Raw genomic sequence first — 57,671 nt, 5'->3', positions numbered from 1 at the left:
TTTTTCAACTTCAGTTGGATTATACTTCGTTGACATATTTAATTTATCATTCATAACTATTCACCTCTATTTTTATAAAAAAAAGCACTCGTCATAGGACGAATGCTCGCGGTGCCACCTAAATTAGATTATAGATTATATAATCTCTCTTCTAAATAACGGATAGCACCGGTCATAACTACTAAGATTCATTATAACAGCTCACAAGCTACACATAGATTCTAATAAAAGGTTTTCAGCATTTACCTTCTTCTCTTAGATAATCAAATCTAATCCTCTTGTTCATTGCTTTTGTTAATAATAATATAACCAAATTTTATTTAATAGTCAATAAAATATCTTTTATAACAATTCAGAAAAAACATCTTCTTGACTATTTAAATAACTTTCTCCAGCTTTAATTTTTGTAACTTTAATATTATCAACAGCCTCTTTAACCATCGAATCGACATCAACATTTTTTTCAAAATGTCTTGTTTTTTCTAAATCTGGTTTAGTTTTAGGTGAAGGAGGCGTAAAAATAGTACAACAATCCTCAAAAGGCATGATTGACAAATCATAAGTATCAATTTTTCTTGCAATACTAATAATCTCAGTTTTATCAAGCGATAATAACGGTCTTAAAACAGGTAATGAAGTAACATCATTAATTGCCATCATACTTTCCATTGTTTGAGAGGCCACCTGACCTAATGATTCTCCAGTAAAAACTCCAGTGGCATTTCTTTTCTTTGTTAATTCAGCGGTTATTTTTAACATGAATCTTCTTTGAATTGTCATCAAGTAACCTTCAGGAACTTTTTCTTTTACTTCTTCTTGAATTTTAGTAAAAGGAACTTGAATAAAGTTAATTGAACTACCAAAACCAGCAAGCTTAGATGCTAAGTCTTTTGCCTTAGCTAATGCTTGTTCACTAGTGTATGGAGGACTATAAAAATGCACCATATCTAGTTTAACTCCTCTTTTCATAGCCATATAAGCAGCTACTGGAGAATCAATTCCACCAGATAACATCATTGTTGCTCTTCCACCAGTTCCAACTGGTAATCCTAAAGCTCCTTGAATGGTTTTGCTGGATAAATAAATACCACTCATTCTAACTTCTATTCTTAAGTTTATATCTGGATGTTTTAAATCCACCTTTAAATTTTCGAAATTATCAAGTAGATAACTACCAATCTGATCATTTAATTCATAAGTACTTAAATTAAAATCTTTATTTTGTCTTTTAGTAGTAATTTTGAATGTTGTTGATTCACTAATTTCATCTTCAATCATCTGTTTAGACATTAATTGAATATCACTGATTTCAGAATCTTTGTCTAATCTCATTACTGGAGAGTATGTTTCAATTCCAAAAACTCGATCAAGATTTTTCATAACAGCATCAGAATCTGCACCGTTTAAATTGACATGTAAACGATCACGTTGTGCATTAATCGTAACATCTTCAAATTCTCTAAGTACTGATTTCACATTATTAGCAAGTTGGGAGATGAAAGTTTTACGGTTTTTACCTTTAGTCGATAATTCACCGTAACGAACCATTATTTCGCTATAATTCATTAACAAAGCTCCTTTTCTAACTTAATTTATCAAATTTTTTATATAAAATATCAAAAATTTCTAAAAATTTCTTTGCTTCATCTTTAGTATTATCTTCATCTAAAGAGATTCTAACTGCACTTGTTGCGATATCGTCTTCAATATTCATCGACTTTAATGTTCCCGATATCTGTTGTTTTTTTGATGAGCAAGCACTAGTCGTTGAAATATAAATATCATATTGTTCAAAAGCGTGTACAATTGTTTCTCCACGAACGCCCTTAATTGCAAAACATAAAATATGTGGTGCAAAGTTGTCATTATCTTTTGAAAAAGGAACAACTTTATCGAAATTTTGAATATGATTTAAAATCATTTCTTTAATTGATTTTTGTCCTTGAATTTTAACATCATAATTATCTAATGTAATTCTTAAAGCTTTGGACATTGCAACAATTGCTGGAACATTTTCTGTACCACTTCTTTGATTTTTTTCTTGTCCACCACCTGCAATTAATGGATCAAGTCTTTTACCTCTTTGAATATAAACAAATCCAACACCACGGGGACCATGAAATTTATGACCTGAAAACGTTGCATAATTAACGTTCTCATTTAAAAAGAAATTTATATCACCTTTACCAACAGTTTGAACTGCATCAACATGAAAATCAATTTTAGGATAATGACTTAATAAATTAGATATTTCGTCAATTGGCTGAACTGCACCAATTTCATTATTAATTCCCATTATTGAAACTAAAATTGTATTTTCATTAATCGCTTCTTTTAAACTATCAACAGAGACACGACCATCTTCATCAACTGGTAGATAAGTAACTTCAAATCCATTATCTTCTAATTGGTGTAAAGAATTCATAACTGCCGGATGTTCAATAGAAGAAGTAATAATATGATTACCAAACTTTTTCTTATTTAAAGCAACACCTTTAATTATCCAGTTATCTCCTTCAGTTCCACCACTTGTAAAAAAAATTTCATCTGAATTAACATTAAATAAATCAGCAATTTGTTTTCTTGACTGATTTAATAACGAAAATGATTCTTCCCCAAATTTATGGAGACTTGATGGATTACCCCAATATGTTTCACTCACTTTTTGATAAGACTTCAACGCATCGTCATTTATTTTTGTCGTTGCACTATTATCAAAATAAATCATCAAAATTCCTCTTCTCTAAAATTACTTACTTTATTATATCAAGAATTTAATCAACAAACAAAAAAAGCTAGAAATATCTAGCTCTCTTGTTTAAAATACTCATCCTCTATTTTTTGATAAGATCCAGGATTAGCTTTATTAATAGCTTCTGCAATAACATCTAAACTTTCTTTATATTTATAATCATTTTCAAATAATTTTTTTGATTGTGCTAATGATACATTAATATCTTCATCAAACGCTTTATATCGATTAGCATATTGCATTGATCTCTCTGCTAAAACAGCACTATCAATTAACTCTTTTGTTTTTTCATTCAAAATATCCCTATCAGATTCAATTTTTTTAATCTGTTTTTTTACTTCATCCATACTAATCTTTTGTTTTTTCATTGTTTTATTAAGTTTCATTATTTCACTTGAAACTAAATCAAAAAATTCCAAATAACCATTTGATATCCCTGGAAGATTTAAAACATCAATTTTTCTTTCAATACTATGCATTTCTAAATCTAAGTCAAATAATTTTTTTGAAACTTTTTCTTCTTCTTCAGATAAATCAGATACTGAATCATTAATATTTTTTTGCTTTTTCTCAATTTCAGTTAAATCTTTAATAAAAGATAAAAAGTCTTCCTTAATCATTGAATAAACAGCTTTTTCATTATTTATTAAATCAATATTATGATTATAACTAATTTTAATATCACTAATATCTTGATTCATTTTTTCAGAAAGATTCATTTCATCATGTTCTAAACTATAATTATGATTTAATTTATTTAATTTTGTTAATAATTCATCACTTTGACTATTAGCATGTTTTATAAAATCAAAAACCATTTTTTGATTTTTTTCAACATACTGTCTTGCTAGATATTCACTTTCAAATTCATCATACAATCCATCTATTTTTTCTTCAATATAATTATTATTTTTATTAACTAAACTTAAGTCTAAATTATTTAAATTCAAGAAATTATCATTTAATTTTTTTTCAAGTGAATCAATTTCTTCAGATATATTTGAATTTTGAAAATTAATACCACTATTTAACAAACTTCCTAATGCGTATTTTAATTCTTTAAATTGACTTGGATATTCAGTTTTCATATTTTTATATATAGTTGGTATACTTGAAATATCTTCTTCTAATTTTTTAGTATCTGCTTTAACATCAGTTAAAATTTCTTCAGCACTTTGATGATCACCATTATCTACAAAATTAGAAAATTTATCAAAATTATTTTCAATTTCATTTAATTTTGATTCTAATTTATCTATTGATCCACCAAAATCAGCATTATTATTCAAAAGAATTGCTCTTAAACTTTTATATTTTTTTTCTAACTGAGAAATAACATGTTCATGCTGACCATCAAGATCTATAATGTCTTGTAAATCAGAATTCATATTATCTATTTTTTCTTGAATTATATTTAATTTATCTAATGCATTTTCGCTTAATTCTTTTGACTTAACAAAATTAACTCCCTTTAAGTTATTTTGAAGATCTAAAACATATTTATCAACATCAGGAAAATCATCATTTAAGATAGTTTCATACATTTTTTGATTATCTTTAAATAATTTCAACGAGTTTCCTGTCAAATCAAGGACTCCAACTTTCGTTAACAAATCTTCAATTGGTGATTTTAAAAAGTCTTTTTCCTCGTTTTCCTTATGAACTATTTTAGTTAACGACTTTCTTTGATAAAAAGCAATTGCTAGGTAAAATAATCCCGAAATGATTATTATGCCAATTATTAATCGAAGTACCATTTGCAGTCCCATCCCTTAAACGAATTTTTCTATGTAAAATAATATTGTAATTATATCATAATGGCAATAATCTACATAATAAAGATTATCAAAATATTGACATTTTGATATATATTGATAAAATAGTTTATGTGTAAAATAACGCAGCAGTATGTGGTAAGCTCGTCAACATGTTCTTGCTATAAAAATAGTCAAACTAGTAACCCTATTCGGCTGCAAAGGTGAAAGTTGCAGTTGAACATGCACGAATACTAAACATACAACGATTATTTTACTCCAAGAAATAATTCATTGGAGGAATTTTATTTATGTCAAGATATACAGGTCCAAGTTGGAGAATATCACGTCGTTTAGGTATCTCTTTGTCAGGTACTGGTAAAGAATTATCACGTCGTCCTTATGCTCCTGGTGTTCATGGTCAATCACGTAGACAAAAATTATCAGAGTATGGTCTACAATTACAAGAAAAGCAAAAGTTACGTTTTATGTACGGTTTAACTGAACGTCAATTTTATTCATTATTTACACGTGCAGGTAAAATCCGTGAAGGTAAGCATGGTGATAACTTTGAAATCATGCTTGAAAGACGTTTAGATAACATTGTTTACCGTTTAGGTTTAGCAACTACTCGTCCTCAAGCTAGACAATTAGTTAACCATGGTCATATTACTGTTGATGGTAAACGTATTGATATTGCTTCTTACCAAGTTAAAATCGGTCAAGTAATTGGAGTACGTGAAAAATCTAAAGAAGTTGCTGCAATCAAAGATGCTGTTGAAGCTGTTGTTTCACGTCCATCATACATCACTTTTGATGCTGACAAATTAGAAGGTTCATTCACTCGTTTACCACAACCTGATGAATTAAATGCTGATATTGATACTGCACTAGTTGTTGAATACTACAACCGTTAATATCAAAATTAGATATAAATTCTTAAAAACAATCATTTTTGATTGTTTTTTTTTTAGATATAAAATATGGTAAAATTCGAATTATAAATGATGAAAGTGAGATTTTAAAATGGCAAATAATGATTCACTACAAAACAGATTAGATAACTCGATGAATGGTAGTACACCTCAAATAAACCCAGATGAACAGCATAAATTTTTAGGTACTTTTGCTGAAAGAGTTGATTTTGCAATAAAAAAGGAAGATATAAATAATATTGAAGCACAACAAATATTAAAGAAAGAAATCAATGATCATAACGACTATCAATTATTATTAAATGGTACTATTGGACAGTCATCTATTATGACATATATTAAATTAGCTTCATCCAACAACATAAAGTTTACTCAAAGAAATGATAAAATTTATGAAAAAAGCCCTTTTGGTGTAGTATTTGTTTCTGAAAAAGCAATTAATCAAGAAAATTATATTTTTAAACCATCCGATAATAAAGTTAATATTGAAGATAAGCCAGCTAGGAAAAAAACTTTTCTTTCAAGACTCTTTAATAAAAAGTAACTTTAAGGAGAAATAAATATGAATAAACCCCTAGCCTTTCGAATGAGACCAAAAACAATTAAAGATGTAGTTGGTCAAAATCATCTAATCAATGATAATAAAATAATCAATCGAATGGTAAAAGCAAAAATGTTATCATCTATGATTTTATATGGTCCTCCTGGAACAGGAAAAACAAGTATTGCAAGTGCTATAGCAGGATCAACTAAATATGCCTTTCGTATTTTAAATGCAGCAACTGATACAAAAAAAGATTTACAAATAATAGCTAATGAAGCAAAAATGAGCGGAATAGTAGTTTTACTACTTGATGAAATTCATCGGTTAGATAAAACTAAACAAGACTTTTTACTCCCTCTAATGGAAAGCGGACAAATAATATTAATTGGTGCAACAACTGAAAATCCATATATAAATATTAATCCAGCGATTAGAAGTAGAGTAGAAATCTTTCAAGTTTTTCCTTTAAATAGTGATGATATAAAAAAAGCTCTTCAAAGAGCTCTTAATGATAAAGAAAATGGATTAGGAAATTATAATGTAAATATCGATAGTGAAGCAATAGATTTTATTTCAACAGCTACTAATGGTGATTTAAGAAGTTCATTAAACGCACTTGAACTTGCAGTAAAATCAACCGAAAAAGATAAAAAGAACATTATTAATATTAATGTTCATATAGTTGAAGAATGTCTACAAAAAAAATCAATCAGATCAGATAAAAATGGTGACGAACATTATAATGTAATTTCTGCTTTACAAAAATCAATTAGAGGATCAGATACTGATGCTGCACTACACTATGCTGCAAGACTAATTGAGGCTGGTGATTTAAAAAGCCTGATTAGAAGATTAATTGTAATATCCTATGAAGATATTGGACTAGCCAATCCTAATTTATCTGAAAGAGTTGTGCAAGCATGTAACGCTGCAGAAAAATTAGGACTTCCTGAAGGTCGCATACCTTTATCTACTATAATAATCGAAATGTGTGTTTCTCCTAAATCTAATTCAAGCATTAGTGCAATTGATAAAGCAATTTCTGATGTTAAGTCTGGTAATTTTGATGAAATTCCTAATTATTTAAAGGATTCACACTATCAAGGTTCTGAAAAATTAGGAGTCACAGGATATTTATTTCCTCATGATTACAAAAATGATTGGGTTGCACAACAATATCTTCCTAATAATCTAAATAAAACTCATTACTACTACCCTAAAAATAATGGTAAAATTGAAACCGCGTTTGGAGAAAGATATTTAAACCTTAAAGAAGCTCAAAGGAGAAATCAAAATGGCAATTAGAATTTTAATGATATTATTTTCAACCCTTTTATTTATTAATGGATTTTATTTCTTAACCCATTTAAATAAACCATTTTTAATGTTTCATCCAGAAAAGTATCGTTCACTTTCTTTGATTTTACTTATTAGTGGTATCATAATACTATTAGTGGCTATATTAGCTTTAATTAGTGCTTTTGTAGATACACAATTATTAATTATTTCAAGTTTATTTTTAGGTTGTATGTGTGCATTCATTCCTGAACTTTTTATAATTCAATATATGAATAAATAAGAAAGAGGCTCCCCTATTATGATTAATAACTATCAAAATATATTAGTTCCAGTAGATGGATCATATGAATCTGAATTGGCTTTTCAAAAGGCCATGTCAATTGCAAAAGCAAATGATTCAAAAATTATCTTAGTTCATGCTTTAGATATTCGTGCTTTCCAAAATATCACAAGTTTTGATAACTCGGTTGAAGAAGAAATGACTACAAATTCCAAAAAAATATTAGAAAAATATGTTGATAATGCTCATAAAGAAGGTATTACTAAAATTGAATATCTAATTGAATTTGGATCTCCTAAAACAATCATTGCTCGAGATATTCCCGAAAAAGAAAATATTGATTTAATTACAATTGGCGCAACTGGTTTAAATGCAGTTGAAAGACTATTAATTGGTTCATTAACAGAATATGTAACTAAAGCTGCTAAATGTGATGTACTAGTTGTTAGAACTGATTTAAATAATAAATATGTTAATAATAAAAAAAACAGATGATTAATTATTCAATCATCTGTTTTTTTCTTCACTTTTTTTAATCAAAAAACTAGGTAATAAAAATTCATCATTTTCATGAAAACAATTAAATTGATTTGAAATTTTCAAATATTTTAAATTGCTTTCTTGATTTCCTTTTAATAACTCAACTTCTGATTTAAAGTAATAAAACTTATTTAAATAGTAAGTACAATAATTTTTCTTTAATACAGTTATTAAACTATCGGTAACTTCTTCTAATGCTTCATATTGTTCTAAATCATAAAATAAATAACAAATTGAAGCAGCAAAGCGAATTGACTTAAACTGTTCTTTTTGATTATGTTCAAAAGCTTTTACAACATTATACAAATATTCCTTAATTATTGGAACATATCCAATCGATCTTTTGTACCATTCATTTTCCATGTATGTATATGATAACCCTACATAACTCCATGCTGTATAAATCCAATCCAAATCGTCAGAATAATCATTAATAATATTTTGAAAAATACAAATAATGTCTTCTTTATTACCATCAGAATTAATTAACTCAATTCCTTTATAAAAATTTAACCGACCAATTAATTCTTTACTATCAAGTTTATCTTCCTTAATAGTAATAAGTTTTTCATTAGCTTTTTTAAAATCACCTTTTAAAAAATCATTTTCATAATCATTTAATCTTTTTTCACCATATCTTGGACTTTTCAATTCTTGTACTTCTTCATTTGAAATTTTTAATTTTTTCAAAATAGAATCAACAATATCATATGAGTGAAAATCTTTTCCTTTTTCTAAAATACTAATAGTAGCTTGTGTACAAATATCTTTTGCTAATTCAGCTTGAGACATCTCTAGACTTTTTCTTTTCCTCTTTACTAAAAGTCCTAACTTTTTTGTAGGTATATCTTTATTGAACATTATATTTCTCCTTTGGGCTATTGTGAATACAATGATTTATAAGCAAATAAGCCAATAAATTTCTATTGGCTTATTTATTAATTTTCAGCTTTATAAACTTTTTCTTGATCTCCTGAATTAAGTGGTTTGAAATCATGAAGAATAGATTTTTGTCTATCATTTTCTTCAATAGCTAAATCAATTAATTTATCAATTAACTCAACATAACTAATACCAGAAGCTTCCCATAATTGTGGGTATAATGAAATATTAGTAAATCCTGGTAACGTATTTATTTCACCTAAATAAGGTTTCATATCTTTTGAAACTAGAAAATCAATTCTAGCCATTCCTCTTAAATCTAAAGCTCTATAAGCTCTAATTGCCATATCAGTAATTTCATTAGCTACCTCATCAGGTAACTCAACAGGAATTGTAAATTGCACTTGGCTAGCATCAACGAATTTATTATCATAAGTATAAAATTCATCAGATTCTGGAACCTTAATAGCTCCTAATTTAGAAGGAATTGGTTCAAGATTTCCTAGAATAGAGATTTCAACTTCTTGAGGACCATCAATACATTCTTCTACTAATACTTTTGTATCATATCTAAATGCATCACGAATAGCTTCTCTGTATTCTTGTTCATTTTCTACTTTATGAATTCCAATAGATGATCCTTGATTGGCAGGTTTAATAAATAGGACTGAGCCTAATTTTTTACTCAAATCATCATAAGAAAATGCATCTTTATTTTCTGGTCTCAATAATACGTATTTAGTATTATTTACTCCTTCAATATCTAACAATTTCTTTGTAATATCCTTATCATAAGACATTGAAGATGATAAAGTATTTGACCCAACATATGGTTTTTTTAGTAATCTTAATAATCCTTGAATTGTTCCATCTTCACCTAAATTTCCATGAACAATTGGGAAGAATACATCAACTTCATTTGTTTTATTTAAGTTTTCAATTGGAGCTAATGGGTTAGTTAAATCAAGATTATTCATTTCTTCTTTAACAACTGAATCTTCAGATTGACCTTCAAAAACTCTATGTGAAGCATCATTATCAAGAATAATTCCATCTTTTGTTATTAAAAATAAACTTACTTCATATTTTGTTTTATCCATTGCATCATAAATATTACGTGCAGATCTTTTTGAAACATCGTGTTCCGAAGAATCTCCACCAAATAAAAGTGCTACATGTTTTTTATTATCTTCCATTTCAGAATCCACCTTATTTTTTCGTTTTATATATAATCTTAATTATAACATTAATTACAGTCGACTTTATAAGAAAATCATTTTTTATTAAGAAAAGTTTTTTTCATTACTAAAAGCATAATTTTTATTATGATATTGCATTGACATAATCAAACCGACTCCTAGTAAATTACCTATTAAAGCTGAACCACCTTGGCTAATGAAAGGGAGTGGAATTCCCGTCATTGGTAATAGTCCTATACTCATTCCTATATTTTCAAAAACATGGAATAAAATCATCATAATCACACCAGTTGAAATATATGCATAAAATACATTTCTAGTTTCAAAAGTTACCTTCACCATTTGATAAATTAAAATGAAATAAATAAAAATTAAAATAAATCCACCAATAAATCCAAAATTTTCTCCCATTACAGAAAATATCATATCTGATTCCCTAACAGGAACGTTAACATGAGATACATTAAAACCCGTTCCAGAAATTCCTCCTGAACCAATTGCTTTAATGCTTTGCCATAATTGATATCCATTATTGGATGTATCCGATTGTGGATGAAGCCAAGTATCAATTCTTGAAAATTGATACTGCTTAAATCCTACATGTTCTAGAATTGTTCGTCCTACTTTAGTTACAACAAGAAAAATCATTGTAGTTCCAAAAGTAAAAATTCCAATTAATGCAGGAGCAAGTATTTTCCAAGTTACACCAGAGACAATTATCATACCACCTAAAATTGCAAAAAATACAAGCATCGTACCAAAATCATTTTGTAACTTTAATAAAATAGCGACTGGGAGTGTCCATAAAATCATTTTCCCAATTAATATCCAATCACTATTTACTTCATGTACAGGATATTCAGTATTATGTTTAGAAACAACCTTAGCTAACATCAATATATACGCAGGCTTCATAAATTCAGATGGTTGAAATGTCAAAGGACCTAATTGAAACCAACTTTTAGCACCCGTATTAACTTCATACGATCTACTATATAAAAACAAAACAGCAATCAGCAAAAAAATCCCTACACCATATGCTAATGGCGTCAATTTGTAAAGTTGCTCTGAATCAAATCTAATTAAAACAAAAATAGCAATTGCACCGATAAAATACCACATCAATTGTGATATTACTGCTTTTGTAATACTTGTAGCACTAGAATCATGAACTGATGCAACATAAATTGATCCTAATCCAATTAAGGCAAGAATAAACACACAAAATATAATACCCCAGTCAATTCTATATTCATTTTCTTTTGAAAACTGTTTCAACATATTAATTGACTCCTTTTTTTAATTTTGGTGAAGATTATATTCTTTTATAATTTGTTCCAACGCATCAGACTCATTTTTAAAAGTATAATTCAAATCATCATTAATTTTTGCAATAAATTTATCATTTTCATTAATAATTGAACCAACTATTTCTTTATTAATTTGGACATTCTTTATCGAGTTTTTTTCATCAATAATTTCTACATTAATTTGTTTTTCTTTTTTTGACATAAATTACTCCTTATATAAAAATAGTCGATGAATATCGACTATTTTAATTTCATTGACTTACGATAATCATTACGTGCTTTAGTATTTCTTTTAATCGAGAATTTTTTTGGTACGGGATCATATCCACCTTTTTGAAATGGATTACATCTTAATATTCTAAAAATTCCCATAATGGTTCCTTTAAAAACACCATGAATCTTTAAAGCATCCAACATATAATTTGAACATGTCGGATAATATCTACAACTTGGAGGAAACACCGGAGAAATATATTTTTGATAAAATCTAACTAAGGTTATCATATAATATCAAACTTATTTTCTACTAAAAAAGCTTTTCTTTTTACCATCAGCACTGATTCTTTCAAGCAATGTTCCTGCACCTTTAGCAACATTATCTAATGGATTTTCTGAAATAAATACTGGTACTGTTAAAGCATCAGAAATAACTTCATCGATATTTTTTAATAATGCTCCACCACCAGTAAGCATTATTCCACGATCAACAACATCTGCCGCAATTTCAGGTGGTACCATTTCAAGAACTTCTTTTGCTCCACTAATAATTGCTTGAACTGTGTCATTTAATGCTTCAGCAATACTGTTACTATCAACCGTAACTTCCATTGGCATTCCAGTAACTGCATTTCTTCCTCTTACAGACATTGACTCATTATTTTCAGTATCTATTTTGGCACTACCAATACTCATTTTAATATTTTCAGCAGTATGGTTTCCAATTACTAAATTATGTTTTTGTTTGATGTAATTAGTAATTTCTGAATTCATACGATCTCCAGCTACTCGAATAGATTTACTTGCAACAATATCACCTAATGATAAGACAGCAATATCAGAAGTACCACCACCCATATCGATAACCATATTTCCATTTGGCTTAAAAATATCCATTCCTGCACCAATTGCGGCTATCTTAGGTTCTTCTTCTAGAAATACTTTCCCACCACCTGATTTTTCAGCTGCTTGAATAATTGCTTTTCTTTCAATATTTGTAACGTTAGTTGGAGCACAAATCATAATTTGAGGCTTAGATAAAAAACCTTTTACATTTAACTTATTAATAAAGTAAGATAACATTTCTTCAGTAATATCAAAATCAGAAATTACACCATTTTTTAATGGTCTTATTGCTTTAATATTACTTGGGGTCCTACCAACCATACGATAAGCTTCAGATCCTACTGAAAGCACTTTATTTGTTCTTGTATCAATTGCTACAACTGAGGGTTCATTTAAAACGATTCCTTTTCCTGCAACATAAATTAATACATTAGCTGTTCCTAAATCAATTCCAATATCTTGTGCCATTTTAATCCTCCTAATGACAATTATCTAGATGATTATATCATAATAAATTTTAAAAAATTCTTTTTTATAAATTAATTTTTTATTATTTAGAAATTCTTTGTATATTAGCACCTAAATCACTTAATTTTTTGTGAAACTTGAAATATCCTCGATCCAAATATTTTAAATTATTTACTACTGTTTTACCAGATGCATTTAATCCAGCAATAATTAAAGATGCTGCTGCTCTTAAATCAGTGGCATCGACTTCAGCTCCTTTTAGATGTGTCGAACCATTAATTTTAATTGTATTTCCTTCTTGCCTAAAATTAACTCCCATTTTATTCAATTCTTGCATATGCATAAATCTATTTTCAAATACATTTTCTTTCATTTGACTTTGACCATCAGAAAGTGCCTGTAAGACAGTAACTTGAGATTGCATATCAGTTGGAAATCCAGGATAGGGTTCAGTTTCTACATTAATTGATTTAAGTTCATAATTACCTTTAACTCTAATTCCGTCTTCTTCAAAACTAACTGAAGCCCCCATTTTAATAAGAACGTCAATTAAAGGTTCATTATGTTCTTTAATTGCATCTAAAATTTTAATATCATTATTTCCTATTGCACCGGCTACCATAAAAGTTCCGGCTTCAATACGATCTTGAACTACGTTATGAGTAACTCCTAGTAAACTACTAACTCCAGTAATTGTTAATGTAGAAGTACCTTTACCTATTATTTTTGCTCCCATTTTATTTAAAAAATTAATTAAATCAATAATTTCAGGCTCTTTAGCAGCATTACTTATTACAGTTATTCCATCTGCTAAGGTTGCTGCCATTAAAATATTCTGGGTTGCTCCAACACTAGGAAAATCTAAATTAATATTATTACCAATCAATCCATTTTTAGCAAAAGCTTCAATAAAGTCTCCGTGATCTTCAATTTTTACACCTAATTTTTCTAGACCTTTTAAATGTAAATCAATTGGTCTTTCACCAATAGCACATCCACCAGGTAAAGATATCTTTGCATATCCAGTTCTAGCAACTAATGGTCCCATAACTACAATTGATGCTCTCATTTTTGTAACTAATTCAAAAGGAGCTTCGTGTGTTAATTCACCAGTTGCATCTACTACAATTTCATTTTTTGATTCATTTAATTGAGTTTTTAAATTAAGACTTTCTAAAACACTTTTCATAATGTAAAAATCTGAAAGTAAAGGAACATTTGTAATTACGGATTGATCATTACTAGCTAGAATAGTTGCAGCCAAAATCGGTAAAACCGCATTTTTTGATCCTTCTATTTTAACTTGTCCCTTTAAATGACTAGAATCATTTATAACAATTTGATCCATTTAATTATCTCCATTTATTGTTTTAATTTATCAAAAAAGTTAAATTTTTTATATTATCAATAAAAGAAAGGAAAAAAGATGCACATAAATAACCAATTGCAATTGAAGACAAAACAATTAATACTTTCCCTTGTTGTTCCCTAATTGGTAAAAATCTTTCAAAATGAATTCCTTGTATACTCCAAAAAGATATTAAAATAAAAAATAATTGAGTAATAATATTAATAAGTGCTTGTATACCAATCGTGTCCATTATTTCCCTTCTTTCTCTAGTCACTATCTTATCATAAATAGCTATAATTGTCGTTTGATGTAATTTTTAAGGATAAAAAAAAAGATCTAAAAAGATCTTTTTTTAATGCTTAGATACGTTAATTCTATTTAAAGCTCTTCTCAACGAAACTTGAGCACGCTTCAAAGTGTCTGTATCATTATTTTCTTTAGCCAATTGAATTTTCTTTTCGGCTCTTTCTCTTGCACTATCAGCTCTATTAATATCAATATCGCCTTTATTCTCAGCACTATCAGCAACAATTGTTAAAATATTATTTGAAAATTCAGCAAAACCACCATTTACAGTAATTTCATCTTTTTTATCATCATCAAATTTAACAATTGCTTCACCAATTTTTAAAGAAGCAATCAAAGGTACATGATCATGCATTATACCAATGTCTCCTTCTAAAGTTTGTACTATAACCAAATTGGTTTGATCACTGTTATATGCCTCACCATCAGGAGTAACGATACTAACGGTTAATGACTTATTGTCAGCCAATTAGATCCCCTCCTTAATTAGTTGCCCCTTGTTTGTTGTATTTTTCAACAACATCATCAATAGGACCACAATTTCTAAAGAAATCTTCTGGAATGTTATCGTATTTACCTTCAAGAATACCTTCAAAACCATTGATTGTATCTTCAACTGAAACATATTTACCAGGTAATCCAGTAAATTGTTCTGCAACTGAAAAGCTTTGAGATAAGAAGAATTGAATACGACGTGCACGTCCAACAATTGTCTTTTCTTCATCAGATAATTCATCCATTCCTAAAATAGAAATGATGTCTTGAAGTTCACGATATCTTTGTAATTCATGTTGTACTTCACTAGCAACCTTAAAATGTTTTTCACCAACAATTTCTGGATCTAATGCTGAAGATGTTGAAGCTAAAGGATCAACAGCTGGATAAATTCCTTGTTGAGTTAATGAACGCTCTAAGTTTGTTGTAGCATCTAAATGGGCGAATGTTGTTGCTGGTGCAGGATCGGTGTAATCATCAGCTGGAACATAAACAGCTTGAATAGAAGTAATTGCGCCTTTATTAGTTGATGTAATTCTTTCTTGTAATTGTCCCATTTCTGTAGCCAAGGTTGGTTGATAACCTACGGCCGATGGAATACGTCCTAACAATGCAGAAACTTCAGTACCAGCTTGTGTAAATCTAAAGATATTATCAATAAATAGTAAAACATCAGTACCTTGTTCATCACGGAAGTATTCAGCAAGTGTTAATCCTGTTAATGCAACACGCATACGAGCCCCAGGTGGTTCATTCATTTGTCCATATACCATGGCAGTTTTTTCTAGAACCCCTGATTCTTTCATTTCAAAATACATATCATTACCTTCACGAGTTCTTTCACCCACTCCAGTAAATACAGAAATACCATTATGTCCTTGTGCAATATTATGAATTAATTCTTGAATTAAAACAGTTTTACCAACTCCGGCACCACCGAATAATCCAACTTTACCACCACGAATATATGGTGCTAATAAATCAATAACTTTAATTCCTGTTTCAAGAATTTCAGTTGATGAACTTAATTCATCATAATTTGGCGCATCTCTATGGATGGGCCATCTTTCAGCATCGGGCGCAAATTGTTCACCGTTATCAATGGTTTCTCCTAAGACATTAAATACTCTACCAAGAGTATCATTACCAACTGGAACTTCAATAGGTGCTCCAGTATTTTCTACTTCCATACCTCTACGAAGTCCATCAGTACCATCCATTGCGATAGTTCTAACAACTCCATCACCAAGTTCAATAGTAACTTCGGTAACTAAAGTTTCATTATTATCTAACTTAACTTTTAAGGCATTATTAATTTCAGGTAACTTTTCGTCTAGAGAAAATTCAACGTCAACAACTGGTCCAATAACTTGTACAATTTTACCAGTACTCATTATACGTTCATTCCTCCAATTTTATTATTGACCTAATGCTTCTTGACCACCTGTAATTTCAGTAATTTCAGTCGTGATCGCAGCCTGTCTTGCACGATTAAACTTCAATTCCAATCCAGAAATTAAATCACCAGCATTATCAGTAGCAGACTTCATTGCAGTTGAGCTTGATGCATGCTCAGATGTTTTTGCATCTAAAATTGCACCATAAACTAAACTTTCAGCATATTGAGGTAAAACAACATTTAAAACTTCTTCTTCAGAAGGTTCAACATCATAATCTGCACTCAATGGTTTAACTTCAACTTCAGAACCAGCTTGATTTTCATCTATTGATTCTTGAATTGAGTTTTTATCCATTGGAAGTAATTTTTCAGATCTAAATTCAGATGAAACTCGATTAACGAAATGACTATAACAAACATATAATTCACTAAAAATACCATCATTAAACATAGAAGTTATGTTTTTAACAATATCTTTAACTTCGTTAAAAGTAGGAACATCAGAGATTCCATTATTTTCATAAATTACATTAGTTCCTCTTTTTTTGAAAAATTCGGAACCATTGTTACCAATAGAGATAACCATATAATCATTAGAATCTTTTGAATGTTCACTTATAAATTTATTAGTTTCACGAAGGACATTACTATTGTAACTTCCAACCATTCCTCGATCTGAAGTTATTACTAAATAAGCTGTTTTTGATGATTTTTCACTAGAATTATCATTACTTGAAGAATTATATCCATCTAACATGTGAGACTGCGCTAAATGCATAACAACAGATTTAACACGAGAAACATACTTATTATAAGTAATAGAATGTCTTTGAATTTGGTTTAACTTAACAGTTGAAACCATTTCCATTGCTTGTGTAATCTGACGGGTTTTCTTTGTTGAACTAATTCGATGTTTAATATCGTTAATTGATTCAGCCATTATGTTTCACCATCCTTCAAGTTTATTTTGATTCTGAAGCTTCGGTATTTGTTGTTGATGGTTGGAAATTATCAGCAAAATCCTTAACAGCAGTATCAAACTTATCTTCATCAGGTAAGTTCCCAGTGGTTTTAATTTCATTTAATAGATCAGAATGTGATGCGTCGAATGCTTCAAAAATTTCTTTTTCAAATTTTAAAACATCATCAACATTAATTTTATCTAAGTATCCATGGGTCAAACTGTATAAAATAAGAACTTGTTTTTCTACTGGTAGTGGAGAATGTAACCCTTGTTTTAATACTTCAACAGTTCTTGCTCCACGATCAAGTTTAGCTTTAGTTGCTTCATCTAAATCAGAACCAAATTGAGCAAATGATTCTAATTCATGATATGAAGCTAAATCTAATCTTAATGTACCGGCAACTTTTTTCATTGCTTTAATTTGAGCATCTCCACCAACACGAGATACTGATGTACCAGCATCAATAGCTGGTCGACTTCCTGAATAGAACATATCTGAATTCAAGAAAATTTGACCATCAGTAATAGAAATAACGTTAGTTGGAATATATGCAGAAACATCTCCTGCTTGAGTTTCTACAATTGGTAGAGCAGTCATTGAACCGCCACCCAATTCATCATTCAATTTAGCTGCTCTTTCAAGTAATCTTGAATGAGTGTAGAAAATATCACCAGGATATGCTTCACGCCCAGGTGGTCTTCTCAAAATAAGAGAAAGTTCACGATATGCATTAGCTTGCTTAGTTAAATCATCATAAACTACAAGTACATCTTTACCCTTGTTCATGAAATATTCACCCATTGCAGCACCAGCATATGGCGCAACATATAGTAGTGGAGCAGGTTCAGATGGTCCTGCTGAAACAACAACAGTGTAATCCATTGCACCAAATCGTTTTAATGTTTCAACTTGTTGTCTAATTGTTGAATCTTTTTGTCCAATTGCAACATAAATACAAATCATATCTTGATCTTTTTGGTTCAAGATTGCATCTACAGCAATTGAAGTCTTACCAGTTTTTCTGTCTCCAATTATCAATTCACGTTGACCACGACCAATTGGAACTAAAGCATCAATAGATTTAATTCCTGTTTGTAATGGTTCATCAACTGATTTTCTTTCCATGATTCCTGGCGCTTTATGCTCGATTGGAGCAGATTTATCAGTATCGATATCTCCGTTTCCATCGATTGGTTGACCTAGTGAGTTAACAACACGGCCTACCATTTCTTCACCTACAGGAACTTCCATGATTTTTCCGGTTCTTTTTACAGTATCTCCTTCACTAATTCCTGTGAAGTCACCAAGAACAACAATACCTACGTCATTGCTTTCGAGGTTTTGAACCATACCATAAACTCCATTTTGGAATTCAAGTAATTCTCCGGATAAAGCATTATCTAAACCATAAGCACGAGCAACACCATCACCAACATAAGTAACAACACCAGTTTCAGCGACAGCAAGTTCATCTTCATAGCCTTCTAATTGCTTCTTAATTAGAGCACTGATTTCCTCAGCCTTAATGCTCATAAAAGTTTCACCTCTTTAGTCTTAGATATTATTATTTTGATAAGAGTTGTCTAACACGATTAATCTTTGTGCGGATACTTCCATCATAAATAAAGTTTGCAGAATTCATTACCACACCACCGATGATATTTTCATCAATTTTAGTAGTTAATTCAACTGTGTTAGCTCCGATTCGCTTAGCAAATGAAGCTTTTAATTTTTCAATTTGGTCATCGTCTAATGCAATTGCTGTAACAGCTTCTGCTTGGACAATTCCATTATTTTTATTATTTAATTCACTAACTTCATCTATAATTGCAACCATATCATTGATTCGCCCATATTCATAGACCATTTCAATGCATCGTTTAACATATTCCGAAGAAATATTATCAAGCAAATTATTAAGTAATTCATGCTTTTGAGATTCAGTTAAAGTTACAGTTGATAAGGCAGTAATAAAAGTTGGATTATCAGTAATGATATTTCTTACTTCTTTTAACTCTGCAATACCATCTTCTAATTGATTATTAGACTGTAAAACAGAAAACAAAGCACTTGCATATCTTTTTGATGCAGTAATTTTGTCTAATGCCATATTAATCACCTAATCCTTTAATATAAGAATCAATCAAAGTTTTTTGATCTTCAGCACTTAATTCCTTTTTAATAATTTTGGAAGCAATTTCAATAGATAAATCAGCTACATCATTTTTAGTGCTAGCAAGTGCATCTTTTCGTTCTTGCTCGATATCTTTTTGAGCATTTTCTTTTAAAAGACTTGCATCACTTTTAGCATCAGAAATAATGTTTTCTCTACGTTCTTTACCGTCTTGAGTAGCTTTAGAAACAATTTCACTTGCTTCTGCATGAGAATTATTTAAAGCATCTTGACGTTCTTTAGCTAGCTTTTCAGCCTTATTTCTTGAATCTTCAGCAGAATCAATATCATTAGAAATTTTATTTGCACGTTCTTCCAACATTTTTGTAATTGGATCCCATGCAATTTTCCCAATAATAGCCATTAAAATTAAGAAACAAAGAGCAAAAAACACTGCATCACCAACGTTAAAACCCTGTGCGGATCCAACAATCAAGTGTGTAAACATCTATTGACACCTCCTTCATTAATTATTAAGTTAATTATTTGTTCATAACTAACATTGCAATAACGAAGGCTAAGATAGGCATAGCTTCAACTAAAGCAACCCCGATAAACATATTTGATCTCAAAGTACCTGAAAGTTCAGGTTGTCTTGCCATACCTTCTAACATTTTTGATACTAAGATACCATCACCGATACCACCACCGATAGCGGCACCTGCCATAGCAATTCCTGCAGCAATAGCTCCCATAATATAATCCTCCTAATAATTATATAAATTATTCCTCTTCATAAATTTTTTGAGAAACATAAACAGATGATAATGTTACAAATACGTAGGCTTGGATACTTCCAATGAAAATTGAAAATCCTTGCCAAAACATTTCAATTGGTGCAGCAACAATAAATGTTAATACACCGCCGGAAAATGCCATATTAGCAATTAAGCCTGCAAGCATTTCACCGGCAAAAATATTACCAAATAAACGAATTCCAAGAGTTAAGAAATTTGTTAACTCTTCAAAAATATTAATTGGTAAGAAGAAAGGTACAGGCTTTAAATAACCTTTAAAATGTTCTTTATATCCCATACGCTTTATACCAGAATATTGAGCCAATACAAGTGTAATCAAAGCAAAAGTCATTGGAATAACAGGATCAGCCGTTGGAGACTTAACATATGTAATTCCATTTACTTCGATGTGAGCGAAAAGCCCTAACATGTTAGCTATAAATATAAAACAAAATAGCGTGAAGGCCCAAAGACCGTAACCTTTGCTTTCTTTTCCAGGAATAGAAACTTTTACTAATCCATTAGTAAAATCAACTAACCATTCCAAAATATTTTGTTTCTTTCCAGGTCGTAAAGTTATACTTCTAGATAAGAAGAAAACTAGACCAATCAAGATTGCAAAAACGATTAAACCAGAAATAATATTTGCTGTATTAAAGGTTAATCCAAGAAATTCAAAGGTGCTCTTTGCTTCATCCACAAATTATCACCTCTCTTTCGCAATTATTATGTTCACAATTTCAATACCAACCTTAATAATTGCGATTATGTCTACAAAACTAGAATCAATATATATCCCTTGTAAACACTCAAAACTATACCACCATTACATGTAAAATTCAAAACAATTTTATTATAAATTTTATTTATGAAAACGCTATACTTCCCATTGTAGCAGCATTTTTGTCAAAAACTTTTAAAATGTTCATTGCACAAAAAATAAAAAGAGAAACGTTTTTAACGTTTCTCTTTTTATTTAGTTCCGAATAATCTATCCCCTGCATCACCAAGACCAGGAACAATATATCCATTTTCTAATTTTTCATCTAATGCAGCAGCATAAATATCAACATCTGGATGAGCTTCTTGAAGTGCTTTTACACCTTCAGGAGCAGAAACTAAACAAACAAACTTAATATTTTTTGCACCACGTTTTTTCAATGCATCAATCGCCATAATAGCAGAACCACCAGTAGCTAACATTGGATCTACAACAAAAACTTGTCTTTGATCAATATCTGATGGTAATTTAGCGAAATATTCATGTGGTTCAAGTGTTTCTTCATCACGATACATTCCAATATGGCCAACTTTAGCAGTAGGAATCAAATCTAAAATTCCATCAACCATTCCAATTCCAGCTCTTAAAATAGGAACAACTGCTAGCTTCTTACCAGCTAATTGTTTTGCATGGGCAATTCCTTCAGGAGTTTTAACATCAACTTCCTCAAGTGGCATATCACGTGAAAATTCAAAAGCCATCAAATTAGCAATTTCATTGACAACTTCCCTAAATTCTCTTGTACCACAATTTTCATCTCTTACAATTGTTAATTTATGTTGAATTAATGGATGATTCATTATATGAAGTTCGCCCATTCAAGTCACTCTCCCTATATTTTTTATCCATTATAACATATTTCGAGAGATTGATTAATTATCTTTTTATAGGTCTTTTATCACATAATTCTTTTACTTCTTTTTTAATATTTTCTAACACATCAGAATTATTATGATTTTTTATAGTTTCAATAATTAATTCTGCAACTTTGATACTATCTTCTTCATCAAATCCGCGTGATGTAATTGCTGGTGTACCTATTCTTAATCCACTTGTAACCATTGGACTTAATTTTTCATTTGGCAGAGCTTCTTTATTAGTTGTAATCATAACTGAATCTAATAAATTTTGTGCTTCTTTTCCATTTAATTCAGTTTTTGTTAAATCAATAGTTAATAAATGATTTTCAGTACCACCTGAAACAACTCTTATATATCCTGATTTTTCAAATGTATCGGCCATTGCAGTTGCATTTTTAAGAACTTGTTTACTATATTCTTTAAATTCAGGTTGTAGATCTTCAAAGAACATTGCTGCTTTTCCAGCAATAACATGTTCTAAAGGTCCACCTTGAGTTCCAGGAAATAAAGCAGAATTGATTTTTTTACCATATTTTTCTTGTGATAAAATCATTCCACCACGAGGGCCTCTTAAAGTTTTATGTGTAGTTGTTGTAACTACATCAGCAATTCCAATAGGACTTGGGTGTAATCCTGTAGCAACTAATCCAGCAATATGAGCCATATCAACCATTAAATATGCACCAATTTCATCAGCAATATCTCTAAATTTATTCCAATCAATAATTTGGCTATAAGCAGATGCTCCTGCAACGATCATTTTAGGCTTAATTTCTTTTGCCATTTTTAAAATTTCATCATAATCTAATTTTTCAGTTTCGTGATTTAATCCATATGAATACGATTCATATAATTTACCTGAAAAGTTAACTTTAGCACCATGAGTTAAGTGACCACCTGCATTTAAATCCATCCCCAAAATACGATCACCTGGTTTCAAAAAGCTAGCATAGGCTGCTTGATTGGCTTGTGATCCGGAATGTGGTTGTACATTAACATATTCAGCATGAAATAATTCTTTTGCACGATCAATTGCAATTGATTCGATGACATCTATATACTGACATCCACCATAATATCGTTTTCCAGGATAACCTTCAGCATATTTGTTAGTTAAAATAGAACCCTGAGCATTTCTAACAGCTTCTGAAACAATATTTTCTGAAGCAATTAATTCTATCGTGTTTTCTTGACGAACTTTTTCGTTATCAATTGCTTCCCATAATTTTGTATCTGCACTTCTATAATCCAAACTCATAAATGACCACTCCTTCAAAATTAGGTTAAAAGTTAACCATTACATTAATTTTAACAGAAATAGTTCGTGAATTGTATTGTTTTATGAAAAATATTCGTTACCCGCAGATTTTAATAAGCGATTCATATATGCAGCACCCATTCCTTCATCTGAAAACGATTGTACTAAAATATTTGCAAGCTTATGATCATCAAAATTTCTTAGACCATCAAATAAGAAATGACTAGCAGATGTCACACTTTTACCTAAAGAAAATATTGTTGTATTTTTTGGCCAATCATATTTTTCAATTACATCATCAGTTGCCATAATTCCAATCATTTCATTTTGCTGATTAATCCAAGAAATCACATCTGACCAGTTACTTTTAACAATTTGAACCTTTGCTTCAGGAGCATAATGGCGATACTTCATCCCTGGTGCTTTAGGAACATCAGCTGCAGAAAGATGTACATTACTATTTGAAATCTTTCCAATCACTTTTTCAATGTCTTTTTCAGTAACAGCACCTGGACGTAATATTACAGGTTCGTCAACTGACATATCTAAAACAGTTGATTCAATTCCATATTTAGTTTGTCCATCATCTAAAATTCCATCAATTTTTTTATTTAAATCGTGATAAACGTGCAAAGCCGTCGTTGGACTCGGTTTACCTGAAGTATTTGCAGAAGGACCAACAATTGGAACTCCTGCCTTTTCAATCATTTTAGTAGTAACTGGTTGATTAGGATTTCTAAATGCAGCAGTTTGTAGTCCCCCTGTAACAACTTTAGGTAAAACTCCATCTTTTATTTTTAAAATAATAGTTAAAGGTCCAGGCCAGAAACTATTCATTAATTTTTTTGTTTTTTCATCCAAATGATCAACATACTTTTCAACTGTCTCCACATCAGCAACATGTACTATTAAAGGATTATCACTTGGTCTTCCTTTAGCTTTGTATACCTTTTCTACAGCAGTTGCGTTTGTTGCATCTGCACCTAACCCATAAACTGTTTCAGTTGGAAAAGAAACTAATTTACCATCTCTAATTAAATCAGCAGCTTCTTGAATTTGATTTGATTTTAAAATTTTTGTTTCCATTTTAATTACTTCTTTCTAGTTTAATATGAACGATTCGATCTGTTCCATTAATATCCTGAAAAACATCTACTCTACTATTAGTTAAATATTGGTTAGCTAAATGTTTTAATGATTTAGCTTGATTAAATCCTATTTCAAAATATATTTCTCCATCTGACTTTAAATAATTGGAACTTCGCTTCAAAATTTTATCATAAATATATAGACCATTGTTTTCAGCAAATAACGCAAGATGAGGTTCATATTGCATTACACTTTTATCCATTAAATCAATTTCATCAAAACTAATATACGGTGGGTTAGAGACAATTAAATCAAAATCATAAATATTTATTGATTCAAATACATCACTTTTAAAAAAATTAATCTTTGAATCAACAATTTCATCAGCATTTAACTGAGCTATTTCTAAAGAATCAGATGAAATATCTGCAGCAAAAACCTCCCAATTAGGACGCTCTTTCTTTAAACTAATTGCTATCGCTCCACTACCTGTTCCAATATCTAAAATTTTTAGAGAATCTTCTTGATGTTCTTTTAAGATTAAATCAACCAATTCTTCAGTTTCTGGCCTTGGAATCAAAACTTTTGGATTAACAAAAAGCTCATTTCCGTAAAAATAAGCTTTTTTGATTATATATTGAGCTGGTTCTCCATTAATATATCTTGTTAATTGTTCATTTAATTTATTTAAATCATTACCATCCAAAGTATCTCGATAATGACTTAATAACTGAGCTTGACTCCAATGAAAGTAATTCAAGATAAACATTGATGCTACTTCAGGATTAAGATCAACATTACTAATTTTTTCTTCCCATTTTTTTAAATATGAAAAAATAATTTCCGAATTACATTTCTGATTCATTTAATTCTTCCAATTTCTTAGCTTGATCAGAAACAATTAAAGCATCAATTATTTCATTTAAATCACCAGCTATTACTTTATCCAATTTATTTAAGGTTAATCCAATACGATGATCAGTTACACGATTTTGTGGGAAGTTGTAAGTTCTAATTCTTTCTGAACGATCACCACTACCAATTGCAGACTTTCTTTCAGCCGCATATTGATCTTGTTCTTGTTGTGCAAAATAATCATAGACACGAGCCTTTAAAACCTTCATAGCTTTTTCTCTATTTTGTTGTTGTGATCTTTCATCTTGCATTGCAACCACAATTCCTGTTGGCAAGTGGGTCATTCTAACCGCAGAAGAAGTTTTATTAACGTGTTGTCCACCGGCACCAGATGCACGATAAACATCAGTTTTAACATCAGCTGGATCAATCGTAATATCAACATCTTCTTCTTCTGGCATTACACCAACAGTTGCAGTTGATGTATGAACACGTCCAGCAGATTCAGTTGAGGGCACTCTTTGTACACGATGTGCCCCATTTTCGTATTTAAGTTTCGAATAAACCTTATCACCATTAATCATAATTGCAATTTCTTTAAATCCACCAACTTCAGTTGCAGTTGAATCAATCACTTGAGTACTCCAACCTTGTTGTTCTGCATAACGAATATACATGTCATAAAGATCTGCGGCAAATAAACTACCCTCATCACCACCAGCAGCTCCTCTAATTTCCATAATAATATTTTTATCATCATTAGGATCTTTAGGAATTAACATAATCTTTAATTGTTCTTCCAATTGATCTTTTTGCTCTTTTAAATCAGTAATTTCTGCTTTTACCATTGTATCCATCTCTGGATCCAATTTTTCTCTTAATAATTCTTCATTATCATCTAATTGTGAAACAACTTCTTGATATTTATGATAAGTATCTACAGTTTCTCTCAAACTTCCTTCTTCTTTAGATAATTTCATAAATCTTTTTGTATCAGAGATTACATCAGGGTCAGAAATAAGTTCATTTAATTCACTATAACGATCTGCTACTGATTGTAATCGACTAAAAATTTTATCTATATCGGCCATTGTTTTCTCCTTTATTTTTTAATATCTGGATGATTGTAATGTTTTCTACATACTGGATAATAAGATTCATTTCCACCAACTTGTACTTGATCACCCTCATAAATTGGTTTCCCATCATGAAATCTTAAATTCATAATTGCTTTACTTTCACAGAACCAACAAATAGTCTTCATTTCTTCAATTTTATCTGCATATAAAAGTAATGCTTCAGAACCTTCAAAAAGATGATTTTGAAAATCATTTTTTAATCCAAATGTCATTACTGGAATATTATATTTATCTACAATTTTAGCTAATTCGACTACATGATGTCTTTTTAAAAATTGAGCTTCATCAACTAGAATACAACTTATTTTTTTACCAATCACTTCAGCATTAGCTAAAAATAAATTATGAATATTTGTATCTTCTTTAATTGAAATTGCAGGCCTTTTTAAACCTATTCTTGATTCCACAATGTCGCCTTCAGATCTAGTATCAACTGCACTAGTCATTATAATTACAGACTTTCCTTGTTCTTCATAATTATGAGCAACTTTTATTATTTCAATGGTTTTACCACTATTCATTGCACCATATCTAAAAAATAATTGTGCCAAAAAAATCACTCTTTCTAAACGTATTTACACAATCATATTATATCTAATTATAACAAAAGTTGCATGCTTATTTATGATTTTTTATTTTTTAGTTAATATATAGTCAATTAAAATACATAAAGATTTAATTATGCTAAAATATAGCAATACATTAATCGAATAATATCACTAGGAGCGTGAATTACCATGTCATTAAGAAGTCAATTTGCAACATTCATGGGAAAATCTTCATATTGGGTTTTACATAATTTCTTTAAAGGAGGAAGTTCCCTTCCAGGTAAAATAACAACTAAAATTGATCCAAATATTTTATCACATTTTGGTGAGCAATATGATGTAGTAATTGTTACTGGTACAAATGGTAAAACTTTAACAACTGCATTAATTGTACAAACTTTAAAAGAAAAATACGACAATATTCTAACTAACCCAACTGGATCAAATATGGAACAAGGAATTGTTTCAACATTTATTAAAGATAAAAAAAGATCAAAAAATCAAAAAAATCTTGCTGTTCTAGAAGTTGATGAAGCAAACGTTGAGAAAATCGTTAAATTCATTAAACCTAAATATTTTGTCTTAACTAATATTTTCCGTGATCAACTTGATCGTTATGGTGAAATATACACAACTTATCAAAAAATATTAGATGGAATTAAACTTGCACCTGAAGCAAAAGTAATTGCTAATGGTGATGCTTCAATTTTTAATTCAAAAGAAATTAGTAATCAACAAATTTTTTATGGATTTAAGAATGAAAATACTAATATTGATATGAAAGCTTCACCTAATACCGACGGGGTTGTTTGTCCAGTTTGTCATCATATTATGCACTTTCATGAAATAACATATGGAAACTTAGGTGATTTTTTCTGTCCTAATTGTAATTTCAAACGTCCACAATTAAAATATGAATTAACCAAAATTAATGAAATGACACCAGTTAGTTCTAATTTTGATATCGATGATTTTTCTTATGAAATTAAAGTTGGTGGAACTTATAATATCTACAACGCTTTAGCTGCTTATTCGATTGGTAGAGAATTTGATATTACAAAAGATCAAATTAAAAATGCTTTTCAAAAAAACGAACGAGTTTTTGGTAGACAAGAAGAAATTCAAATTAAAGATAAAAAAATAACAATTGTTTTAGTTAAAAATCCAGTTGGTTTAAATCAAGTAATTGATTTAATTAGTAAAGAAAAAGACCCATTTTCTTTTGTAGGTCTTTTAAATGCTAACTATGCTGATGGAATTGATACAAGTTGGATTTGGGATGGTGAATTTGAACGGTTAAATGATATGAATATCAGTAAATTTATTACTGGTGGTCAAAGATATAAAGACATCACTTTTAGATTAAAAGCCGCTGGTATTCCTTCAGAAAAACATATCGTTGAACCTGATATTAATAAAGTTGTTGATCAAATAACTTCATTACCAACCAAAAAAGTTTATGTATTAGCCACTTATACTGCAATGCTTCAAATGAGAAAAATTCTTGCAAATAAAGGTTATATTGATGGGGGAATGGGATAATGACACTTTCTTTAAAAATTGCACATTTATATGGTGATTTAATGAACACCTATGGTGATATTGGAAATATCATTGCTTTAAAATACTATGGAAAACAAATTGGTGTCGAAGTAACATCTGAAATAGTAAGTCTAGAAGAAAATTTTAAAGCTGAAGATTATGATATTGCTGTCTTTGGTGGTGGTCAAGATTTTGAACAAAGTGTCGTTGCCAAAGACTTAACTAATAAAAAAAATGAAATAACTAAATTCATCGAAAATAATGGAAATATGATTGCAATTTGCGGTGGATATCAAATGTTAGGTCATTACTACATTGATGCTGATGGAAATAAATTACCAGGAATTGGTGCATTAGACCATCATACTGAACAACAAGATAATCATCGATTCATTGGAAATGTTTTAATCAAAAATGAAGAAACTGGTCAAGAATATAAAGGCTTTGAAAATCATCAAGGAATTACCTTTACAGGAAAAGATGAAAGACCACTTGGTGATATTATTAATGGTAACGGTAATAATGGAACTGATAATTTTGAAGGTGCTATTTACAAAAATACCTACTGTACTTATTTTCATGGACCTGTTCTAGCTCGTAATGGAAATTTAGCTAAACGTATTTTATTCAGTGCTTTAAAGCAAAAATATCCTAACGTCGATTTCACAGAATCAGAAAACAATTTAGAAATTTATCAATACTAAAAAAACGTTCTTTAACAAGAACGCTTTTTTTATTACCCGAACGAGACTCGAACTCGTAACTCCGCCTTGAGAGGGCGACGTCTTAAACCAGTTTGACCACCGGGCATTAACAATGACTAAGACTACGCTTTAATTAATTGATTGTCAAATTGACATCAATCAATTTTAGTAATAAGATTAACAATTGTTAATGGGTATTCGCCAAATGGTAAGGCAACGGACTCTGAATCCGTAATCTACTGGTTCGATCCCAGTATACCCAATCTTTTAAAATACGAATATAATCAAAAAGAAAAAAAGGCTACTCAATGAGTAGCCTTTTTATTTATATTTTCAACAAATCGAATTGCATCACTTTTTATTAAAGAATTTGGACTACTTCCTAAATCATTAAATGGAATCTTCATATTATATTCCTCATAATATTTAGTCCAACTATCTAATGTCTCTTTGTCTTTACCAAATTGTAATTTAATAGGTTTAAAAATATTTTCATTAGCAAAAGACTTAATAATCAATTCAGAACAATACAAACCATTACCATTTTGTGTAAAAGTATTATTATAAGGTTCACCTAAAAACTTAAAAGCATTTTTTATAACTTCTTTATCGTTAAATTTTATCTTCACTCTATATAAATCTATCTCATATTCAACATTATCAGTTATAAATTCAGCCAAAGATCTTTTTATAACTCCCCTACTTGGTATTGATTCAATTACATTAAAATTATTATCATAATCAATATAAAGGATTGCAACATGATTATAAGAAAATACTTCAGATGTACTTTTTATTATTAATTTAGAAAATAAATTACTTCTATCACTTATAAAGAGTAAATCACCATTTTTCAAAATCTTACCTTTTCAATATTCATATATGTAATTAAACCCCTTTTATATTTTTTCAGTATACTATATTATTTAAAGTTATTTTATTTTATCTTGGATAACTCCTATTGCTTGCAAAAAACTATAAGATGTTACTGGTCCAAAAAAATTAATCCCTCTTTTTTTTAAATCTTTAACAAATTTATTTGAAAGATCTGATTTACTTGGTATTTCAGAAAAATCATTATAATAATTTTTAACCACCTTAAAATTAGTAAATCTCCAAATATAATTATAAAAAGAACCAAATTCTAATTGAATTTCTTTAATAACCTTTGCATTATTTACAATAGCTGATAATTTAGCTCGATGTTTAATTAATTGATCATTATTTAATAATCCGTCCACATAGTTATCAGATAATTGGGTTAATGTTAAAATCATAAAATGCTTTTCGAAATGCATCCCGTTTTTTTAAAACAATCTCCCAACTCAATCCTGCTTGTAAGGATTCTAGTGTTAATGCTTCAAATAACTGATCATCATTTTTAATCACTTTCCCCCACTCATTTACATAATAATCATTTAATTCTTTACTTTTTTCAAACCATTCCATAAATATACCTCAATTCAAATTTGTTTAGTGTTTTAAGATATTTGATATAATTAATTTATAAAAAATTTATTAAGATAGGAAGATTAATAATGAAGAATATATTTAATATGGAAAAAATAATCAACATTTGGCTACCAATCTTAGGATTAATTATTTCTTTGAGCTTATTATTTGCCAAAGGATCTTTTAAAGCAATTCTAGCTGCAATAATTTTTATTGCTTTTTATATTTCTATTTATATAATTAATCAAAAAGAAAAACAACCAAAAGAACTAGCAGAGAATTCATTAACTTTTTCAAAATCAATAATTCAAAAATTTAAAAATATTTTTGATCTAAATACCTTCTTAAAGATTTGGATTCCTTTAATTGGATTAGTTACAACAATTTTAATTATCGTATTTAATATTTTAGAAAAAGGTATTACAAGTGCAATTGTCTTCATAATATTTTATATCATTTTAAATCTACACCAACTAGATGATGTTAAAAATATTAAATTACCTTCTTCAGACAGTATTTCAAAATCAAAGCAATCGATAATCTCAACATATAATTATATTAAAAAGATCATTGGAAAAGAAGCATTCATAAATTTTTGGATTCCTGTAGTAGGATTAATCTTCTCATTGTTTTTAATTATCAAAGGCAGATCAGTTGATGCAATAATTGCTGCTGTAATTTTCTTGATTTTTTATTTTGTTATTAATCCTCAAAAAATAAAAGACTTAATAAATACCAAAAATTAATTAAGGTGGTGTTACTTTGAATTCATGGCAAAATGACTGGGCATATAATAAGTATTATGTAATGTCCAAATCACAAAACATGTATAATCAAATTAGAAACCTCGCTAGTAATAATAATTGGAATGATGAAAAGGAAAAAGAATATCAAGAATTAATTTCTGAGGCTGAACACTTAACTCCCACTATTAGTTCGTTAAAAAATACTTACCAACATGTTTGGGGTTATTTTAAAAAGAAATGCACAAAAGAAGAAAAAGATAACTATATGAGATTAATCAATGAAGTAACTTTGGAAGATGATGAACTAGCACATTTTCTCAAGGATTTAACTTACAAATATGAAATAAAATACCTTATTAATTCAAGATTAATCCAAGAAATAAAATAATCTTATGAAATTAATCTGAAAAACGTTACAATTAAGCATCGTTAATTGTAGCGTTTTTTTATAAAAAGGAAGTACTTAAATATGATTGAATTTAACCACGTAAAAAAAATTATTAATAATAAAACTATTATCAATGATTTTTCCATACAAATTAAAACTAACGAATTATTTATTTTAGTTGGACCTTCAGGTTCAGGTAAAACTACTCTCTTAAAAATGATTAATCAGTTAAATAAACCATCTAGTGGTGAAATTTTAATTAACAATAATAATTTACAAAACATCAATATTAATCAATTAAGACACAATATTGGATATGTACTTCAATCAAGTGCTTTATTTCCAAATATGAATGTATTTGAAAACTCAGCAATTCAATTAATTAATTTAAAATGGAACAAAAAAGAGCAACAAGAGAGAATTGAAGAATTATTAAATTTGGTTGGATTAAATCCTTTAAAATTTATGTCAAAAATGCCAAATGAATTATCAGGTGGTGAAGCACAAAGAGTTGGAATTGTTAGAGCTTTAGCTTCAAATCCATCAATTGTATTAATGGACGAACCCTTTAGCGCATTAGATCCTATATCTAAAACACAACTACAAGACTTAATTCTAAAATTACATCATAAATTAGATACTACTTTTGTATTCGTTACACATGATATGAATGAAGCTGTAAAATTAGGTGATCGAATTGCAATTATTAAAGAAGGAAATCTTCAACAAATTGGTACTCCTAAAGAAATTATGGCAGCTCCAAATAATAATTTTATTAAAAAATTTATTTCCGACAACGTTAAACATATTGATTATATGAATCAAGTTGTCAAAGAAAAATATGGAACTGATATAAAACCAAATAAAACAATCGAGGCATTAGATAAATATCAAACAATAAACGATTGGGCAAAAGAAATATCAAAAAATCCAGATATTGTAATTAAAGTAGAAAATAGATATTTGACTAGTAATGATTTAATCAACTATCTTGCAAATAAATGAGGTATCTAAAAATGAAATCATTATTAAATTATATTTTAAATAACCAACATTCAATTTTAAATGCTCTTTTACAACATTTAGAAATTGCATTAATCGCTCTATTTATTACAGTAATTACTGCAATTCCTTTAGCTGTTATCTTAATTAATCATTCAAAAATTGCTAATTTGATTTTATACTTAGCTAGTATTATACAAACCATTCCTAGTTTAGCCATCCTAGGACTTTTAATTCCATTCATTGGAATTGGAAAACTACCAGCAATTATCGCATTAGTAGCATATGCAATAATGCCAGTATTTCAAAATACATATACTGGTTTAACAAATATTGATCCTAATTTAATTGAGGTTTCAGAAGCACTTGGAATTTCCAAACGATTTAAATTATTTAAAATTCAATTTCCACTTGCCTTTCCTTCAATTATTTCAGGAATTAGAATTGCAACAGTAATGATTATTGGTACAACTACCTTAGCTGCTCTTATCGGTGGTGGTGGGCTTGGTACTTTCATCCTATCTGGAATACAAAGCAATGATAATAATGCACTTTTAGTTGGAGCAATTTTATCAGCTATTCTTGCCATTTTGGCTAATCTTTTAATTAAAATATTAAGCAAAATTTCTTTAAAAAAAGTATTAATCACCTTAACTATTTTTATTATTTTAATAATTGGATTAACTGGTTATTCTTCTATTAAAAATAGCCAACAAAAAACTGTCACAATTGCTGGAAAGCTTGGTGGAGAACCTGATATTTTAATCAATATGTATAAAGAATTAATCAAAAATAATGACCCTAATATACAAGTCATAACTAAACCTAACTTTGGTGGAACAACCTTCTTATTTAAAGCATTACAAAATAACAATATTGATATTTACCCAGAATTTACTGGAACCGTTTTGCAAACAATTGTAAAAGACAATTCAATTAGTCATAATCCCAAAATAACTTATAAAATAGCAAAAAATGAGCTATCAGAAAAATATAAAATGGACTATCTTAATCCAATGAAATATCAAAATAATTACGGGATTGCTGTTAAAAAATCTGTTGCTAAAAAATACAATTTACACAATATTTCAGATTTAAAAATGCATAGTAATTTACAAGCTGGTTTTGATACTGATTTTTCAAATCAAGTCGATGGATATCCTGGATTAAAGAAACGATACGATTTGCATTTTACATCTGTTAAAGTAATGGAATCATCATTAAGATATCAAGCTTTAGCAAACAAAAAGATTGATATTACAGACGCTTATACAACTGATCCGCAAATTAAACAATATAATTTAGTTATTTTAAAAGATGATAAGAAATTCTTCCCTCCTTATCAAGGAGCTCCACTAATGAATAAAGAATTTTCCAAAGATAATCCTAAAATTGTTAAAAATTTAAATAAGCTTAAAGATAAAATTTCAAATAAAGATATGCAAAATATGAATTACTTAGTAACAATTAAACATCAAAAAGCTAATCAAGTTGCTCATAACTTTTTACAAAAAGAAAAATTAATCAAATAAAAAAAGAGCTATAATAGCTCTTTTTTATTTTAATTTAATCCAAATTGCATTTAAATTACCTGTATCACGAAATTCAGAATCAATTGTAAAATCATCAGGTGCAATATATTTCTTTATAATGTCATATTTTTGCTTAGCCATAACATCTTTAATTGCATAATTTAGTTTTTTCATTGAAAAATTAGGTGTATCAACTACAAAATAAATATCTGCATTTGAAGCTGCAATTTTAATTATTTTTTCTAATAAAGAATTCAAATCTTTTTTAATTTGGAAGTTTCCTTTTTTACTCTTAAAAAACATTGGTATTTTAATTGTAATTAAATCAAATTTTAATTCATGCTTTTGAGCATAGTCTAAATAACCCATTACATCCATACTACGATTTTCTTGTGCTCCAGCAGTCATTTGATTACTTTCAAATAAATCATTTAATTCATCAATTGTCTTCTTAGATGAATCAACATTAGTAGTTTTTAAAGTTCCCCCACTAATTTCTGCACCTACAAATCCTGTTTGATTATGAAATAAATTTAATGCCATTTTATTACTTGAGTTATCTTTCAAATCTGTTCTAATATCACGATAAATTACATCAATTCCAGTATTAATGTTCCCATCTAAATTAACTGGAAATTTAATTGTATTTTCACTAGCTATAATTTGTTCCTTTGGATCGATAGAATAATGATTCAATGCATTGATGGTAATATTGGATTCAAATTTTTTAACATCATATAAATTACTATATTCAGTTAATGAATTTGTAATAGCTTTAATAATCATTGAACGGTATTGATAGATACCTTGATTATCCCAACTTATTAAGACATTACCGTTAAAGTAATCAACGGTTATTCCACCAAGATTATCACCTTGTCCATTAAATAATCTAAAAATTTCAAGTTCTTCTTCAAAAAACTCATTTCTTTTATTAAAAGCATTTGTAAAAATTCTTTCAAAGAAACGTTGATTTATTTCTTGGTTTTCTTTACGACTTAAAACCCATCCAATTCCAGTATTTTGTTTTCCAAAATAAGCTGAAGCTACAAAATGTTCATTTTTAACTAAACTAACTAATTGTCCTTCATTAAAATCGTCAGAATTATTTAAGTCTTTTAGACTTATTAATGGATATCCACCTTCAAATTTTTTGGCTGCATCACCGGTTATTTCAATTTTTCGCATAGTTTCTCCCTTTTATTCGTTCCCAATATCAAGTATTATTGTAACGTGAAAAGGCTTATAAAGATAGACTTAATAAATCAAGTTATAATAAAATAATTAAATGAAATGAGGTATTAATATGTATGATTATTTAGTTTTCTTCGATCTGGATAAAACTTTATTCGATGAAAACTCTAAAATAAATAATGAAGTTGCTAATGCGCTCGATGAAATCAGAAATAATAATGGATTACCTATTATCGCAACTGGAAGAAATCTTTTCGAGTTGGATGAAACTTTAAAAGATTCTAAAATAAATACTGTAATCGCAGCTAATGGTGACTATGGAATGTTTGAAGGAAAAGAAATTTTCACAAATTCAATTGATGCTAATTTAATTGACAACTTAGTTGACTTTGCAAATGAAAATAATAACTCTGTTGCTTTATATAATGATAAACGAAGTGGTATCACAACTCATGATGATCCAACTGCTTTTAAATCTTTTGAGAGAGTTCATGCAATTGTACCAGAAGTTGTAACTAAAGAATATTGGCATGAAAACCCAACCTATATGATGATTGTTATGAATGAAAATTTAGATAACGAATATATGAATAAATTTCCTGAATTAACTTTCTTTAGAAATTCTCCATATGGTATTGATATTGTAAAAAAAGATGCATCAAAAAGTACTGGAATTAATCAATTAATTGAAAATGCTAATTTACAAGGAATTCCAACTTATGCTTTTGGTGATGGTAATAATGATATTCCAATGCTTAATTACGTTGACCATGCTGTAGTAATGGGTAATGGATTAGATGAAGTTAAAAAATATGCTGAGTTTATTACAACTGATCATACTGATCATGGAATTGTAAATGGGTTAAAACACTTTGACTTGATTTAAACAACTAGAAATTATTCGCAACTAGTGGTAATATAACAGTTGCAATAATTATGGGGTCGTTATGGATTCGACGGGTATAGTTCGAATCTGAATTGCATACCGTATGGCGATACGTTAAATCGTACAGTTTAAATTATAACTGCAAAAAATAATACAAACAATTTCGCATTAGCTGCCTAATAAGCGCTTAGCGGAGATCCAGACGAGTTCTCCCAAGGCTCACTCCTGGGTCCTATAATTAATTGGGATTACGCTTATTGCTCCCATCTGAAGTAACAAGAAGAGACTAATCAGATTAGCTAATCATGTCTGCCTTGGTTAATGGCGTTTTGCTTAGTGAAACTTAAATAATTATCCTATGTATGTAGACGTTCAGGTGGCGATATGCTCGGACGCGGGTTCAAATCCCGCCGACTCCATTGATAGAAAAAAGCTGATATAATTTTCGATAATAATCGTTGTTATATCAGCTTTTTGTTTGCTTTTAATATAAATTTAATATCATTAAATAGTAGTAAATATTTTATTATTAATATATCAATTACAAATTTACTCAAAAATAAAAAAAATCATAATTAGTGACTGTTTTTTTGTTTAAAATATGTATATCCATCTATGAAGTCTATGATCTCTTTCATTTTGTTAAAAATTATAAAGTTAACAAACTTCAAGAATATTCTAGGATAGTGTCTAAATTTATTGCTTGTTTGATAATCTTTTTTTGCTTGATTATAACCTTTTTGAAAATCATTTGAATTATCACTAAATTCATTTTCATAATATTGCTTATTCTTATAATAATTTCTATCACTATATTGCTTTTCAAAAGAATCATATTCATCCTTTTCATAATTCTTTTTTACATAATCATGAATATTCATGCCTATCCCCAATTATATATAAGTATTATCACATAAATTTATACTTATTCAATATAATGCAACTAAAAAGAGCAACTAATTTATAGCTGCATTTTTCTTTTAGTCCTTGTTTTTATTCATGACATATATTGAATTTCAAAGCTCAATTCAACTATAAAAATGTAGACTAATAAAATTTATTTTTTAAAAATTTTATTAAAGATATTAAAGTACATATTATATACATAATTATAATAACTTGAAAATTCCCTTTAATAGTAGGCATAGTTTTAACCGAATAGAACAAAGGAATTAAACCTAGGTTTATTATTACCATTATGAAATTTATCTTTGTATTATTACATAAGAATATAATTATATTTATCATTGCCATTATAAATAATATAAATATAGAAGTACCTTCTTTAAAATGTGAATCTATAAAAAATGGAATTTCTAGTAATGATCCATAAGCCACAAGAATATTTGTACCTATAATTATAGTGAAATAAATCGTTTTAAAAGTTATATTAATTATTTCTTTCATATTATATATCCTTATTAATTAATATTTAGCTGTTAGAAAGGTTTTCTATAAGTAATAGTGATTGATTTTTATTCTAAATAAGTTAATTTTTAAGGGATTTAGTAAGCCTCTATAAAGATATGGTCTTATTGTCTATCTTTTTAAAATTAAATAGATAAAGCAAATAATAGATGATATTAAAGACCATCCTGAAATATTTATCCAAAAAGAACCTAATAAAAATATTAACGATGCTGAAATTATAATATTTATAAATGAAATAAATATAGCGGATTTATGATTAAATAGAATGCTTAATAATAATAGAGCTAAAGTAAATATATTTAGAACATATAATGAATATATAAATACACTATCTGTTATATAACTTAAAGCAAAATTTAAAACTAAAACAGTTATAAGCCATAAATTATTAATCGTTAAAAAAATCTTAAAACCTAAATCTATTAATAATTTCAAATACTCACCTCATTTTCTTTTTAATAATTAAAATAACTGAATTTTTAATTAAAATGATTTTTTATTATTAATTATATATTTTTTAAGTTTTAACTTATGTATAAATTAAAAAACAATTTTTAATAAATTATTTATTACGATAACATTAATAAAAATGAATGTAAATTTTAATTTAGTGACAAATAAAAAAGACTTATCTTAATAGATAAGTCTTTTAATATTCAAATTAAACTTCAATTGGTTTAAATTGATTCATTATTTTTTTAATTATAAAATATGCAAATAACGGTAATAATAACCCAAATACAATACAAATTAAAGTTTGATTGCTATCTAATTTCATAAAATCAACTAAATCAAAAACTGCTTTATGAAAATACATAATCGGAATTGTAAATTTACCCAAAAATGCTAACATCCCAGATATAATTGGTATCTTAGAAAGAAGTTTATCGGATAAAATAAATACAGTTAAACAAAACAATACTGACGCATAAAAAATAAGGAATGTATTATGTAACTTGTGAGATTTAATGTATAATCCGAACACTAAAATTCCTTGATATTTTAAAACAAAGAACAATGCGTATAAACTCAATCCACTCATTAAAATGATTCCCTTATGCTTAATGGCCGGATAATATTTAAATAAATAATATCCTAATAACATCCAAAAAGTAGTTAATAATACTCGATCCAGTGACCATGGCATATATTCAAATTTAAAAAATCCTATTTCTTTATATGAAACACCTAATGTAAACATCATAATACTAATAAAAAATTGGACTCTAACATCTTTAACATAAGAAATTAATAAAGTTACAACTACAGTAGTAATAATGAGAACGTTTATAAACCAAAAAACTGTAAGTTCGTCAGTTAATGTTCTTCCACCATAAACCAGTTTACCTAATGTTTTAAAAGTATATGACCATTCTTCTGATCTTAAAAAATGACTTAAAAATACTAAAATAATTCCATATAAAAAGTAATCTTTTATATTAGGTAATACCTTTTTTTTAATAAAGTGTTTAAATGACTCAAAATTTCTTTCTAATGGTTTTAGAAAGAATCCACTTAAAATAAAAAATAATGGCATATGCCACCAATAAATAGATGAATAAATAGTATTAATTAATTGATGATCATCCCCACGAAGTGGATGTAATGCATGACCTACAACAACCGCAATTATTCCAACTGCTTTTGCAATGTCAATCCATTTAATTCTATATTTTGACATACAAGGACTCCTAATTAAAATTTAGGTACCCTCTAAAAATAGCATAAATTGATTACAATTTTGTTACATAAGCTCTGATAATTCATATTTTTTTAAATTAATTTATATATACTTATTTAAATAAAACTAATAAAATAATTAAAGACAGTTATTTAAGTAGAAAGGATAAATTATGTTAACAAAACAAAAAATAAACGAGCAAAATTATGAATTAGCTATTAATATATGGGAAGAATCCGTAACAGCTACTCATGACTTTTTAAAACAACAAGATAAAGAAGAAATCAAAAGAAATCTTCCTTTTTATTTAAAACAAGTAAACGGAAACTATTGGTTAAATAATAATGAAATAATTGGATTTTCTGGTATTGATGATGATAAATTAGAAATGCTATTTTTACATCCAAATTTCTTTAAACAAGGATTAGGATCAAAAATCATTCAACAATTAATTAATCAAGACCAAATAAAATATGTAGATGTTAATAAAGATAATACTAATGCTACTAAATTTTATTTAAAAAATGGCTTTGAACAATATGATGAATCAGAAACTGATGGACAAGGAAATGATTATCCAATTCTACATTTAAAATTAAATAATTAAAAAAGACTTTTAAGGATTAAAATAATCCCAAAAGTCTTTTTTATTTCAAATAAATTCCTAAATAATCAGCAATTAAAACTAATTGTGCTGAATTCATAGTTACTCCTCTAATTAACTCAATTGATAATTCAATATTATCAAAATAGCTAGTAGATAAATCAATCTGATTCATCTTTGTATTAATAAATGAAGTATCATTTAAACTACATTTATCAAAATTAATCTTTTTTTGATGCTCCACTTCTTGAAATAACATTCCATTTAATGAACACTCAAAGAAATTTAATTCATTTAACTTAGATCCACTAAAATTACAAAAATCCAATTGTGATTTGCTAAAATCATCACTTTTTAACCTTGTATCAATTAAACTAATTCCTGTCATACGACAATTATTAAATTTACTGCGATAAATAATACTTTCATTAAAATTCTTATTTGATAAATCCATATTATTAAAAGTAATATCTAACCATTCACTACCAGAAAAATCATTATCTTCAAACAAACAATTATCAAAAATAACATCAGAAATATTAATATCATGGTCATAATTTATAAATTTACAATTAACATAGTTAATATTATCTTCAATCTCTTTAAATTCGACAACTCTATCTTTAATCATATAAAAAACTCCTAACTTTTATATAATAAAGCATTAAAATAAACAAATAAATCCTTTTTAATAAAAAGAGATGCTAAAAGCATCTCTTTATTTTTTCTTATTTATTTGTTTTCGTATAAATTTATCAAATTCTGTTACTAATAAAATAACTATTCCAGCTCCAATTGAAATTATCCATTCAAGCATTGACATTGGACCTGTCTTAAATACTGATTGCATAAATGGAATATATGTTAATGCAAATTGAAGTAACATCATAATTCCGATAATTAAAAATGCTTTTTTATTTGTAAAAAATTCATTTGATAAAGCATATTCTTTTGTACGAATATTAAATAGATAGAAAATCTTACCTAAAATAACAATATTAACCATCATTGTACTTGCAATAGTCTGACCTACTCCTTGGTCCATTAACCAATCATATGAGAATAACCCGATTAATGCTATTAAGACAGCAACATATATCATTTGAAAAACATCATGTTTATTTAACAAACTTTTTCCGCTTTTACGTGGCTTTCTTTTCATAATACCTTTTTCAGCAGGTTCAAAAATAAAGGAAAATTGAATTGTAATCGCAGATACCATATTAATCCACAATAACTGACTTGGCTGTAAAGGCATTTCTTGTTGTGACAATATTGTAAATACAACAATTAATCCTTCAGCAAATGAAGTTGGTAATAAGAATAAAATACTCTTCTTAATATTGTCATAAATTCTACGACCTTCTTTAATAGCTGATGACATAGTAGTAAAATTATCATCTGTCAAAATCATATCAGCAGAATCTTTTGCAACATCAGTACCTTCAATTCCCATAGCTACACCAATATCAGCACGCTTTAAAGCAGGTGCATCATTTACACCATCACCAGTCATCGCAGTAACCTTTTCATTTTCCTGCAAAAACTTAACAATATCCATCTTATTAGTTGGTGTTGTTCTTGCAAATACTTGGTTTTCAACTACTGCTTTTTTAAACTCTTCATCAGACATAGCATCTAATTCAGCACCAGTAATTACATTAATTTCTTTAGCTAATCCTAATTTTTCTCCAATTGCCTTAGCAGTTTTAGGATGATCACCAGTTATCATTTTTACATTAACACCAGCTTGATTCATAGTTTTTAATGCATCGATAACTTCTTCTCTTGGTGGATCAATTATTCCAGCTAATCCTAAGAAACTGATTCCCTTTTCCAAAAACTCATGAGTTATCTCATTAACTGAATCATCAACATCTTTATAGCCAACCGCAACAACACGTTGACCTTGAGATGACATAGTAGTAACTTTTTCATTCCAATATTTCAAATCAAATTCTTCATTACTATTTTTAGCCATTTCAAATAATTTATCTGGAGAACCTTTAATAAATAATTTTTTATTTCCATTTTCATCTTTAACTAATTTCGCTATATAACGATAATCAGAATCAAAAGGTAGCATATCTACTTCTTCATAATCTGGTTCATATGGATAATCATAGTATTTATAAAATAGAGTTAAGAAAGCTCCATCAGTTGGTTCACCATTTATTTCCCAACGATTATCCTCATTAGATAAAACAGTATCGTTAGCTTGAAAAGCTGAATTTAAAAATAATTTTAAATGTTTATTTTCATTATTTTTATCAACACCTTTAATATTACCTACTGGTTCGTAACCACTACCAGAAACTTCATAAGAAACATCATCTAAAATAAGATTTTTAACGGTCATTTCATTTTTAGTTAAAGTACCAGTTTTATCAGTTGCAATAACATCAACTGAACCTAATGTTTCAACAGCAGGTAATGTTTTCACAATCGTATTCTTGTTTTTAGCCATATCAGAAACACCTAATGCAAGAACTACAGAAGTTGTTGCTGGTAATCCTTCAGGTAAAGCACCAACAATCATCGTTACAATTGCTAAAGCAAGTACCGGTAATGAATAAATTTGTAAATATAAACCAAAAATAAATAGTGCAATTGAAACTCCAATAATTAAATAAGAAATTCCTTTCCCTAATCCATCTAATTCTTTCATTAATGGAGTTTTTCTACTCTTAGTATTTCCAACATCAACAGATATTTTACCAATTTCAGTGGTAGAACCAGTATCTGTAACAATTCCAATCCCACTACCTCCAGTTACTGAAGTTGATGCAAAGGCAGAATTAGTTTTATCACCAGTAGATAAACTACTATCATCTAATTTTTCAGTAGTCTTTTCTACTGAATCAGATTCTCCCGTTAAAGCAGATTCTTGGATTGTTAAATTATCGACTTCTACCAATCTTAAATCCGCTGGAACATTATCTCCTGCTTCAATAAATACCACATCACCAACAACAACTTCTTCAGCTGGAATATCTTGTCTAGTGCCATCACGATAAACAGTAGCCGTTGTTGATAACATATCTTTAATTTTTTCTAACGCGTCTGACGCATTAGATTCTTGATAATACCCTATCAATACATTAACAACAACTACGATTGCAATGATAATTGAATCTGAAATATGTTGTAAAAATAAAGTAATCAAAGCTGCAAAAATAAGAATATAAGTAATTAAATTATTGAATTGTGATAAAAATAACTTCCATTTAGGAGTCCTTTGCGATTCAATTTTATTTAATCCATTCACTCTTAACTTTTCTTGTGCTTGATGATTGGAAATTCCTTGTTCAATTTCTTTTATATTATATTTTTTTAATAATTCGTCTTCTGTTAATTGAAAATCTTTTTTTGTATTCATTTTATCTTCCTTCTATATAAATATAAGTATTTGTTTATTAATTTCAATTACTTAATTTATATTATAAGAAAATAATGTACCGGCTCATAATAAAACGAGTCACTATCCAATTAGATCCCTCCTGTTTTAAAAATAATTTTAAGTTATTATACTATTATTTTAAATAATTATCATTATAAAAGGTATTCCATAGACTAAAATTTAATAAAAAAACCACAAATAAAAAAGATGTTTGTTTAAAACAAACATCTTTTATTTACTTAATCCACCAATTATAACTGCAGCCACGATAATTAAACCAAGACCAAGTAATGTGAAAGTAAGTTCTTTTTTGTTTTTTCTTTCTTTTAGGATTAAAATTCCACCAATTGTTGAAACTACAACATTCATTTGTGTTAATGGGAATGCATTTGCAACTCCATTAAGATTTAATGATGTTAAATATGCCAAAGTTCCTAATCCTCCAGCAAGACCTATAATAATTGATTTTAAGGTAAAGTTTGTAAATAATACTTTTTCTTTATCTTTAATTTGCATAAATAATCCTAAAATTAATCCACCTAAGCCCATTCCAAGAGTTTGTGGCATCAATCCAACTAATCCTGAAACATGAGTTATATTTGGAAAAACAGAACAAGCAGTATATCCGAATGAACCAACAATTAGTAATGTTAATCCAGATTTATAATCCATTTTAGGTCTTTCAACTGTTCCATCTTTAAATGATGTAAAACAAGTTCCAATAATTAATAAACCAATACTCATAAATCCAAGTAATTTAGCTTCTGGAGATCCCCAATCACCCCAGAAAATAACACCAGCAAGTGGTATTTCAATTAACTGTAAACCAGTAGAAATTGGCATTGCAGTAGAAACGTTCATTTTTTCAAATGACATAAATTGGAAAAGCTGGGCAACAGACCAAGCAGCTCCTCCAAGAAATGGCCAAAGAAAATCATAAAAACTAATTTGTGGTCTTGTGAACAAGTAAATTACAATTCCAACCAAAAATTGTCCATAAGCAGCACCAACTAGTTGATTAATTGCTTTACCACCAATTTTGGAGGCAAGAAGTGGTCCTACTCCCCAAAGTAAAGCAGGTAATAATCCAATTATTATATTCATATTTACATTCCCTTTCACTTAAAAAGTTGACAATGTTAAATATAACACAAATAATTTCTTTAAATAAGTTTAATTTTTAAATATCTTTAATATAAAATAGATTCATTAGACTATGATTTGCATTTTTTAGTGGACCATCTAATTTTTTAAATCCCATTTTTTCATAGACATGAACTGCTGCCTTCAATCGACTACTAGTTTCTAAATAGAGTTTATTATATCCATCTTCTTTTGCTGCTTTAATAACTTGATTGATTAATTGATAAGCAGCTTTATGTCCTCTTGCTTCTTTTGAAATAAAAACTTTTTGTAATTCAGCTACTTTACCATCATATTCATCAAATCCACTTCCACCTAAAGCATTATCATCTTCATCAACAAATACAAAATAATCTCGGTTTTCATGATTATAAAAATCGAATAAATTATTTAATTGTGGATCATAATAACTAGTTCCTGGTTGATCTAAATCAAAATCTTTTAATGATTTTTGAATTATTTCTTTCATTACTTGATTATCTTTTTCTTCAATCTTTCTTACTTTAAACAATTTAAATCACTCCAATCTTTTAATTTCAAACTTATCATAAGACAAAAATATATGATATAATTAATACTAATTAAATAGTTAGTTTAGTGGAGATTGTCATATAGGGCAATCTCCACTTTTTTTTGGAGGTAAGTATGGAAATATTAGGAACACTTTTTTTAGTTCTATTCATATCGTTAATTATGGGACAACTAGGGAAAAAAATAGGATTACCCATTGTAGTTGGACAAATAGTATCTGGTATAATTCTTGGACCAGGATTATTCAACTTAGTAAATCAACATTCTTTATCAACTTTCAGTGGAATTGGAGTTATTCTACTAATGTTCTTAGCTGGTATTGAATGTGATATTGATAAATTAAAAAAATTTTTTAAGCCATCATTACTTGTTGGAATGTTAGGGGTAATTCTACCATTATTTATTTTTTTCATTTATGGAGAATTTATAAATTTAAAATTTGAAGATGCTATTTTCCTTGGAATTATTTTTTCAGCTACTTCAGTTTCAATAACTGTTGAGGTTTTAAAAGAATATAAAAAATTAGATTCAATTGCGGGAATTACTATTTTAGGTGCAGCAATTGTTGATGATATTATTTCGATAGTTTTACTAAGTTCATTTAATTCAATTTTTGGATCAAAAAATAACTCACAAAATATCTGGATTACTTTTCTTATACAAATAATCTTCTTAATCTTTATAATGTTTGTTGTAAAGTTTATTGGACCAAAGTTAATGCAATTAGTTCAAAAATTTAATTATACCTACTTTTCAACAATTACCGCATTATCATTGTGTTTAGGAATGTCCTTTTTAGCTGATTTAGTTAGTTTAAGTACTGTACTAGGAGCATTTTTTGCTGGATTATCCATTTCTAAAGTATTTAATGTAAAAAATATTACTAATAATATTGAACAAATTGGATACAATTTTTTTATTCCTATCTTCTTTGTTTCAATTGGATTAGAAATAAAATTTGATGGTATTTTAAATGACTGGAATATTTTAATTATAATGACAATTTTAGCAATTATAACTAAATGGATTGGTAGTGGATTAGGTGCAAAATTAACTGGACTAAATTTTAATGATGCTAATTTAGTTGGAATAGGCATGATTTCTCGTGGTGAAATGGCTCTAATTATTGCTCAAATTGGTGTAAGTTCAAACTTAATAACTAGAGATATTTATTCAGTTATCATTATGACAATTGTTTTAACAACTATTATTTCTCCAATTTTAATTAAATTAAATAATAAAAAAGATCTCTAATTAGAGATCTTTTTCTATTTCTGTAAATGAATTTTTTAAATCTTCTATTAAATCATCAATATCTTCTAAACCAACTGATAATCTAATCAATCCATCCGTAATGCCTCGTTCATATCTTTCATTTCGATCCATTTCGGCATGTGACATTTTAGGTGGATAAGAAATAATCGATTCAACTGCTCCAAGTGAAACAGAAAAAATTGGAATTTTAATATTATCAACTAGCTTTCTAACATGATCTTCACTTCCTAAATCAAATGAAAGAACTGCGCCTCCTGATTTAGCTTGTTGATTGTGAATGTTATGTCCTTCAAAAGAATTTAATTCTGGATAATATACTTTCTTAACTATTGATTGTTTTTCTAACCAATTTGCAAGTTGCAATGCACTTTGAGATTCTTTTTCCATCCTTACACCTAATGTTTTAATACCGCGTAAAAGTAAAAAGCAATCCGAAACTCCCAATGTTGCACCCATTGAATTTTGTAAAAAGTAAACTTGGTCACCTAATTTTTCATCTTTAGTAACAATTAATCCCGCCAAAATATCACTATGACCTGCTAAAAATTTAGTCCCACTATGTACTACCAAGTCAGCACCAAAATCTAATGGTTTTTGTAACATTGGAGTCATAAATGTGTTATCAACAAATAGCTTTGCATTATTTTGATGAGCAATTTCAGCAACTTCTTTAATATTAGTTATTTGTAAAGTTGGATTTGAAGGAGTTTCTGCATAAACAACTTTTGTATTCTCTTTAAATGCAGTTTTTAATGCCTTATTATCACTTAAATTAACAAAATCATATTCAATCCCATATTTAACTAGTACTTGGGTTACTAATCTAAAGGTTCCACCATAAACATTTTCCGTTAAAATAATATGATCACCTTGATTCAGGGTTAATAAAGCTGTCGAAATTGCTGCCATACCAGTTGCAAAAGCAAATCCTCTAGATCCATTTTCTAATTCTGCAATGCTTTCTTCTAAAACATCTCTTGTAGGATTCCCACTCCTTGAATAATCCCACTTACCAAAATTATCAAAATCTTTTTGTTCAAAGGTTGAAGACATTTCAACTGATGGATTAACTGCTCCTGTTTCTTTATTTGGTTTGGTTGTTGATTTAATTGCTTTAGTCATATCTGAAAAACTATTTTTGGTCATATAATTTTCTCCTAGTTCATAATAATTTAGATTCACTTAGTGCTTGATTAAAATCATGAATCAAATCTTTCTCATTTTCAACCCCACATGAAATTCTAATTAAGTTATTAGTTATTCCTGTCTTAATTTTTTCTTCATCACTCAAATTTGCATGTGTTTGAATTGCTGGAACAGTAATTAAACTCTCTGTACCACCTAAGCTTTCAGCAAATGAAAATACTGACAAGCTCCTCAAAAATTTGTCAACATTAATTTCTTGCGTAAAATAAGCACTAATCATTCCACCTTTGCCAGGATATAATACATTACTAATATATTTTTGTTGACGTAAATTGTCTACTAATTTTTGTGCATTGTTTTGTTGCTTTTCTAATCTTAAAGGTAAAGTTTTCAAACTTCTGATTAATAACCATGAATCAAATGGTGCTAAATTAGAGCCAATTGTAACTAAATTATAATTTAATACTTCAGCTATTTTTTCATTTTTACAAACTACAACTCCTGAAAGTAAATCATTGTGTCCAGATAAATATTTAGTAGCACTATGTACAACAATATCTGCACCTAAATTTAATGGTTTTTGAATCAATGGTGTATAGAATGTATTATCTACGATTAATTGAGCTTCATTATGATGAACAATCTGTGCCGTTTTTTGAATATCAATTTCTTTCATTAATGGATTAGATGGTGTCTCAATCCATACTGCCTTAGGATTATACTCATTAATCATCGTCTCTAATTTTTCATAGTTTTTACCATCCCATTTACTAAATTTCAAATGATAATTACTTTTTAACAAATCAAAGAAACGATACGATCCTCCATATAAATCATCTGAAATAATTATATGATCATTCATTTTAAATTGGGTAAAGACAAGTTGAATTGCTGCCATTCCAGAAGTTACAGCAAATGCATGACTTCCGTTTTCCATAATTGCCAACACTTTTTCTAACTCTTTTCGTGTTGGTTCATTCATTCTAGAATAATCATATCCAGTTGATTCACCCAATCCTTGATGTCTGAAGGCTGTTGAAAAATATAACGGCATTGAAATTGCTCCAGTTTCTTGATCAACTCGATTACCAGCTTGAGCTAAAATTGTATCAATCCTTCTATCATTGGAACACATTTTAACCATCTCCTTTATTCAATTGGATATACTTTTAAATTTTTAATTTTTATTTTATTTAGATCTATCTCTTTAGTTATAATTGCCTTGTAACCTTCTATAAGAAATTCATCTTCTATAATATTAGAAGTTATTTCAATAGAATAATCATCCCGTGTCTTTGAAATAATTAGATATCTTCTCAGCAAATTTAATTTATTGACTTCTAAATAATTACTACTATTTTGCTTATTTAAATAATTATTTTTTTGCTTTAAAAATGATATTAAATCACTAAAAACACTCTGAGCAGTTGCATCCATTCCTGCTCCAGGCCCGGAAAAATTATAATGATCATTTTTTTGATTAGTTAAACTAATAGCATTAATTACTCCATTTATATTAAAAAAATAAGTATCCTTTTGTATTGCTCTTGGACTAACTTCAAACAATAATTGATTTCTTATTTTACTAATTGAACCAATTAATTTAATTTTTAAACCTAACTTTTCTGCAATTTTCAAATCAATTAATCTAACTTCATCGATACCTTTTATTTCAATTTGTTCATTTATAACAAAATCAAATGAAAGTAAACTTAATATTCTTAATTTAGACTCAATATCTAATCCCAAAACATCTCTTTTAGGATTTGTTTCAGCATAACCCAGCATTTGAGCTTCAATTAATGCTTCATTATAACTTTGATTATCATCAATCATTTTTGTCAAAATAAAATTTGAAGTGCCGTTAAGAATACCAGAAATTTCCTTTATTTCATCATATTTAAAGTTATTTATTATAGTTTTAATGATTGGAATTCCACCTGCAACACTTGCTTCAAAAAAAATATTAACTTTATTTTCACCTGCAATATTTTGTAATTCATAAAGCTTATCACCTAAAACTTCTTTATTTGCAGTTATTACATTTTTGCTATTTTTTAAGGAATTCTTTATTGCATCATAAGCTTCATCAAAACCACCCATTAATTCAATAATTAAATCAATTTTTGAATTATTAATTATCTCTTTATAATTATTAGTTAATTTAATATTTTTAAGTAATTCATTATTTTGATATTTTTCTAAATGTTTAACTGCTATATCCGTAATTTTAATTGAAATTAAGAATTCATTCTCAATCTTTTGTAAATTAGCTTTTAATTTTTTAAAAAAACCTTCTCCAACCGTTCCAAATCCTAACAGCCCAATTTTTATTTCTTTCATTTAAATCACACTATCTTTCAATTAAACTAACCCAATTACTAAATAATTTAATACTATTTTTTGACCATGTATTTAATATTTTCCCATTATTATCATAATAATTAGTTGGCATAATAGTTTTATTATTTATTAACATATCTCTTTTATATTCAATATCTAATCGCTTTGTATCATATTCTGGATGTCCCATTATATAAATTTGATTAAATATTTTTGATTGTACAATTAAAGGACTATCTCTTTGATCCTTCATTAAAACTTTTAAACTGCTTTTATTTTCACCATCATTAATAAAAATTGAACTTGAATTTCTAGATTGAGGCATCGATATTTCATCAATATTACTCATTAATTCATTATTCTTATCAAAAACCAAACCCTTAGAAATTTCAAAAATTTTATTATCTAAATTTTCTTTTCTTACTTGATAATCTTGAAATAAAGCTGCTTGAGCGGACCAACATTCATTAATTGTTTTAATTTCTGAATCTTTTGCCCAATTTCTTACTTCTATCAACTCTTTCCAATAATCTACCTTATCAAAATCCAATTTTTCAACTGGCGCTCCAGTAATAATCATTCCATTAAATTCTTTATTCTTTATTTGTTCAAAACAAAAATAATTCTGCTGTAATAAATATTGATTAATATTTTTACACTTGTGTGATTTTAAATACAAAAAACTAATTTCAATATTTTCATTAACTTTATTAAAAAGGTCAATAAACTGTTTTTCGGTTTCCTTTTTATTCGGCATCAAATTTAAAATTAAAATTTTAAGAGGATTAATCATAAATTGATTAATCCATTTTGATTCTTTTTTATAAAGTCCATTTTGTAAATTAACAACCATGACAACCTCCTAAAATTTATTTAACTTTTTGCACTTGATTTGCCTTAAAAGCATATTTTGTTGCATCCCAGATACGTCTTGCAACATCAGGATTATTCATTGTATATAAATGTATTCCATCAACTCCATGAGCTAACAAATCAATAATTTGATCTACTGCGTATGCAATTCCTGCTTCTTTTAATGCTTCTTTATTATTTTCATATTTTTTTAACATATTTTGAAACTTCTCTGGAACTGGAACACCTGAGACTTCAGCTATTTTTTCAATTTGCTTTTTATTAATACATGGCATAATACCTGCTTCTAAAGGTACATTTATTCCTGATAATTTTAATTTCTCTTGAAAATCATAAAAATGTTGATTATCAAAAAATAATTGACTAATTAAATGGTTACTTCCTGCATTAATTTTTAATTTTAAATTGTTAATATCTTCAACAAATCCAGTAGATTCTTGATGACATTCAGGATAACAAGCACTTGAAATATCAAAATCAGGATATCTTTTATGCACATATCTAATTAATTCATTAGCGTGAAAAAAATCTCCTTTTGGTTCTAAAGAGTCCATTCGATCTCCTCTTAAAGCAAGAATACTTTTAACATTAATTCTATTTAAATTTTGAATAATACTATCAACTTCATTACGACTTTTATATAATCCTGGGACATGTGCAATTGCTGGAATATTTAAATGATTTTGAATAATATCTGCCACGGCAATTGTTTTTTCGTCTTTTCTAACTCCACCTGAACCTAAAGTCACAGAAATAAAATCAGGTTTTAAATCTTTCAATCCTTCTAAAGTTTTAATAATTGAATTAATTGAGTTAGTTTTAGATGGTGGGAATACTTCCAAAGAAAAAACAGTTTTTTCTTTGAATAAATCGTTAATTTCCATGCAATTCACTCCTAACTTTTTTGGTAGCATCAACGATATTTCTCAAACTTTCAAATGATTCTTCCTCTGATCTAGTTTTTAATCCACAATCTGGATTAATCCAAATTTTACCTGTTGGTAATTTACTTACTAATTTTTCAATTAATTGTTCAATTTCTTTTTCAGTTGGAATTCTTGGAGAATGAATATCATATACTCCAGGTCCAACCTCAGTTTCAAATTTATCTTCAATCAATTGATTAATTAAGGTAAAATCAGCTCTTGATGCTTCAAATGAAATCACATCAGCATCTAAATCATCGATTGCATTTAAAATATCACCAAATTCGCTATAACACATATGTGTATGAATTTGAGTATCTGGTTGGACTTTACTATGCACTAATCTAAATGCTGGAATTGCCCAATCAAGATATTTACTAAACCAATCAGTTTTTCTTAAAGGTAGATTTTCTCTTAAGGCTGGTTCATCAATTTGAATAATTTTAATTCCATTTGCTTCAAGATCTAATACTTCATCTTGAAGTGCTAAAGAAATTTGTGAAACGGTTTCTTCTCTTTTAATATCTTCTCTTGGAAATGACCAATTAAAAATTGTGACAGGTCCAGTTAACATTCCTTTAACTAACTTTTTAGTTAAATTATTGGCATAGACAGAACTATCTAAAGTAATTGGTTCATTACGGCTAACATCTCCCCAGATTAGTGGAGGTTTAACGCCTCTTGTTCCATAAGATTGTACCCATCCATTTTGCGTAAAGATAAATCCATCTAATTTTTCACCAAAATACTCAACCATGTCATTTCTTTCGTACTCACCATGAACTAAAACATCTAAATCTAATTCTTCTTGTATTTTTATAATTCTTTCAATTTTTTTCTTGTTAAAATTATCATACTCATCTTGAGTAATTTGATTATTTTTAAATTTACGACGATTAACTCTTACATCATTAGTTTGTGGAAAAGATCCAATTGTTGTAGTTGGCAATAGTGGTAATTTAAATTTGTCTTTTTGGATAGCCTCACGCTCACTTCTAACTGGTAATCTTGTGTAATCTTTTCCACTTAAATTACTGATTCGATCTCGTACATTATCATTTTCAGGATGTTTAATTTCTTTAAATAATTTTTGATTATTTTTTAAAGATGACTGATTATTATGATTAAAAATTTGATCTAAATCATTTAATTCATCCAATTTCTCAATAGCAAAAGATAAGTGTTGTTTTACATCAGCATCTAATACATTTTCATTTCTTGAAGAATATGGAACATGAAGTAATGAACATGATGTATTAAAAATAATATCAATATTTTCTGGAAGTGATTTTAAATTGTTAATAGTTTTTTCATAGTTATTTATCCAAATATTTTTTCCATTAATAACTCCGGCATATAATTCTTTATCTTCGGGAAACCAATATTTTTTAATTAATTCATAATTATATTGTCCTTCATTAAAATCTAAACCAACCCCAGCAAACGGTTTTTTGATAACGTCTTGATAAATATCTCTAATATCACCAAAATAAGTTTGTAAAATTATATTTTTATGATTATTTAATAAATCATCATAAATTTGATTAAAAATTGATTTATCTGATTCAGTTAAATCAAATGATAATGCAGGTTCATCTATTTGAATTCTTGTTACATTCTTATCTTTAATTTCACTCAATAAGTTTTTATATGCACTAACTAGATCATTAATGAATTCTTCTGGTTTAGCACCATCAATAAATCTAGATAGTTTTAATAAAGTATAAGGACCAATTAAAACAGCCTTAGAATTAATTCCTAGTTCATTTGCTTCATCGATTTCTTTAATTATTTTTTTACCGGTTATTTCAATTTTTGTTTCTTTACTGAATTCAGGAACAATATAATGATAATTTGTATTGAACCATTTTTTCATTGGTAATGCTCTCACTGTTTGATTGTCATCTTGATAACCTCTTGCTTGAGCAAAATATTCATCTAATTTAGATAAGTTTAAATCTTTATAACGTTTGGGAATTATGTTTAAAGCGTTTGAATGAAATATCAAGTAAATTATCAAATAAAGAAAAATCTCCAACTGGAATTAAATCAATTCCTCTTGTCTTTTGTTGTGTCCAATGTTTTACCTTAATTTCATGTGCTTTTTCAATAAGTTCACTTTCTGTGATTTTATTTTTCCAATAATTTTCGATAGCAAATTTTAACTCCCTATTTTCACCGATTCTTGGAAATCCAATAATTGTTTTTGTCATAATAACTCTCCTTAAATTTATTAATTTATTAAAAATGGATAAAAAAAAGCCCCTAGATAAACATAAAGTTTATCTAGGGGCGTAAAGTAAAAGTAGGTACGCGGTACCACCCTAATTTGATTGACTATTATCCATCAATCCTTATTAAGTACACAATGCTAGCTATACTCAAACAGGATAACGGTTGTTAGTCGCAAACAGCTTATTTATAAAAACTCACTGTTTAAGATTGCTCCAAGACCATTTTCATGAATTGTTTGTATACCACATCTCAACAACAGCGGCTTTCTGTAATACTTGCAATTTATTACTCATCTCTTCATCACAATTTTCAATAAATATGTTGAGATGAATATTATTCCTTTTAAATATTTTTGTCAATAGTTTTTAAAAATATTTTTTTATTCCATTCCAAATCTCATTTAAAACTTTATCATTATTCATTGTATAAAGATGAATATTTTTGAATCCATTTTCAATTAAATTAATTATTTGATTAATCGCATAATTAATTCCAATTTCTTTAATTTTTTCAGGATTATTTTTAGCTTTTTCTAATTCAATTCTTAAATTTTTAGGTAAAGAAACTTGATTAAAAGATAACATATTATCTAATTGTTGATAACTAATAATTGGCATAATACCAACAATTATAGGTATATCAATATCATTTTCTTTTAACTTATTAGTAAAATAAAAAAGTTGATTATTATCAAATAAAAATTGAGTTATTAACTCATTTACACCTTGATTAATTTTATTTTTTAAATGATTAATATCTTCATTTAAACTACTTGATTCAGGATGTTTTTCTGGATAACAAGCAGCAATAATTTCGAATGTATAATTAATTTTTTTCGTATATGAAATTAATTCATCAGCATAATTAAAATCACCTAAATTTATTTGATTATCTTTTATATCACCACGCAATAATAAAATTTTAGAAACATTAATTTCATTTAACTGCTGTAAAATATTTTTTACAGTACCTCTTTTTAAATATCTCCCAATAATATGAGTACAAACTTTAAAATTATAATCATTTTGTAATTCATCACAAAAATCAATTAATTCGTTAATATTATTTGATCCATCAAATCCTCTAGCAATTGAAATAAATTCTGGATTTATTTCTTGAATTTTATTAAAAAGAATTTGATTAGAAAAATTAATATCTGGCATAATTTCTAATGATAATTTTGGCTTATGGTTTAACATTTAAATAACCTCATTAATTTAATTATTTTAGTATTACAAATAATATCATAATAGTTTATAATTCTTTAGTCATAATTAGATCAGTTTGTTGATCATCACCAACTGTAAAAAAATGAGAACTTGTTTCTACAAAATCAAAGTGTTGATAAAATTTTAAAGCTGGATAATTTTTCTCCCAGACACCTAACCAAATTTTAGTTTTTCCTAATTGATTAGCTTTATCAAAAGATTTTTCTAAAAATTTTCTACCTAATCCTCGCCCCTTAAATTCTGGTAAAACATAGATTCTTTCAACCTCTAAAGTATTATTCCCCATTGCTTCAGATTGTGCTTCATTCACATTTAATTTTAAATATCCTGCAATTTCGTCATTTAATAAACCGAAATAAAAAAAGCTATCTTTGTTATTAAGCTCTGATTGTAATTTTTCAGTCGAATAAGCATTAGTTAAAAAATCATCTAAATCTTCTTTAGTATTTTGACTACCATAAGTATCCGTAAAAGTGATAATGCTCATTTCTTGTAATGCTTTCAAATCATCATTTGTCATTGCTTTAAAGCTAATATTTTCTTTCTTTTCCATTTTTAACATTCTCCCATTCTTGATCTGTATTATTTTCTACTTTTTGTAATAATTGATTAAATGTTTTAATTTCATCATCATTTAATCCTGAAAGCATCTTTTGGTTTGAATATTCATGTTCTGAAATAATTCGATTAAAAACTACTCTCCCATTTTCTGTTAAAAATAATTTTTTCTCTTTTCGATTATCATCAGCATCAACTCTTGTAATGAATTTCATTTCAATTAATCTTTTAATATTTCTGGATACCGTCGTTTTATCAACCTTAATTAATTTAGATAACTCGTTGCTAATAATTCCAGGCTTTTCACCTATTCTAACTAAATATACATATTGATTATTATTTAAACCAAATTGTTTAAATTCAACATTACTAATATATTCTAAACTTCGATAAATACTTCCGATTTGTCTTATTGATTTATATGTCATTGTAATCCTCCACTTATTTATATTAATAAAAAATAGTTGCATATGCAACTAAAAGAAGGACTTTTTTATGAAATTATTTAAATATTTATATAACGATAAAATTTTACTGTTTACTCTTATTATCACTTGTTTAACTTTATTTTTTGGAACTCCGGCCATTTCATCAATTGATTGGCATACCATTATTTCATTAACATCTTTATTAATTTGCGTAGAACTACTTAGTGAAACTCAAATACTTAATAATTTAAGCATTAGAATATCAAATCATGCTTCCAACACGAAAATCTTAAGTTTATTATTAATTACACTTTCATTCTTTGGATCAATGATTTTAACAAATGATGTTTCTATTTTAGTTATCATTCCAATTGCAATTAAAATATTTAATCAAATAGGTATTAAATATTATTTCCCCGTTACTCTAATTATAATTGCAGCAAATCTTGGAAGTTCAATTACTCCTTTTGGTAACCCTCAAAATATATTTTTAATTTCAAAATACAATTTAACTATTCAAAATTTTTTAAAAATATCGATTCCAATTGGAATAATTAGCTTTATTTTAATAATTATTTCAATTACTACAATTAAGCAAAATAAATTTAAACCCATAGAAAAAAATATCTACCAAATCAAATATTCAAAAATATTTTTAAGTTTAATTACTTTATTAATTGTATTACTAGGCATTTTTAAAATTATTCCTATTTTATTTAGTTTATTATTTACAATTTTAATTAGCTCAACTATTAATTACAAAATATTCAAAAAAATTGATTATCGGCTAATCGTTACTTTTATCTTATTTTTTATTGCCATCAGTAATTTAACTAATAGTAATTTAATTTCACATTTATTAGAGAATTTAATTACATCTAATCAAGCATTAAAAACTACTGGGTTGTTATTATGTCAGGTCATCAGTAATGTTCCAACTACTATTTTGCTTTCAAATTTTACTAACAATTATGAATTACTATACCAATCAGTTACAATCGGTGGCCTTGGAACTCTGATAGCATCGTTAGCTAATTTATTAGCTCTTAAACAAATCATTATTTATGACAAAAATAAACATATTATTAAATTTATAATTTACTTTTCTTTTATTAATCTTATTTTCATAATTTCAATGATTATCATCATAAAGATTCTAAATATTTAAATCATAATTTTGGTAAATAAATTTATTTAAATATATAATGTAATTATTATGAATTGGAGGTTTTATTATGAGTTTTGAAGAACAAAAAGATAAATTTTTAAATAAAGCAAAAGATTTGAAAGATAATTTTTCTAAAGAAGAGTTTACTGATAAAGCAAAAGAAGATTTTGGTAAAGCTAAAGAAAATACTAAAAATTTTACTGATAAAACAATTGATAACACTAAGGAATTTGGTGGAAAAGCAAAAGATTTTATTAGTGACTTTGCTGGAAA

Annotated in this window: 58 protein-coding genes, 2 tRNA genes, 1 other RNA gene, 2 pseudogenes and 2 other annotated features (2 of these 65 running past the window's edge); of the genes and pseudogenes, 18 read left to right on the top strand and 45 right to left on the bottom strand. The window is 27.8% G+C overall.

From position 1 onward, the window contains the following. From GSH19_RS06520 to GSH19_RS06505, 4 genes are all read right to left on the bottom strand, one after another. A protein-coding gene (locus GSH19_RS06520) for a valine--tRNA ligase (protein ID WP_237027283.1) crosses the window boundary here: on the bottom strand, positions 1-54 show its 5' portion. Its footprint begins 2,607 nt before the window's first position; only the first 54 of its 2,661 coding nucleotides appear in the window; the start codon lies at positions 52-54; its stop codon lies off the left edge, out of view. 37 nt (positions 55-91) lie between these two features. Beyond that, positions 92-295 (bottom strand) — a binding site (T-box leader). 47 nt (positions 296-342) lie between these two features. Next, on the bottom strand, positions 343-1,566 hold the full coding sequence (gene thiI, locus GSH19_RS06515) for a tRNA uracil 4-sulfurtransferase ThiI (RefSeq protein WP_237027282.1): 1,224 nt from the start codon (positions 1,564-1,566) through the stop codon (positions 343-345). 16 nt (positions 1,567-1,582) lie between these two features. Further along, complete coding sequence (locus GSH19_RS06510) at positions 1,583-2,728, bottom strand: cysteine desulfurase family protein (protein WP_237027281.1); 1,146 nt, start codon at positions 2,726-2,728, stop codon at positions 1,583-1,585. A 77-nt stretch (positions 2,729-2,805) separates the two neighbouring features. After that, positions 2,806-4,521, bottom strand: coding sequence for a septation ring formation regulator EzrA (locus GSH19_RS06505; RefSeq protein WP_237027280.1), 1,716 nt, complete (start codon positions 4,519-4,521; stop codon positions 2,806-2,808). 296 nt (positions 4,522-4,817) lie between these two features. On the opposite strand from GSH19_RS06505, the gene rpsD reads away from it, so the two are divergent. The 5 genes from rpsD (at position 4,818) to GSH19_RS06480 (ending at position 8,059) form a co-directional block, all read left to right on the top strand. Then, entirely contained in the window at positions 4,818-5,423 is a 606-nt protein-coding gene (rpsD, locus tag GSH19_RS06500; protein ID WP_237027279.1) for a 30S ribosomal protein S4, read from the top strand. Positions 5,424-5,532: 109 nt separating this feature from the next. Next, positions 5,533-5,985 carry a YueI family protein gene (locus GSH19_RS06495; RefSeq protein WP_237027278.1) on the top strand — a complete coding sequence of 151 codons (453 nt, stop codon included), beginning with the start codon at positions 5,533-5,535 and terminating at the stop codon, positions 5,983-5,985. 18 nt (positions 5,986-6,003) lie between these two features. Beyond that, positions 6,004-7,290, top strand: coding sequence for a replication-associated recombination protein A (locus GSH19_RS06490; protein ID WP_237027277.1), 1,287 nt, complete (start codon positions 6,004-6,006; stop codon positions 7,288-7,290). Further along, a complete protein-coding gene (locus GSH19_RS06485; protein ID WP_237027276.1) occupies positions 7,280-7,564 on the top strand; it encodes a hypothetical protein in 285 nt (94 codons plus the stop codon). Before GSH19_RS06490 ends, GSH19_RS06485 begins: the two co-directional genes overlap by 11 nt. 18 nt (positions 7,565-7,582) lie before the next feature. Continuing rightward, positions 7,583-8,059, top strand: a complete 477-nt coding sequence (locus GSH19_RS06480; RefSeq protein WP_237027275.1) for a universal stress protein — start codon at positions 7,583-7,585, stop codon at positions 8,057-8,059. A 12-nt stretch (positions 8,060-8,071) separates the two neighbouring features. Here GSH19_RS06480 and GSH19_RS06475 read toward each other — a convergent pair whose 3' ends face one another. The 22 genes from GSH19_RS06475 to GSH19_RS06370 form a co-directional block, all read right to left on the bottom strand. Further along, the gene (locus GSH19_RS06475) at positions 8,072-8,965 is read right to left on the bottom strand and encodes a helix-turn-helix domain-containing protein (RefSeq protein ID WP_237027274.1); all 894 of its coding nucleotides are present in this window, start codon (positions 8,963-8,965) and stop codon (positions 8,072-8,074) included. A gap of 77 nt (positions 8,966-9,042) precedes the next feature. Beyond that, positions 9,043-10,182, bottom strand: coding sequence for a D-alanine--D-alanine ligase family protein (locus tag GSH19_RS06470; protein ID WP_237027273.1), 1,140 nt, complete (start codon positions 10,180-10,182; stop codon positions 9,043-9,045). An 87-nt stretch (positions 10,183-10,269) separates the two neighbouring features. Continuing rightward, positions 10,270-11,472, bottom strand: a complete 1,203-nt coding sequence (locus GSH19_RS06465; RefSeq protein ID WP_370636175.1) for an FtsW/RodA/SpoVE family cell cycle protein — start codon at positions 11,470-11,472, stop codon at positions 10,270-10,272. 12 nt (positions 11,473-11,484) lie between these two features. Then, positions 11,485-11,697, bottom strand: coding sequence for a DUF2969 family protein (locus tag GSH19_RS06460; RefSeq protein WP_237027271.1), 213 nt, complete (start codon positions 11,695-11,697; stop codon positions 11,485-11,487). Between the two features lie 38 nt (positions 11,698-11,735). After that, a complete protein-coding gene (gene yidD / locus GSH19_RS06455; protein WP_237027270.1) occupies positions 11,736-11,999 on the bottom strand; it encodes a membrane protein insertion efficiency factor YidD in 264 nt (87 codons plus the stop codon). Between the two features lie 12 nt (positions 12,000-12,011). Further along, positions 12,012-13,025 (bottom strand): rod shape-determining protein, encoded by a 1,014-nt coding sequence (locus tag GSH19_RS06450; RefSeq protein ID WP_237027269.1) that lies wholly within the window; start codon positions 13,023-13,025, stop codon positions 12,012-12,014. A gap of 82 nt (positions 13,026-13,107) precedes the next feature. Next, positions 13,108-14,373: a UDP-N-acetylglucosamine 1-carboxyvinyltransferase gene (murA, locus tag GSH19_RS06445; protein ID WP_237027268.1), complete on the bottom strand. Its 1,266-nt coding sequence runs from the start codon at positions 14,371-14,373 to the stop codon at positions 13,108-13,110. 22 nt (positions 14,374-14,395) lie between these two features. Continuing rightward, entirely contained in the window at positions 14,396-14,626 is a 231-nt protein-coding gene (locus GSH19_RS06440; protein WP_237027267.1) for a DUF1146 family protein, read from the bottom strand. A gap of 102 nt (positions 14,627-14,728) precedes the next feature. Continuing rightward, positions 14,729-15,151 (bottom strand): F0F1 ATP synthase subunit epsilon, encoded by a 423-nt coding sequence (locus tag GSH19_RS06435; RefSeq protein ID WP_237027266.1) that lies wholly within the window; start codon positions 15,149-15,151, stop codon positions 14,729-14,731. Between the two features lie 13 nt (positions 15,152-15,164). Then, positions 15,165-16,571 carry a F0F1 ATP synthase subunit beta gene (gene atpD / locus GSH19_RS06430; protein WP_237027265.1) on the bottom strand — a complete coding sequence of 469 codons (1,407 nt, stop codon included), beginning with the start codon at positions 16,569-16,571 and terminating at the stop codon, positions 15,165-15,167. Positions 16,572-16,595: 24 nt separating this feature from the next. After that, positions 16,596-17,516 carry a F0F1 ATP synthase subunit gamma gene (locus tag GSH19_RS06425; protein WP_237027264.1) on the bottom strand — a complete coding sequence of 307 codons (921 nt, stop codon included), beginning with the start codon at positions 17,514-17,516 and terminating at the stop codon, positions 16,596-16,598. 22 nt (positions 17,517-17,538) lie between these two features. Further along, the gene (atpA, locus tag GSH19_RS06420; RefSeq protein WP_237027263.1) at positions 17,539-19,074 is read right to left on the bottom strand and encodes a F0F1 ATP synthase subunit alpha; all 1,536 of its coding nucleotides are present in this window, start codon (positions 19,072-19,074) and stop codon (positions 17,539-17,541) included. A 31-nt stretch (positions 19,075-19,105) separates the two neighbouring features. After that, positions 19,106-19,651 carry an ATP synthase F1 subunit delta gene (atpH, locus tag GSH19_RS06415; RefSeq protein WP_237027262.1) on the bottom strand — a complete coding sequence of 182 codons (546 nt, stop codon included), beginning with the start codon at positions 19,649-19,651 and terminating at the stop codon, positions 19,106-19,108. A gap of 1 nt (position 19,652) precedes the next feature. Further along, on the bottom strand, positions 19,653-20,162 hold the full coding sequence (atpF, locus tag GSH19_RS06410) for a F0F1 ATP synthase subunit B (protein WP_237027261.1): 510 nt from the start codon (positions 20,160-20,162) through the stop codon (positions 19,653-19,655). A gap of 34 nt (positions 20,163-20,196) precedes the next feature. Next, positions 20,197-20,409, bottom strand: coding sequence for a F0F1 ATP synthase subunit C (gene atpE, locus GSH19_RS06405; protein ID WP_237027260.1), 213 nt, complete (start codon positions 20,407-20,409; stop codon positions 20,197-20,199). A gap of 28 nt (positions 20,410-20,437) precedes the next feature. Further along, complete coding sequence (gene atpB / locus GSH19_RS06400) at positions 20,438-21,151, bottom strand: F0F1 ATP synthase subunit A (RefSeq protein WP_237027259.1); 714 nt, start codon at positions 21,149-21,151, stop codon at positions 20,438-20,440. A gap of 272 nt (positions 21,152-21,423) precedes the next feature. Next, entirely contained in the window at positions 21,424-22,050 is a 627-nt protein-coding gene (gene upp, locus GSH19_RS06395; RefSeq protein ID WP_237027258.1) for a uracil phosphoribosyltransferase, read from the bottom strand. 58 nt (positions 22,051-22,108) lie between these two features. Then, positions 22,109-23,350: a serine hydroxymethyltransferase gene (gene glyA / locus GSH19_RS06390; protein WP_237027257.1), complete on the bottom strand. Its 1,242-nt coding sequence runs from the start codon at positions 23,348-23,350 to the stop codon at positions 22,109-22,111. An 81-nt stretch (positions 23,351-23,431) separates the two neighbouring features. After that, a complete protein-coding gene (locus GSH19_RS06385) occupies positions 23,432-24,436 on the bottom strand; it encodes an L-threonylcarbamoyladenylate synthase (protein ID WP_237027256.1) in 1,005 nt (334 codons plus the stop codon). Between the two features lies 1 nt (position 24,437). Continuing rightward, a complete protein-coding gene (gene prmC, locus GSH19_RS06380) occupies positions 24,438-25,304 on the bottom strand; it encodes a peptide chain release factor N(5)-glutamine methyltransferase (protein ID WP_237027255.1) in 867 nt (288 codons plus the stop codon). Then, positions 25,288-26,376, bottom strand: a complete 1,089-nt coding sequence (gene prfA, locus GSH19_RS06375) for a peptide chain release factor 1 (RefSeq protein WP_237027345.1) — start codon at positions 26,374-26,376, stop codon at positions 25,288-25,290. The genes prmC and prfA overlap by 17 nt, the downstream gene beginning before the upstream one ends. Before the next feature lie 20 nt (positions 26,377-26,396). Then, positions 26,397-26,984 carry a thymidine kinase gene (locus tag GSH19_RS06370; RefSeq protein WP_237027254.1) on the bottom strand — a complete coding sequence of 196 codons (588 nt, stop codon included), beginning with the start codon at positions 26,982-26,984 and terminating at the stop codon, positions 26,397-26,399. A 186-nt stretch (positions 26,985-27,170) separates the two neighbouring features. Here GSH19_RS06370 and GSH19_RS06365 point away from each other — a divergent pair, with 186 nt between their 5' ends. Both GSH19_RS06365 and GSH19_RS06360 read left to right on the top strand, forming a co-directional pair. Continuing rightward, a complete protein-coding gene (locus GSH19_RS06365; protein WP_237027253.1) occupies positions 27,171-28,523 on the top strand; it encodes a Mur ligase family protein in 1,353 nt (450 codons plus the stop codon). Then, complete coding sequence (locus tag GSH19_RS06360) at positions 28,523-29,227, top strand: type 1 glutamine amidotransferase (protein ID WP_237027252.1); 705 nt, start codon at positions 28,523-28,525, stop codon at positions 29,225-29,227. Before GSH19_RS06365 ends, GSH19_RS06360 begins: the two co-directional genes overlap by 1 nt. A 32-nt stretch (positions 29,228-29,259) precedes the next feature. On the opposite strand, the gene GSH19_RS06355 is transcribed toward GSH19_RS06360, so the two are convergent. Further along, a tRNA-Glu gene (locus tag GSH19_RS06355) sits at positions 29,260-29,333 on the bottom strand. Between the two features lie 85 nt (positions 29,334-29,418). Here GSH19_RS06355 and GSH19_RS06350 point away from each other — a divergent pair. Further along, a tRNA-Gln gene (locus tag GSH19_RS06350) sits at positions 29,419-29,490 on the top strand. A gap of 42 nt (positions 29,491-29,532) precedes the next feature. Here GSH19_RS06350 and GSH19_RS06345 read toward each other — a convergent pair. Both GSH19_RS06345 and GSH19_RS06340 read right to left on the bottom strand, forming a co-directional pair. Next, entirely contained in the window at positions 29,533-30,084 is a 552-nt protein-coding gene (locus GSH19_RS06345; RefSeq protein WP_237027251.1) for a YiiX/YebB-like N1pC/P60 family cysteine hydrolase, read from the bottom strand. Between the two features lie 75 nt (positions 30,085-30,159). Further along, positions 30,160-30,676, bottom strand: a pseudogene (locus GSH19_RS06340) (DNA-3-methyladenine glycosylase I). An 89-nt stretch (positions 30,677-30,765) separates the two neighbouring features. On the opposite strand from GSH19_RS06340, the gene GSH19_RS06335 reads away from it, so the two are divergent. The 4 genes from GSH19_RS06335 to GSH19_RS06320 all read left to right on the top strand — a co-directional run bounded on the left by GSH19_RS06335 (position 30,766) and on the right by GSH19_RS06320 (position 34,347). Next, a complete protein-coding gene (locus GSH19_RS06335) occupies positions 30,766-31,425 on the top strand; it encodes a hypothetical protein (RefSeq protein WP_237027250.1) in 660 nt (219 codons plus the stop codon). Positions 31,426-31,441: 16 nt separating this feature from the next. Next, complete coding sequence (locus tag GSH19_RS06330; RefSeq protein ID WP_237027249.1) at positions 31,442-31,813, top strand: YbgA family protein; 372 nt, start codon at positions 31,442-31,444, stop codon at positions 31,811-31,813. A gap of 81 nt (positions 31,814-31,894) precedes the next feature. Beyond that, positions 31,895-32,818, top strand: a complete 924-nt coding sequence (locus GSH19_RS06325; protein ID WP_237027248.1) for an ABC transporter ATP-binding protein — start codon at positions 31,895-31,897, stop codon at positions 32,816-32,818. Positions 32,819-32,829: 11 nt separating this feature from the next. Continuing rightward, a complete protein-coding gene (locus tag GSH19_RS06320; protein WP_237027247.1) occupies positions 32,830-34,347 on the top strand; it encodes an ABC transporter permease/substrate-binding protein in 1,518 nt (505 codons plus the stop codon). Positions 34,348-34,371: 24 nt separating this feature from the next. Here GSH19_RS06320 and GSH19_RS06315 read toward each other — a convergent pair whose 3' ends face one another. Then, a complete protein-coding gene (locus tag GSH19_RS06315) occupies positions 34,372-35,535 on the bottom strand; it encodes a class I SAM-dependent methyltransferase (protein WP_237027246.1) in 1,164 nt (387 codons plus the stop codon). Between the two features lie 118 nt (positions 35,536-35,653). On the opposite strand from GSH19_RS06315, the gene GSH19_RS06310 reads away from it, so the two are divergent. Together GSH19_RS06310 and ssrA are read left to right on the top strand one after the other, a co-directional pair. Continuing rightward, on the top strand, positions 35,654-36,427 hold the full coding sequence (locus GSH19_RS06310; protein WP_237027245.1) for a Cof-type HAD-IIB family hydrolase: 774 nt from the start codon (positions 35,654-35,656) through the stop codon (positions 36,425-36,427). A 52-nt stretch (positions 36,428-36,479) separates the two neighbouring features. Further along, positions 36,480-36,849, top strand: a transfer-messenger RNA (tmRNA) gene (gene ssrA / locus GSH19_RS06305). Between the two features lie 153 nt (positions 36,850-37,002). On the opposite strand, the gene GSH19_RS06300 is transcribed toward ssrA, so the two are convergent. Both GSH19_RS06300 and GSH19_RS06295 read right to left on the bottom strand, forming a co-directional pair. Further along, positions 37,003-37,308, bottom strand: a complete 306-nt coding sequence (locus tag GSH19_RS06300) for a hypothetical protein (protein ID WP_237027244.1) — start codon at positions 37,306-37,308, stop codon at positions 37,003-37,005. 1,211 nt (positions 37,309-38,519) lie between these two features. Further along, positions 38,520-39,539: an acyltransferase family protein gene (locus GSH19_RS06295; RefSeq protein WP_237027243.1), complete on the bottom strand. Its 1,020-nt coding sequence runs from the start codon at positions 39,537-39,539 to the stop codon at positions 38,520-38,522. A 172-nt stretch (positions 39,540-39,711) separates the two neighbouring features. Here GSH19_RS06295 and GSH19_RS06290 point away from each other — a divergent pair, with 172 nt between their 5' ends. Continuing rightward, entirely contained in the window at positions 39,712-40,146 is a 435-nt protein-coding gene (locus tag GSH19_RS06290; protein ID WP_237027242.1) for a GNAT family N-acetyltransferase, read from the top strand. A 40-nt stretch (positions 40,147-40,186) separates the two neighbouring features. On the opposite strand, the gene GSH19_RS06285 is transcribed toward GSH19_RS06290, so the two are convergent. The 4 genes from GSH19_RS06285 to GSH19_RS06270 form a co-directional block, all read right to left on the bottom strand. Further along, on the bottom strand, positions 40,187-40,774 hold the full coding sequence (locus tag GSH19_RS06285) for a pentapeptide repeat-containing protein (RefSeq protein WP_237027241.1): 588 nt from the start codon (positions 40,772-40,774) through the stop codon (positions 40,187-40,189). Between the two features lie 87 nt (positions 40,775-40,861). Continuing rightward, entirely contained in the window at positions 40,862-43,522 is a 2,661-nt protein-coding gene (locus GSH19_RS06280) for an HAD-IC family P-type ATPase (protein ID WP_237027240.1), read from the bottom strand. A 252-nt stretch (positions 43,523-43,774) separates the two neighbouring features. Then, entirely contained in the window at positions 43,775-44,647 is an 873-nt protein-coding gene (locus GSH19_RS06275; protein WP_237027239.1) for a GRP family sugar transporter, read from the bottom strand. Positions 44,648-44,723: 76 nt separating this feature from the next. Then, positions 44,724-45,197, bottom strand: a complete 474-nt coding sequence (locus tag GSH19_RS06270) for a GNAT family N-acetyltransferase (RefSeq protein ID WP_237027238.1) — start codon at positions 45,195-45,197, stop codon at positions 44,724-44,726. A gap of 134 nt (positions 45,198-45,331) precedes the next feature. On the opposite strand from GSH19_RS06270, the gene GSH19_RS06265 reads away from it, so the two are divergent. Further along, on the top strand, positions 45,332-46,471 hold the full coding sequence (locus GSH19_RS06265; protein WP_237027237.1) for a cation:proton antiporter: 1,140 nt from the start codon (positions 45,332-45,334) through the stop codon (positions 46,469-46,471). On the opposite strand, the gene GSH19_RS06260 is transcribed toward GSH19_RS06265, so the two are convergent. The 9 genes and pseudogenes from GSH19_RS06260 to GSH19_RS06220 form a co-directional block, all read right to left on the bottom strand. After that, positions 46,472-47,638 carry an aminotransferase class V-fold PLP-dependent enzyme gene (locus GSH19_RS06260; protein WP_237027236.1) on the bottom strand — a complete coding sequence of 389 codons (1,167 nt, stop codon included), beginning with the start codon at positions 47,636-47,638 and terminating at the stop codon, positions 46,472-46,474. Between the two features lie 16 nt (positions 47,639-47,654). After that, complete coding sequence (locus GSH19_RS06255; RefSeq protein ID WP_237027235.1) at positions 47,655-48,773, bottom strand: PLP-dependent transferase; 1,119 nt, start codon at positions 48,771-48,773, stop codon at positions 47,655-47,657. 14 nt (positions 48,774-48,787) lie between these two features. After that, a complete protein-coding gene (locus tag GSH19_RS06250; RefSeq protein ID WP_237027234.1) occupies positions 48,788-49,981 on the bottom strand; it encodes a homoserine dehydrogenase in 1,194 nt (397 codons plus the stop codon). Between the two features lie 10 nt (positions 49,982-49,991). Further along, positions 49,992-50,834 carry a homoserine O-succinyltransferase gene (locus GSH19_RS06245; protein WP_237027233.1) on the bottom strand — a complete coding sequence of 281 codons (843 nt, stop codon included), beginning with the start codon at positions 50,832-50,834 and terminating at the stop codon, positions 49,992-49,994. Between the two features lie 16 nt (positions 50,835-50,850). Then, positions 50,851-51,738, bottom strand: coding sequence for a methylenetetrahydrofolate reductase [NAD(P)H] (gene metF / locus GSH19_RS06240; RefSeq protein WP_237027232.1), 888 nt, complete (start codon positions 51,736-51,738; stop codon positions 50,851-50,853). Then, positions 51,728-53,993: pseudogene (gene metE, locus GSH19_RS06235) on the bottom strand (5-methyltetrahydropteroyltriglutamate--homocysteine S-methyltransferase). Before metE ends, metF begins: the two are co-directional and overlap by 11 nt. A 72-nt stretch (positions 53,994-54,065) precedes the next feature. Continuing rightward, positions 54,066-54,325 (bottom strand) — a binding site (T-box leader). Positions 54,326-54,380: 55 nt separating this feature from the next. Next, positions 54,381-55,214, bottom strand: coding sequence for a methylenetetrahydrofolate reductase (locus GSH19_RS06230; protein WP_237027231.1), 834 nt, complete (start codon positions 55,212-55,214; stop codon positions 54,381-54,383). Between the two features lie 55 nt (positions 55,215-55,269). After that, on the bottom strand, positions 55,270-55,797 hold the full coding sequence (locus GSH19_RS06225) for a GNAT family N-acetyltransferase (protein WP_237027230.1): 528 nt from the start codon (positions 55,795-55,797) through the stop codon (positions 55,270-55,272). Then, positions 55,775-56,230 (bottom strand): MarR family winged helix-turn-helix transcriptional regulator, encoded by a 456-nt coding sequence (locus GSH19_RS06220; RefSeq protein ID WP_237027229.1) that lies wholly within the window; start codon positions 56,228-56,230, stop codon positions 55,775-55,777. The genes GSH19_RS06225 and GSH19_RS06220 overlap by 23 nt, the downstream gene beginning before the upstream one ends. Positions 56,231-56,297: 67 nt before the next feature. Here GSH19_RS06220 and GSH19_RS06215 point away from each other — a divergent pair, with 67 nt between their 5' ends. After that, a complete protein-coding gene (locus tag GSH19_RS06215; RefSeq protein ID WP_237027228.1) occupies positions 56,298-57,398 on the top strand; it encodes an SLC13 family permease in 1,101 nt (366 codons plus the stop codon). Between the two features lie 67 nt (positions 57,399-57,465). Further along, positions 57,466-57,671, top strand: the 5' portion of a protein-coding gene (locus tag GSH19_RS06210) for a hypothetical protein (RefSeq protein WP_237027227.1). It continues 97 nt past the right edge of the window; only the first 206 of its 303 coding nucleotides appear in the window; it begins with the start codon at positions 57,466-57,468; its stop codon lies beyond the right edge, outside the window.

The organism is Lactobacillus sp. S2-2, assembly GCF_021698855.1.
GTDB lineage: Bacteria > Bacillota > Bacilli > Lactobacillales > Lactobacillaceae > Fructilactobacillus.
This window is presented reverse-complemented; position numbering and strand designations above follow the sequence as displayed.

Coding starts and splice junctions, on each gene's coding strand:
- thiI (WP_237027282.1), bottom strand. CDS start 1,566: ATGAATTATAGCGAAATAATGGTTCGTTACGGTGAATTATCGACTAAA.
- GSH19_RS06510 (WP_237027281.1), bottom strand. CDS start 2,728: ATGATTTATTTTGATAATAGTGCAACGACAAAAATAAATGACGATGCG.
- GSH19_RS06505 (WP_237027280.1), bottom strand. CDS start 4,521: ATGGGACTGCAAATGGTACTTCGATTAATAATTGGCATAATAATCATT.
- rpsD (WP_237027279.1), top strand. CDS start 4,818: ATGTCAAGATATACAGGTCCAAGTTGGAGAATATCACGTCGTTTAGGT.
- GSH19_RS06495 (WP_237027278.1), top strand. CDS start 5,533: ATGGCAAATAATGATTCACTACAAAACAGATTAGATAACTCGATGAAT.
- GSH19_RS06490 (WP_237027277.1), top strand. CDS start 6,004: ATGAATAAACCCCTAGCCTTTCGAATGAGACCAAAAACAATTAAAGAT.
- GSH19_RS06485 (WP_237027276.1), top strand. CDS start 7,280: ATGGCAATTAGAATTTTAATGATATTATTTTCAACCCTTTTATTTATT.
- GSH19_RS06480 (WP_237027275.1), top strand. CDS start 7,583: ATGATTAATAACTATCAAAATATATTAGTTCCAGTAGATGGATCATAT.
- GSH19_RS06475 (WP_237027274.1), bottom strand. CDS start 8,965: ATGTTCAATAAAGATATACCTACAAAAAAGTTAGGACTTTTAGTAAAG.
- GSH19_RS06470 (WP_237027273.1), bottom strand. CDS start 10,182: ATGGAAGATAATAAAAAACATGTAGCACTTTTATTTGGTGGAGATTCT.
- GSH19_RS06460 (WP_237027271.1), bottom strand. CDS start 11,697: ATGTCAAAAAAAGAAAAACAAATTAATGTAGAAATTATTGATGAAAAA.
- yidD (WP_237027270.1), bottom strand. CDS start 11,999: ATGATAACCTTAGTTAGATTTTATCAAAAATATATTTCTCCGGTGTTT.
- GSH19_RS06450 (WP_237027269.1), bottom strand. CDS start 13,025: ATGGCACAAGATATTGGAATTGATTTAGGAACAGCTAATGTATTAATT.
- murA (WP_237027268.1), bottom strand. CDS start 14,373: ATGGATCAAATTGTTATAAATGATTCTAGTCATTTAAAGGGACAAGTT.
- GSH19_RS06440 (WP_237027267.1), bottom strand. CDS start 14,626: ATGGACACGATTGGTATACAAGCACTTATTAATATTATTACTCAATTA.
- atpD (WP_237027265.1), bottom strand. CDS start 16,571: ATGAGTACTGGTAAAATTGTACAAGTTATTGGACCAGTTGTTGACGTT.
- GSH19_RS06425 (WP_237027264.1), bottom strand. CDS start 17,516: ATGGCTGAATCAATTAACGATATTAAACATCGAATTAGTTCAACAAAG.
- atpA (WP_237027263.1), bottom strand. CDS start 19,074: ATGAGCATTAAGGCTGAGGAAATCAGTGCTCTAATTAAGAAGCAATTA.
- atpH (WP_237027262.1), bottom strand. CDS start 19,651: ATGGCATTAGACAAAATTACTGCATCAAAAAGATATGCAAGTGCTTTG.
- atpF (WP_237027261.1), bottom strand. CDS start 20,162: ATGTTTACACACTTGATTGTTGGATCCGCACAGGGTTTTAACGTTGGT.
- atpE (WP_237027260.1), bottom strand. CDS start 20,409: ATGGGAGCTATTGCTGCAGGAATTGCTATGGCAGGTGCCGCTATCGGT.
- upp (WP_237027258.1), bottom strand. CDS start 22,050: ATGGGCGAACTTCATATAATGAATCATCCATTAATTCAACATAAATTA.
- glyA (WP_237027257.1), bottom strand. CDS start 23,350: ATGAGTTTGGATTATAGAAGTGCAGATACAAAATTATGGGAAGCAATT.
- GSH19_RS06385 (WP_237027256.1), bottom strand. CDS start 24,436: ATGGAAACAAAAATTTTAAAATCAAATCAAATTCAAGAAGCTGCTGAT.
- prmC (WP_237027255.1), bottom strand. CDS start 25,304: ATGAATCAGAAATGTAATTCGGAAATTATTTTTTCATATTTAAAAAAA.
- GSH19_RS06365 (WP_237027253.1), top strand. CDS start 27,171: ATGTCATTAAGAAGTCAATTTGCAACATTCATGGGAAAATCTTCATAT.
- GSH19_RS06360 (WP_237027252.1), top strand. CDS start 28,523: ATGACACTTTCTTTAAAAATTGCACATTTATATGGTGATTTAATGAAC.
- GSH19_RS06335 (WP_237027250.1), top strand. CDS start 30,766: ATGAAGAATATATTTAATATGGAAAAAATAATCAACATTTGGCTACCA.
- GSH19_RS06325 (WP_237027248.1), top strand. CDS start 31,895: ATGATTGAATTTAACCACGTAAAAAAAATTATTAATAATAAAACTATT.
- GSH19_RS06320 (WP_237027247.1), top strand. CDS start 32,830: ATGAAATCATTATTAAATTATATTTTAAATAACCAACATTCAATTTTA.
- GSH19_RS06315 (WP_237027246.1), bottom strand. CDS start 35,535: ATGCGAAAAATTGAAATAACCGGTGATGCAGCCAAAAAATTTGAAGGT.
- GSH19_RS06310 (WP_237027245.1), top strand. CDS start 35,654: ATGTATGATTATTTAGTTTTCTTCGATCTGGATAAAACTTTATTCGAT.
- GSH19_RS06300 (WP_237027244.1), bottom strand. CDS start 37,308: ATGAATATTCATGATTATGTAAAAAAGAATTATGAAAAGGATGAATAT.
- GSH19_RS06295 (WP_237027243.1), bottom strand. CDS start 39,539: ATGTCAAAATATAGAATTAAATGGATTGACATTGCAAAAGCAGTTGGA.
- GSH19_RS06290 (WP_237027242.1), top strand. CDS start 39,712: ATGTTAACAAAACAAAAAATAAACGAGCAAAATTATGAATTAGCTATT.
- GSH19_RS06285 (WP_237027241.1), bottom strand. CDS start 40,774: ATGATTAAAGATAGAGTTGTCGAATTTAAAGAGATTGAAGATAATATT.
- GSH19_RS06280 (WP_237027240.1), bottom strand. CDS start 43,522: ATGAATACAAAAAAAGATTTTCAATTAACAGAAGACGAATTATTAAAA.
- GSH19_RS06275 (WP_237027239.1), bottom strand. CDS start 44,647: ATGAATATAATAATTGGATTATTACCTGCTTTACTTTGGGGAGTAGGA.
- GSH19_RS06265 (WP_237027237.1), top strand. CDS start 45,332: ATGGAAATATTAGGAACACTTTTTTTAGTTCTATTCATATCGTTAATT.
- GSH19_RS06260 (WP_237027236.1), bottom strand. CDS start 47,638: ATGACCAAAAATAGTTTTTCAGATATGACTAAAGCAATTAAATCAACA.
- GSH19_RS06255 (WP_237027235.1), bottom strand. CDS start 48,773: ATGTGTTCCAATGATAGAAGGATTGATACAATTTTAGCTCAAGCTGGT.
- GSH19_RS06250 (WP_237027234.1), bottom strand. CDS start 49,981: ATGAAAGAAATAAAAATTGGGCTGTTAGGATTTGGAACGGTTGGAGAA.
- GSH19_RS06245 (WP_237027233.1), bottom strand. CDS start 50,834: ATGGTTGTTAATTTACAAAATGGACTTTATAAAAAAGAATCAAAATGG.
- metF (WP_237027232.1), bottom strand. CDS start 51,738: ATGGAAATTAACGATTTATTCAAAGAAAAAACTGTTTTTTCTTTGGAA.
- GSH19_RS06230 (WP_237027231.1), bottom strand. CDS start 55,214: ATGTTAAACCATAAGCCAAAATTATCATTAGAAATTATGCCAGATATT.
- GSH19_RS06225 (WP_237027230.1), bottom strand. CDS start 55,797: ATGGAAAAGAAAGAAAATATTAGCTTTAAAGCAATGACAAATGATGAT.
- GSH19_RS06220 (WP_237027229.1), bottom strand. CDS start 56,230: ATGACATATAAATCAATAAGACAAATCGGAAGTATTTATCGAAGTTTA.
- GSH19_RS06215 (WP_237027228.1), top strand. CDS start 56,298: ATGAAATTATTTAAATATTTATATAACGATAAAATTTTACTGTTTACT.